Genomic DNA, 57,258 nt, shown 5'->3' on the forward strand with positions numbered 1-57,258 from the left:
CTTCAGCCAGCTCCTTGAAGGCGTTCAGGTCCTTGCCCAGCAGGAACACAGCCTCGGTCGACACACCTTCCACGGTCAGGAATTCGTTGGCTGATTTACCAATGCGCTGGGTCAGCATCACCAACTGGTTCAGCGCGATGTGCTCGGAGGTGGAAATGCCACCCTTTTCGATCTTGGTGGTGGCAATGCCTTCGGCCAGGTCCAGCAGGTCGGACGAGTGGCTGTTCACTTCGCGCAGCGACTGGCTCACCTTGGTCAGCACGTCTTTTTGCTTCAACACGAAGCCGGCGTTCTTTTCGGCGCGGTCGACCAGGGGCAGCAGAGGCTTGAGAACGTCCTTCACACCGGCGGGCGCTTCCGAGATGCCCAGGGCACCGTCACCCTGCATCAGGCCACGCACGTTGGACGCCAGAATCTTGGACGACTCGGACACTTCCGGGAAGGCCTGCTGGCCACCCACCAGGGCCTGAGACACCGACTTGGCCAGACGTTGCGACTGCATCAGGGCCTGGCCGGTGGCCGCGGCCTGCGTGGCGCGTCGGTCGGCCGAGTTCACCGCCAGGAAGGCCGACACCATCAGGCCCAGGGCACCGATGGCCACCGCACCGAACAGCAGGCGCTGCTGGCGCTCCAGCGGCATGTGGCCCACCACCGGCAGGCCCGAGGCGGGCTCGGGCGGCAGCTGGTCGCCCATGTACTCGCCCTCGGGTTGCAGGCGGGTGTCGTTGTAGTCGAGCGGGAATTCCGAAGGTGCGGCCTCCGAAATGATGGAGACATCCCCCGTGGTGCTGGGCGCGTGGGTCTGGCTGCGGGTGTCGATGTTCTGGGCGCCATCGGTGGTCACCAGCACTTCGCCGGCCAGCGCGTCAGGCTGGATTTCCTCTTCGTCGCGCGACTTGCCCAGTTCTTTGATGCGGCTCAGGAAACTCATGGTGGGATGCTCCGGTAATTCTTGTCTGCACTGGGGTGGCTCAGGCGGCCACCTTCAGGAAGGCCTCGTCACAGGCCAGTGCGGCCAGGTTGATCTCGTACCAGGGGCGGCCCTTGGCATCGGTCAGCTCGGCGGTGATGAAGTGAGGGCGGGTGGCCGACGGTTCGGCCTGCGGCGTGAGGTCTTCCGGACGGCGCAGGCCCAGCAGGCGATCGATCAGCAGCGCGGCGTTGATTTGCAAACCGGCATTGAAGGCCACCAGGCGGCCCGCCTCACGCAGCGGCGTGTCATGGCGGGTGGCGGCACGGGGCAAGCCCAGAAAGCCTGCCAGATCGATCACGCCGTGCAACTGGCCGCGGAGGTTGGCCACGCCCCGGAACCAGGGCAGGCTGTGCGGCACCGTCTGAATGGCCGACAGCGAAAAGATTTCGCCCGAATGTTCGAGCGGCAGCAGAAAGCCGTGACCGGCCACTTCCACGGCCAGCCAGTTCTTGGTCGGTGCAGTTTCACGGATGAGTCGCAGGCGCTCAGCCAGGCGCTGCTGCAACTCTCGAAGTGCGTCTTTGTTAGCCATGTCCGGTCAGCCCTCCCCTGCTCGCCCGGATCAGCCGAAGGCCTTGATCTTGGCCAGCAGCTCGTCCGGGTTGACCGGCTTGACCACGTAGTCCTTGGCCCCCTGTCGCATGCCCCAGACCCGGTCGGTTTCCTGGTTCTTGCTGGAGCAGATGATCACGGGGATGTCGCTGTAGGCCGGGTCGCGCGTGATGGCGCGGGTCAGCTGGAAGCCGTTCTGGCCCGGCATGACCACGTCCATGATGACCAGATCGGGGCGCTCTTCGGCCAGGCGTTTGAAGGCGTCTTCACCGTTCTCGGCCGCACGCACCTGGTAGCCGCGCTTGGTCAGCAACTCGGTGAGCACGTGCAGCTCGGTCTTGGAGTCGTCAACGAGCAGAATCTTCTGAATGGGCATTTGGATACCTTGCGCAGTACTACAGGGCCAGCAGCGGCTCAGGGGGCCGCGTCACCGTCGGGCTGCGCCGAGGTGTAGCGGGCCACGGTCTGGAGCAGCTGGTCCTTGGTGAAGGGTTTGGTGAGGTAGTCCTGCGACCCCACCATGCGGCCTCGCGCCTTGTCGAACAGACCGTCTTTGGAGGACAGCATGATCACCGGCGTGCGGGCGAATCGGGCGTTCTTCTTGATGATGGCGCAGGTCTGGTAGCCATCCAGCCGCGGCATCAGGATGTCGCAGAAGATCAGGTCGGGCGCGTGGTCATTGACCTTGGACAGCGCGTCGAAACCATCTTCGGCCAGCAGCACCTCGTGGCCTCCCTGCTTCAGGAAGATCTCGGCGCTTCGGCGGATGGTGTTGCTGTCATCGATGACCAGCACTTTCACGGGGGTGCCCGTATTTCCCAGATCACTCACGAAACCATTCCTCCAGGTGTGTCGCCTTCGCGACAGACACGGCTTGGATGCGGGGCAGACACGAGCCACCCACCCCGGCATCCGTCAGGACTTGATCAGACCTGAACCATCTCGAAATCTTCCTTGCGGGCGCCACATTCCGGGCAGACCCAGTTCATCGGCACCTGCTCCCAGGGCGTTCCGGGCGCAATGCCCTCATCGGGCAGGCCTGCGGCCTCGTCATAAATCCACCCACAGATCAGGCACATCCAGGTTCGGGAAGCGTTCACGTTTGTTTGGCAGCATGAATACAATCAAACCATTGTAGCCACGCCAACCCCCTCTCCAAGCAGGGTTTCCGGGCACAGCCTCCCCGTCTGCGGTGTTGTATCCAGACGCTACACAACCGGCCAGCGCCTTTTGCGCGGGCCCACGGCACTCCCGGTCACCCAGGCACCACTGCATGAGCCAATACCCTGAAGGCACCCTCGGCACCGCCGAAGGCGACGCCACCGCCCAAGAACCCAGCGCACCCGCGTGCGTGCTGACCTTCAACACCAGCGACCCCAGCGGCGGCTCCGGCCTGGCCGCCGATGTCAGCACCATCGCCTCCATGGGAGCCCACGCCCTGCCCGTGGTCACCGGCATCCTGGTGCGCGACACCGCCGAGGTAATCGACAGCCACGAGATCGACCCCGACGTGGTGGTCGAGCAGGCCCGCGTCATCCTGGAAGACGTGCAGATCGCCGCCGTCAAGGTGGGTTTCCTGGCCAGCGCAGAGTGCATCAGCGCCGTGGCCGAGGTGCTGGCCGACTATTCCGATGTGCCGGTGGTGAGCTACCTGCCCAACCTGAGCTGGATGGACGACGAGCAGCAGGGCTCCTACCTCGACGCATTCAAAGAGTTGATCCTGCCGTCGACCACCCTGCTGGTGGGCAACCACAAGACCCTGACCGATTTCCTGTTGCCCGACTGGGAGTCCGAGCGGACGCCGTCGGCCCGAGAACTGGCCGTGGCCGCGGCCGAAAGCGGCACGCAGTTCGTGCTGGTCACAGGCATCAACCTGCCCGATCAGTTCATCGACAACGTGCTGGCTTCGCCGGAAGGCGCACTGGCGGGCGAACGCTTCGAGCGTTTCGAAGCCGGCTTCGTGGGGGCCGGCGAAACGCTGTCGGCTGCGCTGGCCGCCATCCTGGCCTCGTCGGATCAGGTCGATGCGGCCGTGTCCGAAGCCCTGAGCTTCCTCGACCAGGCCCTCGACTCCGGCTTCCGTCCCGGCATGGGCCATGTGGTGCCCGACCGCTTCTTCTGGGCCTTGCCCCCAGGTGAAGAAGGCGAAGCCGCCCCTGGCTCGCCCGCGGCCAGCCTGAACACCGGCGACGACACCTCGACCGCCCCGTCCAACCCTCGCCAAGTCCACTGATGTCCAGCAACCAGGCCCTGTTCGAGCGCGCCCAGCGCGTCATCCCGGGCGGCGTGAATTCACCCGTGCGCGCCTTCCGCGCCGTGGGCGGCACACCGCGCTTCATTGCCCGCGCCCAAGGCGCCTACATGTGGGACGCCGAAGGCCGCCAGCTGATCGACTACATCGGCTCGTGGGGCCCCATGATCCTGGGTCACGGCCACCCTGATGTGCTCGATGCAGTGCAGCGCGCCGTGACCGAAGGCTTTTCCTTCGGCGCCCCCACCGAGCGCGAGATCGAACTGGCCGAAGAAATCCTCAAGCTGGTGCCCTCGGCCGAGCAGGTGCGCCTGGTCAGCTCGGGCACCGAAGCGGCCATGACGGCCATCCGCCTGGCGCGCGGTGCCACCGGCCGCAGCAAGCTCATCAAGTTCGAGGGCTGCTACCACGGCCACGCCGACGCCCTGCTGGTCAAGGCCGGCTCGGGTCTGGCCACCTTCGGCCATCCCACCAGCGCTGGCGTGCCCGCCGAAGTGGTCCAGCACACCCTGGTGCTTGAATACAACAACCTTGAGCAGCTGGACGAAGCCTTCCGCCAGCACGGTGCCGACATCGCCTGCGTGATGATCGAGCCCATTGCCGGCAACATGAACTTCGTGCGCGCCAGCGTGCCGTTCATGACCCGCCTGCGCGCGCTGTGCAGCCAGCACGGCGCCCTGCTGGTGTTCGACGAGGTGATGTCGGGCTTCCGCGTGGCCCTGGGCAGCGCCCAGAGCCTGTACGCCCAGCAGATCCCCGGCTTCCAGCCTGATCTGTCGGTGTTCGGCAAGGTGATCGGTGGCGGCATGCCGCTGGCCGCCTTCGCGGGCCCCAAGGCCATCATGGAAAAGCTGGCCCCGCTGGGCGCGGTCTACCAGGCCGGCACGCTGTCGGGCAACCCAGTGGCCACCGCCTGCGGCCTGGCCACGCTGCGCCTGATCCAGCAGCCCGGCTTTTTCGACACCCTGGGCGCCCGCACCCGCCGCCTGACCGAGGGCCTGCAGGCCGCGGCCACGGCAGCCGGCATCGACCTGCGGGGCGACTGCCAGGGCGGCATGTTCGGATTCTTCTTTGCCGACCACCTGCCCCAGAACTACCCGGCCGTCATGGCCACCGACAAGGAGCGCTTCAACCGCTTCTTCCACCTCATGCTCGACGGTGGCGTGTACCTGGCCCCGGCCATGTACGAAGCGGGTTTTGTGAGTGCCGCCCACACCGACGCCGACATCGACCAGACCCTGGCGGTGGCCACCCGGGCTTTCCAGACCCTCGGCTGAGGGGGAACGCCTCACAAACCCTGATGATCGCCCGCCGTGGAATGAGGCATCCTCGACTGTGATTTTTTCCCATCCGCCAGCACGGCGGGTGGCCCCCAGTCCAGCACGCCCCCTCTGACATGGCAGTGAACTTCAGACGCACCTGGATGGCCTGCGCAGCGCTCGCCCTGAGCCTGACGCTCAGCGGCTGTTTCGAGCCCGCCGAACCCAGCACGCCCCCCACGACCGACACCGCCGCACGTTTCCTGAACATGACCACGTTCGGTGCCACGCAGGCCGACGTGGACAAGCTGGTGGCGCTGGGCTACGAAGGCTGGCTGAACGAGCAATTCGCGGCCACCCCCATCGACACGCATTACGGCTATGCCGACCGCGGAGGCCCGCCTGACTGCGCGGTCTGCCCGGCCGAAGCCATTGGCGGCGTCATCGACAGTTTCTGGTACCAGGCGATCAAGAGCCCCGACCAGTTGCGACAGCGCGTGGCCCTGGCCTGGCTGGAACTGTTCGTGGTCAGCGCCGCCACCGACAGCGCCATCGAGCTGGAGCCTTATGCCATGGCGGCTTACCTGGATCTGCTGTCCAGGAACGCTTTTGCCAACTACCGACAGGTTCTGGAAGCCGTGACGCTGAGCCCTGCCATGGGGCATTACCTGTCGCACATGCAAAACGACAAGGAAGACCCTGCGACTGGCCGGCTTCCAGACGAAAACTACGCGCGGGAGGTGATGCAGCTGTTCACCATCGGCAAGTGGATGCTCAACACCGACGGCACCCGCATGACGGACGGCAATGGCAACCCCATTCCGACCTATTCGCAAGCTGATGTGATGGGCCTGGCCAAAGTGCTGACCGGCTGGAGCTGGGGCGGCCCCGACACCTCCGAAGAACGCTGGGTGGGCGGCCCGATCAATTTTGCGATGGCCCGCAGCTGGGAGCTGCCCATGCAGCCCTATCCACAGCACCACTCCACATCCGAGGCGCAGATCGTCGGTGGCGTGACCATCCCGGCCAACACCTCCGCGCCCGACAGCCTGAAGATCGCGCTGGACACCCTGTTCAACCACCCGAACGCCGGCCCCTTCATCGCCACGCACTTCATCAAGCGGCTGACCACGAGCAACCCCTCGCCGGAGTACGTGGCACGGGTTGCCGCCGTCTTCAATGCCAACAAGGCCAATGAACGCGGGAACATGCAATCGGTGATCCGTGCCGTCTTGTTCGATCCCGAAGTGTGGGATGGCCGACACCTGACCAGCCCCACCTGGGGCAAACCGCGCGAACCCATCGTCAAAGCGGCCCAACTGGTTCGCGGGCTGTCATGCCGATCGTCCAGTGGCATGTACCCCTTGGGCACACTCCAGGCCACCAATTACGACCTGGGTCAGGCACCGTTGATGTCGAACTCGGTGTTCAACTTTTTCCTGCCCGACCACCAGCCCCAAGGCGAACTGAGCAACCTCAACCTCAGTGCTCCTGAGTTCCAGATTGCCAACGACAACACCACCATCGGCCACTTGAACTACATGTGGTCGCTGCTGGGTTTTGGCTTGACCACCAACCAGAACAGCCTGGTGTGCGACTACAGCGCCTTCACGCCGCTGGCCAGCCAGCCCGACGCCCTGATCGACGCCCTGGTCAACCGGTTCGTGGGTGCCCCCATTTCGGCCCAAGGGCGCCAAACGATCAAGGACGGCATCACCAGCATCGCCGACAACGGCACGGTGGCTGCTCGCGAAAACCGGGTGAAGACCGCCCTGCTGCTGCTGGCCAGCACGCCTGAATTCAACGTGCAGCGTTGACTGGAGCCCCACATGATGAATCGACGTGAAGCACTGCGCCTGATCGGTCATGGTGGCGCTGGCCTGAGCCTGAGCGCCCTGGCCCCCTCTTTGATGGCCGCCACCGATGGCACCCACTACAAGGCCGTGGTGTGCATCTTCCTGTTTGGCGGCAACGACCAATCCAACACCATCGTCCCCACCAGCAGCGCTGCCTACAGCGCTTACCGCACGGCGCGCCCCACACTGGCGCTTCCCACCAACAGCCTGCTGCCCATGACCGGCACCGGCCTGGGCCTGCACCCGAACCTGGCTGGCATCCAGGGCCTGTTCAACAGCGGCAAGGCCGCGGTGCTGGCCAATGTGGGCCCGCTGGTCGAGCCCATCAACAAGGCTCAATGGAACAACGGGCAACCGCTGGTCACCGTGCCCAGTCAGTTGTTCTCGCACTCCGATCAGGCCGCCCACTGGCAAACCGCCACGCCCACCCAGACGTCACGCACAGGCTGGCTGGGGCGCCTGTCGGACCAGCTGCTGCCCACCTTCAACGGCAGCAGCCAGATCCCCGGAGTGATCTCTGCCGGCGCGCCGGCACTGATCACCACAGGCGCCAACGGCCAGGCCTTCCAGATTGCGGCCACTGGCAAGCCGGCCACGCCCAGCATGGCGGGCAGCATGTTCGGTGCAGGGCCCAGCAGCACACTCACCAGCCGCATCCTGGCCAGCGACACCGACAACGCCCTGATGCGCCACTGGAGCAATGTCAGCACCCAGGCCATCGGTCGGGCCGCCACGCTCAGCACCGCCATGAACTCGGTGTCGGTCAGCACGGCTTTTCCCGCCACCAGCCTGGGCAACCAGCTCAAGACGATTGCCACCCTGATCGCCGCACGCAGCCGGCTCGGCCATGGCCGCCAGGTGTTTTTCGCCAGCATGATCGGCTTCGACCAGCATGACAATCTGCTGATTGACCATGCCAAACGGCTGCAAGAGCTCAACGACGCGGTCAAGGCCTTCCATGACGCCACAGTGGCGCTGGGCGTGGATCAACAGGTCACCACCTTCACAGCGTCTGACTTCGGCCGCGCCCTGCTGTCCAACGGCAAGGGCTCGGACCACGGTTGGGGCGGGCACCACTTCGTCATCGGTGGCGCAGTCAAGGGCGGCAAGGTGTACGGCAGCTTCCCCACTGTGGCCCTGGGCGGCCCGGAAGACGCTGGGCAGGGCCGCCTGATCCCGACCACGGCCACCGACCAGTACGCCGCCACCATCGCGAAATGGTTCGGTGCCGACGCCACGGCCCTGGCGGCCGCCCTGCCCAACCTGAAGAACTTCGCCACCCAGGACCTGGGCTTCATGGCCTGACTTGCGGGAATGAGCGGGGGGTGGGCACGCCCCACCCCGCCGCTAGAATCGGCGCATGCACATTCACATCCTCGGCATCTGCGGCACCTTCATGGGTGGCGTGGCTGCCCTGGCCCGGGAAGCGGGCCACCGAGTGACCGGCTGCGACGCCGGCGTCTACCCGCCCATGAGCGACCAGTTGCGCGCCCTGGGCATCGACCTGATCGAGGGCTACACGCCCGACCAGCTCGCGCTCAAGCCTGATCTGTTCGTGATCGGCAATGTGGTCTCTCGCGGCAATGCCCTGATGGAAGCCATCCTGGATGCCGGCCTGCCCTACATCAGCGGCCCGCAATGGCTGGCCGAACACGTGCTGCAGGGCCGCCATGTGCTGGCCGTGGCCGGCACCCACGGCAAGACCACCACCACCTCGATGCTGACCTGGATCCTGGAGGACTGCGGCCTGCAGCCCGGCTTCCTGGTGGGCGGGGTGCCCCAGAACTTCGGTGTGTCGGCCCGCCTGGGTCGCCTGGACGAGGCCTCGCGCCCGGCCAGTGGTCACCCCTTTGTGATCGAGGCCGACGAGTACGACACTGCCTTCTTCGACAAGCGCAGCAAGTTCGTGCATTACCGGCCCCGCACCGCCGTGCTGAACAACCTCGAATTCGATCACGCCGACATCTTTGCCGACCTGGCCGCCATCGAGACGCAGTTCCACCACCTGGTGCGCACGGTGCCGGCCTCGGGTCGCCTCGTGGTCAACGCACGGGAAGAATCGCTGGAGCGCGTGCTCAAGCGCGGCTGCTGGAGCGACGTGGCGCGCTTCGGCGTGCGCGGTGACGTGCCCGGCTTCCGAGCCCGTGGCGAGCCCCATGCCTTCGACGTGCTGAAGTCGGGCGTGCTGGTGGGGCGTGTGGAGTGGAGCCTGCTGGGCGAGCACAACCAGATGAATGCACTGGCTGCCATCGCCGCGGCCGAACATGTGGGCGTGGCCCCGAAAGACGCTTGCGCGGCCCTGGGGCGCTTTGCCAACGTCAAGCGCCGGCTGGAGTTGCGCGGCACGGTGCGCGACATCACCGTGTACGACGATTTCGCCCACCACCCCACGGCCATCCGCACCACGGTCGATGGGCTGCGCCGCAAGGTGGGGCCTGGCCAGCGCATCCTGGCCGTGTTCGAGCCCCGTTCCAACACCATGAAACTGGGCACCATGAAGGCCCAGCTGCCCTGGTCACTGGAAGAAGCCGACCTGGCCTTCTGCCACAGCGGCGGGCTGGGCTGGGACGCCCATGAGGCCCTGCTGGAAATGGGCGAGCGCGCCGTGGTGTCCGACCACATCGACACCCTGGTGGCCAAGGTGGCCAAGGTGGCCCGCCCGGGCGATCACATCCTGTGCATGAGCAACGGCGGCTTCGGCGGCATCCACGACAAGCTGCTCAAGGCGCTGGGCTGAGCCCTGCCCTTGATCAGGTCGTCGCTTCGGCCCGGGCTTCGGGCTCGAACAGGTCCACCCGGTCGGTGATGAGGCCGTCCAGCCCGGCGGCCCACAGCGCCTTGGCCCGCTCGGCCTCGTTGACGGTGTAGGTCAGCACCCTCAGGCCCCGTGCGTGGGCCAGGGCGATGTTGCCTGCATCGAGCAGTGCATGGTGCGGCACCACGGCCACACAGCCCAGCGCCTGGGCTTCGTCCAGCCAGGTGGGGCGCGAGGCCTCCAACAGCAGGGCCCGGGGCAGCTGGGGCTGGGCCTGCTGTGCCGCGTGCAACGCGTCCACTTTGAACGACGACAGCAGCGGCTGCACGCCACGGGTGGGCCACCACCGTGCCACGGCGTCGGCCACCGCGCGGCCGGTCTCGGCTTCTTGCCCGGGGCTGGGCTTGATCTCCAGGTTCACCAGCAGGTCGTTGGCCTGCAACCAGGCCGCCAGCACCTCCAGGCTGAGCAGGGGCTCACCGACGTACATGGGGCTGTGCCAAGCGCCAGCATCCAGCCCGCGCAAGGCCGCCCAGGGCTGCAGCATGGCCGGCCCCTGCCCCGAGGTGGTGCGGGCCAGGTCGGCGTCGTGCAACAGGAACAGCTGCCCGTCGGCGCTGAGCTTGACGTCGCACTCGAACATGCGAAAACCATGCTGCGCCCCCAGGCGGAAAGCCGCGAGCGTGTTCTCGGGGGCCAGCTTGCCGGCGCCTCGGTGCGCCACCCAGCGGGGGTAGGGCCATGAGGCAGCACCCGAGCGGATGCCATCAGATGAAAAATCAGGGGACGCAGGGGCTGTCATGCGTTCAGCATAACGCCCTGTCCAGGGTCGGGGCATGGGCGGTGCGGTAACATCCACCCTCAGGCGCGAAAACCCCCACATGTGTCGCCTGGGTCGACCGAAAGGCCCCCAGGCGCTTCGATCTTTTGTCAAACCAAGGCCTTTTCGCGTCTGGCGCACTCATGAACGCACCCACCGAGCTGACCCACATGACCGCCCAGGCCGCCGACGCCCACGCCGACGGCCAGCCTCGCCTGCGCGAGATCCCTTACAACTACACCTCCTTCTCCGACCGCGAGATCGTGCAGCGCCTGCTGGGCCAGCGTGCCTGGGAAGTGCTGAGCCTGCTGCGCACCGAACGCCAGACCGGCCGTTCGGCCCGCATGCTCTACGAGGTGCTGGGCGATGTCTGGGTGGTGCAACGCAACCCCTACCTGCAGGACGACCTGCTGGACAACCCCAAGCGCCGCGCACAGCTGATCGAGGCCCTGCAGCACCGCCTGGGCGAGGTCGACAAGCGCCGCACCCCCGGCAGCGACGCCGGCCGCGACAAGCTGGTGGCCGAGTTGCTGGACGCCGCCCGTCAAGCCGTGCAGCGCTTTGCCCGCGCCTTCGACGACATGGGCGCCCTGCGCCAGCGCGCCAAAACCGCGCTGGGCAAGGTCACCCGCGCCGACAACATCAAGTTCGACGGCCTGAGCCGTGTCTCGCACGTCACCGACGCCACCGACTGGCGCGTCGAGTACCCCTTTGTCGTGCTCACGCCCGACACCGAAGAAGAAATGGCCGCCCTGGTCAAGGGCTGCGTCGAACTGGGCCTGACCATCATCCCGCGTGGGGGTGGCACCGGCTACACCGGCGGCGCCGTGCCCCTGACCTGGAAGAGCGCGGTCATCAACACCGAAAAGCTCGAAGCCATGACCGAGGTCGAGCTGGTCGACCTGCCCGGCGTGGCCCACAAGGTGCCCACGGTGTGGACAGGCGCTGGCGTGGTCACGCAGCGCGTGGCCGATGCGGCCGAGCGGGCCGGCTATGTGTTCGCGGTGGACCCCACCTCGGCCGAGGCCTCGTGCGTGGGTGGCAACGTCGCCATGAACGCCGGCGGCAAAAAGGCCGTGCTGTGGGGCACCGCGCTGGACAACCTGGCCAGCTGGCGCATGGTCACGCCCAACGCCGAATGGCTGGAAGTGGTCCGCGTCAACCACAACCTGGGCAAGATCCACGACGTGGCAGTGGCCAACTTCGAGCTGCATTACTACGCGGCCGACGGCAAGACCCACCTGCGCACCGAAAAGCTGGACATCCCCGGCCGGGTGTTCCGCAAGGAAGGCCTGGGCAAGGACGTCACCGACAAGTTCCTGGCGGGCCTGCCCGGCATCCAGAAGGAGGGCTGCGACGGCCTGATCACCAGCTGCCGCTGGGTGGTGCACCGCATGCCCAAGCACACCCGCACGGTGTGCCTGGAGTTCTTCGGCAACCCCACGCTGTGCGTGCCCTCGATCGTCGAGATCAAAGATTTCATGTTCGAGGAAATGAAGCAACCGGGCGGCGCCATCCTGGCCGGCCTGGAGCACCTGGACGACCGCTACCTCAAGGCCGTGGGCTACGCGACCAAGAGCAAGCGGAACGTGGGCGGCAATGGCCTGCCCAAGATGGTCCTCATTGGCGACATCGTCGGTGACGACGAAGACCGCGTGGCCCGCGCCACCAGCGAAGTGATCCGCCTGGCCAATGGCCGCAACGGCGAAGGCTTCGTGGCCGTCAGTGCCGACGCCCGCAAGAAGTTCTGGGCCGATCGCAAGCGCACCGCCGCGATTGCCAAGCACACCAACGCCTTCAAGGTGAACGAAGACGTGGTGATCCCGCTGCCGCGCATGGGTGAATACACCCTGGGCATCGAGCGCATCAACATCGAGCTGTCGATTCGCAACAAGCTGGCCCTGCTGGACGCCTTCGACGCCTTCTTCGCCAAGGGCAATGCCCACGTCGGCCAGTTCATGGGCAAGGCCGAAGACCCCAGCGAGCTGCCCAGCCCCGAGCAGCTCACCGAGAAGGTGCAAGGCGCCCAGGCCCTGCTGGCCCAGGTGCGCGCGCGCTGGCAGTACCTGTACGACCACCTCGACACGCCGCTGAGCACCGTGGGCGACCCGTTGGTGGCCCTGGGCTACACCCAGCACCGCGACGGCACCTACGTGCCCGCCGAGAACAGCAACGGCCAGGACACCGTTTTCAACCTGCTGCAGACCTGGTCGGTGCGCGTGGGCTGGAAGAAGGAGATCCGCGAGCCACTGACCAAGCTGTTCAACGGTGCCGCCCTCAGCCCCGTGATCGACGAGCTCAAGCGCATCCACAAGCAGGTGCTGCGCGGCCGCGTGTGGGTGGCCCTGCACATGCACGCCGGCGACGGCAACGTGCACACCAACCTGCCGGTCAACAGCGACAACTACGAGATGCTGCAGACGGCGCACGAAGCCGTGGCGCGCATCATGCAACTGGCCCGCAGCCTGGACGGCGTGATCTCGGGCGAACACGGCATCGGCATCACCAAGCTGGAGTTCCTGTCGGACGACGAGATCGCCAACTTCGCGGCCTACAAGGCCAAGGTCGACCCCGAAGGCCGCTTCAACAAGGGCAAGCTGCTGCGCGGCGCGCACCTCAAGGCCCTGGGCGACGACGTGCACGCGGCCGACCTGAGCGAGGCCTACACGCCCTCGTTCGGCCTGATGGGCCACGAGTCGCTGATCATGCAGCAGAGCGACATCGGCGACATCGCCACGTCGGTCAAAGACTGCCTGCGCTGCGGCAAGTGCAAGCCGGTGTGCAACACGCACATCCCGCGTGCCAACCTGCTGTACAGCCCGCGCAACAAGATCCTGGCCACTTCGCTGCTGGTCGAGGCCTTCCTGTACGAAGAGCAGACGCGCCGTGGCGTGTCCATCAAGCACTGGGAAGAGTTCGAAGACGTGGCCGACCACTGCACGATCTGCCACAAGTGCCTGACGCCCTGCCCGGTCAAGATCGACTTCGGTGACGTGTCGATGCACATGCGCAACTTGCTCAACAAGATGGGCAAGAAGAGCTTCCGCCCCGCCGGTGCGGCCGCCATGGCCATGCTCAACACCAACAACCCGCAGACCATCAAGGTGATCCGCTCGATCACCACCGACGTGGCCATGCCGCTGCAGCGCATCGCCAACGACGTGATGAAGGTGGTGGCCCGCAAGCAGACCAGCGCCCCCCCGGCCACGGTGGGCAAGGCGCCGCTCAAAGAAGAGATCATCCACTTCATCAACAAGAAGATGCCGGGTGGCCTGCCCAAGCGCACGGCCCGCGCGTTGCTGGACATCGAAGACCGCGACTACGTGCCCATCATCCGCGACCCGAAGCAGACCACCGCCGACACCGAGGCCGTGTTCTATTTCCCTGGCTGCGGCTCGGAGCGCCTGTATTCGCAGGTGGGTCTGGCCACGCAGGCCATGCTGTGGCATGCCGGCGTGCAGACCGTGATGCCCCCGGGCTACCTGTGCTGCGGCTACCCGCAACGCGGCGCCGGCCAGTTCGATGTGGCCGAGAAGATGATCACCGACAACCGGGTGCTGTTCCACCGCGTGGCCAACACGCTGAACTACCTGGACATCAAGACCGTGGTGGTCAGCTGCGGCACCTGCTTCGACCAGCTGCAGGGCTACCAGTTCGACAAGATCTTCCCGGGCTGCCGCATCGTCGACATCCACGAGTACCTGCTCGAAAAGGGTGTCACCCTGCAAGGCAAGGGCGCCTTCCTGTACCACGATCCCTGCCACAGCCCCATGAAGCAGCAGGACCCGATGAAGACCGTCAAGGCCCTGGTGGGCGATGGCGTGGTCAAGTCGGAGCGCTGCTGCGGTGAATCGGGCACGCTGGCCGTGAACCGCCCGGACATCTCCACGCAGGTGCGCTTCCGCAAGGAAGAAGAGATCCGCAAGGGCGAGGCCGAGCTGCGCGGCAAGGGCCTGCTGGGCGAGAAAGACAACGTCAAGATCCTGACCTCGTGCCCCGCCTGCCTGCAGGGCCTGAGCCGTTACGAAGACGATGCCAAGAGCGGCCTGGTCGAGGCCGACTACATCGTGGTCGAGATGGCCCGCCAGATCCTGGGCGAGAACTGGATGCGCGAGTACGTCGACCGGGCCAACGCGGGCGGCATCGAGCGCGTGCTGGTTTGATGAGCAGCGCCGCGATGCCCACGGTGGCCACGGTGCCCAGCTGCGAGCTGTGTGACCGCGATGGGGGCCTCCTCATCGCGCGCAACGCCCAGCTGCGCATCATCCGTGCCGAAGACGCCGACCACCCGGCCTTCTACCGCGTGATCTGGAACGCGCACGTGGCCGAATGGACCGACCTGCCCCCGGCCGACCGCAGCGCGATCATGCAGGTGGTGGCCAAGGTGGAAACCGTGCTGCGGCAGGCGCTGCAGCCCACCAAGGTGAACCTGGCCAGCCTGGGCAATGTGGTGCCCCACCTGCATTGGCACGTGATCGCCCGCTTCGACTGGGATGCCCGATGGCCTGCGCCGGTGTGGGCGCCCAAAAACAAAGAGGTGGCCGATGCCACCTCTCGTCTGCCAATCCCGCTGACCGAACTCGATCAGCAAGTGGCCCAGGTGCTGAACACTTGAGCCGCGCGCTGGCGCATCAATGCGTCACTTGTACACACCGCCGCACACCACGGTGTCGTCCAGGCGTTCGCAGTACATTTCCTTGGGCTCGATCTTCTTGGTCTCGGGGTTGGTGAACTTGTAGTCCTGCCAGAAGGTGCCCTTGGCCTTCGCCAGTTCCACACGCTCCTTCACGAAGGCCTTGCCATCGATGTCCTTGAGGTCGATCAGGTTCTTGCCAATCATCTTGGCATTGGCGCCATGGGCGAACACGGTGCCGTCCAGGCCATAGACCACCAGGTACAGGTCATGCAAACGCCAGGCGGCGTTGCCCTTGTCACTGAACTCGGCATAGGCCTTGTCCTTGGCACCGCCCTTGAGTGCTGCAACCCCTTTCTTGACCATGGCCACGGCATCGTCGCGGCTGGCGCCGCCGTCGGCGGCCTGGGCGTTGAGGGTCAGGCCGGCACAGGCCAGCAACAGGCTTGCAGCGATGGTGCGCATGGGCGTTCTCCTTGAGGGTTCAGGTCAGTCCACCAGGCCCATGTCCGGGCTGGTCAGCATGCTTTCGATGTCCAGCAGGATCACCATGCGCTCACCCACCTGGGCCAGGCCCCGGATGTAAGCCGCATCGATGGCCGAACTCATGTCAGGGGCCGGGCGCAGGGACTCGGCCGGGATCTCCATCACGTCGCTCACCGAATCCACCACCACACCAATGGTGCGCTGGCCGATGTGCAGGATGATCGACACCGTGAAGCTGTTGTACTCGGCCTGCGAGCAGCCGAAGCGCATGCGCAGATCCACGATCGGCACGATGGTGCCGCGCAGGTTGACCACGCCTTTGAGGAAATGCGGTGCGTTGGCGATGCGGGTGGGGTTTTCGTAACCGCGAATCTCCTGCACCTTCAGGATGTCGATGCCGTATTCCTCGTCACCCAGACGGAAGGTCAGGTACTCCCGAGCCACGGCCTCGGTCTGAACATCGATCTTTTCCATCATGCCCATGATCTCGTCTCCAGTCAGTGGCGCGAACGGCGCACCAGGGATGCCACATCCAGGATCAGGGCCACGCGGCCATCGCCCATGATGGTGGCACCCGACACATCATTGACCTTGCGGTAGTTGGTTTCCAGGTTCTTGACGACCACCTGTTGCTGGCCCAGCAGCTCGTCGACCAGCACAGCCACCCGGCCGCTCTCGGCTTCGACCACCACCATGATCCCGCTGTTGTGCTCCCAATCGAATCGGGGCACATCGAACACCTTTTCCAGCTCGATCACCGGCATGTATTCGTCGCGCACTTCCACGACCCGGCCGGAGCCGCCCACGGTCTTGATCATCTCGGGGCTGACCTGGAAGCTCTCCACCACCGACGACAGCGGCAGGATGTAGACCTCTTCGCCCACACCCACGCTCATGCCGTCCATGATGGCCAGCGTCAGGGGCAGCCGCACCGCCACGCGCATGCCGTAGCCTTCGGCCGAGTCGATTTCGACCGTACCGCCCAGCGAGGTGATGTTCTTCTTGACCACGTCCATGCCTACCCCGCGGCCCGACACGTCGGTGACCTGCTCGGCAGTGGAAAAACCTGGCGCGAAGATGAGGTTCCACACCTCCTGGTCGGTCAGGCTGTCCGGCGCGTCGATGCCCTTTTCTCGGGCCTTCTTGAGCAGCTTCTCGCGCGACAGGCCCTTGCCGTCGTCACGCACTTCGATCACGATCGAGCCGCCCTGGTGCGAGGCCGCCAGGGTGATGGTGCCCACTTCCGGCTTGCCGGTGGCGATGCGATCGGCCGGCATTTCGATGCCGTGGTCGCAGCTGTTGCGCACCAGGTGAGTCAGCGGGTCGGTGATCTTCTCGACCAGCCCCTTGTCCAGTTCGGTGGCTTCGCCCTGCGTCACCAGCTCAACCTTCTTGCCCAGCTTGTTGGCCAGGTCGCGCAGCATGCGCGGGAAGCGACTGAACACCGTCGACATCGGAATCATCCGGATCGACATCACGGCCTCTTGCAGGTCGCGGGTGTTGCGGTCCAGATCGGTCAGGCCGGTCACCAGCTGCTGGTAGACCACCGGGTCGAGCGAGCGGCTGTTCTGGGCCAGCATGGCCTGGGTGATCACCAGTTCGCCCACCAGGTTGATGAGCTGGTCGACCTTCTCGACCGACACGCGGATGGTCGAGGCCTCCAGGCCCGCAGCGGCAGGTTTGTCGGCTTTGGGTGCGGCCTTGGCAGCCGGGGTCGGCGCCGAGGTGGCCGACGGCGCGGCGGCCACCGGGGCGGCCTGCTGGGGTGCACCCGGCGCGTTGTCGAAGAAGCCGTAACCGGTTTCGGGCGAAGCCGCTGCAACGGCCGGGCTTGCCTCTGGCTCGAAGAAGCCGTAGCCGGGGTCGGCAGCCGGTGCCACGGTGGCCGCACCATCGGCAAAGGCCACGAACTTCACCTGCTCACGCGAGACGTGGAAGGTGAACAAATCCATCATGTCCGACTCGGGGGTGGCGGTGCTGACCTTGAATCGGCGCACACCGGCCAGTTCGGGCGCATCGGGCAAGGCCTCGATCTGTCCCAGGTCGGTGATTTCCTTGAACAACTCCAGCAGGTTGTCGGCCTGCGAGGGGTTGCTCAGAGGACCCACTTGCAGCTCGACCACGCGCTGACCGGTGGTCGGGGCGGGCTGGGTGCTGGGGCTTGCGGCAACTGCCGCCACAGGCGCGGCCACGGGGGCCGAGGCGGGTGCAGCAGCCGCAGCAGGACGTGCGGTGGGCAGTGTGGCAGGGGCTTCACCCGACACCATGGCGCGGATGTTGAACAGCAACTCGGTGGTGTCCACTTCGGCACCGCCGGAGCCCTGGTGGCGTGCCAGCATCGCCTTGAGCGCGTCACCCGACTGCAGCAGCACGTCCACCATCGCAGGCGTGGGCGTGAGTTCGTGGCGGCGCAGCTTGTCGAGCAATGTTTCCATCTGGTGGGTCAGCTCGGCCACGTCGGCAAAGCCGAAGGTGGCGGCCCCACCCTTGATCGAGTGCGCGCAGCGGAAGATGGCGTTCAGCTCTTCGTCGTCGGCCGCGGTCACGTCGAGCTCGAGCAATTGCTGCTCCATTTGCTCGAGGTTCTCACCAGCTTCTTCGAAGAAGACCTGATAGAACTGGCTGAGGTCGATCCCGGCCGATGCCGAGCTGCTGTCCATGCTGGTTTCTGCCATGACTGGCTCCCCTGGTCCTGAATCCTGAGAAATGCTGGGTGACAGGCGCAGAGGCCGTCAGACAATGACCTTGCGGATCACCTCGATCAGCTTGTTCGGGTCGAAGGGCTTGACCAGCCAGCCGGTGGCACCAGCAGCGCGGCCCGCCTGCTTCATCTGGTCGCTCGACTCGGTGGTCAGGATCAGGATGGGCGTGGCCTTGAACTGCGGCGATTCGCGCAGCTTCTTGGTCAGGCTGATGCCGTCCATGCGGGGCATGTTCTGGTCGGTGAGCACGAGGTCGAAGGTGCGTCCGCCGGCCTTCTCCCATGCGTCCTGGCCGTCCACGGCCTCGACGACGTTGTAGCCGGCACTCTTGAGCGTGAACGACACCATCTGGCGCATCGAAGCAGAGTCATCAACGGCAAGGATCGAATGCATGGTCATCTCCGAGAGGGATGTATCTGGAAAATCAGGCAGAACTGCAACCTAAATACGATTTACGACTTTTTCGGCACGTGGTGGCTGAACTTGAGCGCTCAGAACAACTCGACCGAGCCCGCGTCCATTTCGTCCTGGGTCACGGGGTTGGGTTTGAGCGGAAGCTCTTCCACCACGGCCATGCCATCGGGGTCATCGCCCATGGCATCGCGCGCGATCTGGTCGGCACAACTGCGCAATCGCTTGTTGGTGTGCACGATCAGCTGTGACGCCATGTCCTGGAACTGCAGAGCGGTCACGGCCTTGTAGAGGGTCTGCAAGGTTTCCTGCAGAGAAGGCGAATCATGTTTGCCCTCGTCAATGGCGGAGCCCAGCTGGTGCGCCGCGCCCTGAAAGCCATCGATCAGCACCACATAGGCGTCATCGATCAGGCGCTGGAGGCGTTCCAGGTCATTCGTCGCTGTCATGAGATGGTCCTGCAGATCGGCAGCGACCAGCAGCGAAATCTCTCGCGGGGGTGCCGAAACTTCAGGCGCTTCGTTGGTGTGCATCACGACTCCACTCACCTGTTGAACAAGGGGCTTTGCTTCGCGGCCACCCCTCGATGAAGAATCACAGTCTGTAAGGTCGGCCGGTTGCTAGAATTTTTCACATCGGCGTTTGCCAAGTAGTGCCGATGTCCCGGCAAAACTTGGCACATATCCCTGGATCGTGAGTCAGCCTGTGGCCCCAGACCATTCCGACACCGCCCCGGCGCCCGTCCAACTGCGGGTGCTGCACCTCGAAGACAACGACGCCGACCACGCGCTGGTGGCAGCCCACCTGCGCCGAGGCGGCATCGATGCCGACCTGCACCGCATCGAGGACGAAGACGGCCTGACCGACGCCCTGTTCGAAGACTGGGACATCATCCTGTCGGACTACAACCTGCCGGGCTATTCCGGTCTGGCTGCCCTGGAAAAGGTGCGCAAAGTGGGCAAGCTGGTGCCCTTCATCCTGGTGTCGGGCGAGATCGGGGAAGACATCGCGGTGCAGGCCATGCGCAATGGCGCCAACGACTACCTGCTCAAGAGCAACCTGGCCCGCCTGGCCCCGGCCGCCCTGCTGGCCATCGAGGCCAACCGCACCCGGATTGCCAAGCAGCAGGCCGACCTGGCGCTGAGCCAGTCCCGCCAGCAGCTGCGCGAGCTGGCGCAGCACCTCCAGGGCAGCATCGAGCAGGAACGCGCAGCCATCGCACGGGAAATCCACGACGACGTGGGCGGGGCCCTCACGGCCGTGAAGTTCGACATCGCCTGGATCCTGCGCCATGTGGACGAACACTCGCCCGTGGCCGAGCGGGCCCGCCAGGCGCTGGAGGCCATCGCCATGGCCCACGAAGCCAGCCAGCGCATCATGCACAACCTGCGCCCGGCCATCCTGGAGCAAGGCCTGATCGCGGCCCTGCAGTGGATGACCGACCGCTTCGCCAAGCGCACCGGCATCGTGGCCGAGTTCCGCACCAGCCACGAGCAGCCCGAACTGCCGCCCTCCGTGCCCCTGGTGGCCTACCGCTTCTGCCAGGAGGCCCTGACCAACGTGTCCAAGCACGCGCAGGCCAGCCGCGTCAGCGTGGACCTGACCGTGGCCGGCGGCGTGCTGTCGCTCGAAATCAGCGACAACGGCAGGGGCCTGAACACCGACGATCTGGCCAAGGCCCGGTCCTTCGGCATCCGCGGCCTGAAGGAACGCGCCGAGAACGTGGGCGGCTGGGTCGACCTCAGCAGTGGTGCACAAGGCACAACCTTGATCCTTTCCGTGCCTCTTTCAGGTCCTGAAAACGGATTCATCGATGCGCTTGGGTCAGAATTGGGCACGAACTCGGCCTACGCCGACCTTGATCCCGATGATCCCACCGTCTGGTCGCAACCATGATCAAAGTCATCCTCTGTGACGACCACGCCCTGATCCGCCGCGGCATCCGCGACACCCTGCTCGACGCCGAAGACATCGACGTGGTCGGCGAAGCCGGCGACTACGGCGAGCTGCGCGCCTTGCTGCGCGAAAAAAGCTGCGACGTGCTGGTGCTGGACATCAACCTGCCCGGCCGCAGTGGCCTGGACGTGCTGCATGTGCTCAAGGAAGAGGGCATGCCCATCAAGGTGCTGGTGGTCTCGATGTTCCCCGAAGACCAGTACGCCATGCGGGCCCTGAAGGCCGGCGCCAGTGGCTACCTGAACAAGGGCAGTGATGCGGCCCAGATCGTGGCGGCCGTGCGCACCGTGTCACAGGGCAAGAAGTACGTCACGCCCGAGATGGCGCAGATGCTGGTGGACAACCTGACGGCCCCGGCACCCGAGGACGCGCACCAGAAGCTGTCCGACCGCGAGTTGCAGACCCTGGTGATGATCGCTTCGGGCAAGCGCCTGTCGGACATCGCAGAGCAATTGCTGCTGAGCCCGAAGACCGTGAGCGTGTACCGCGCCCGGGTGCTGGAAAAACTCGGGCTGACCAACAATTCCGAGCTGACGGTTTACGCCATCCGCAACGGCCTGGTCTGAGGGGCCCGGGCCCCTCCCCGCTCACTCGATCGGCGTGAGCTTGGCCACGCTCAGCATCAGCCACTTGCTGCCGTGGCGGCCGAAGTTCACCTGAACCCGCGCATCAGGGCCGCTGCCCTCCAGGGTCAGCACCACACCTTCGCCGAACTTGTTGTGGAACACCTGCTGGCCCACCTTGAAGCCACCTTCGCTGCGGTTGGCCGCCATGGCCTTGGGCATGGGCGCGGTCAGATCCTTGAACTCGTCTTGCGGACGGCGTTCGGCCCACTTCTGGCCGCCGCTGTATCCACCGTTGTATCCGCTCCCCTGGCCACCACCCGAGCGCCAGGGCTGCGCGCCAGCTCCCACCACCGAGCCCAGGCCCTTGCCCGAGGCCCAGGCGTCCTGGTACTGCTTGGCATAACCTGAGCCAAAGCCCTGGTTGCGCGGCGTGAGCCACTTCAGGCTGGCTTCGGGCAGCTCATCGAGGAAACGGCTCTTGATGTTGTAGCGCGTCTGCCCGTGCAGCATGCGCGTCTGGCAGAAGCTGATGTGCAGCTTCTTGCGCGCCCGCGTGATGGCCACATACATCAGCCGGCGCTCTTCTTCCAGGCTCTCGCCGTCGTTCATCGAGTTCTCGTGCGGGAACATGCCATCTTCCAGCCCGGTGATGAACACGTTGTTGAACTCCAGGCCCTTGGCTGCGTGCACCGTCATCAGCTGCACGGCGTCCTGCCCGGCCTGGGCCTGGTTGTCGCCCGCTTCCAGCGCCGCATGGGTCAGGAAGGCCACCAGGGGCGAAATGATCTCGCCGGTCTCGGCATCGGGCAGCACGTCCACCCGGGCCACCGCGGTGGGCAGCCCCTGGGCTATTGCACCCGCGCCCTCGTCCACTGGCATGGCCACGGCGTCCTTGCCAAAGCCCTCCTGGGTCACGAAGGCCTCGGCCGCGTTCACCAGTTCGGCCAGGTTCTCCAGCCGTTCCTGGCCTTCTTTTTCGGTGCGGTAGAAATCGGCCAGCCCCGAGGCCTGCACCACGTGTTCGATGATGGCGCGCAGCGTCAGCCCGGCCGTCGCCTCGCGCATGGCGTCGATCAGGCCATTGAAGGCGGCCAGGTTGGCGCCAGCCTTGCCGGGCACGGCCGTGACGCTCTGGTACAGGCTGCGGCCGCTGATGCGGGCGGCATCCTGCAGCTGCTCCAGCGTGCGGGCACCAATGCCCCGCGCCGGGAAGTTCACCACCCGCAAGAAGCTGGTGTCGTCGTTGGGGTTCTCGATCAGGCGCAGGTAGGCCAGCGCGTGCTTGACTTCGGCCCGCTCGAAAAATCGCAGGCCGCCATACACCTTGTAGGGCACGCCCGCGTTGAACAGCGCCGATTCGATCACCCGCGACTGCGCGTTGCTTCGGTACAAAAAGGCCACCTCGTGCAGTGGCCCGCCCTCGCGGCGCAGCTGCCTGGCCTCATCCACCAGCCATTGGGCCTCGGCGAAGTCACTGGCCGCCTCGTAGATGCGGATGGGCTCGCCCTGGCCCTGGTCGGTGCGCAAGGTCTTGCCCAGGCGCTTGCTGTTGCGCGCGATCAGCTCGTTGGCCGCATCGAGGATGTGGCCGTGGCTGCGGTAGTTCTGCTCCAGCTTGATCACGCGCTGCACGCGGTACTCGCGCTCGAAATCGGCCATGTTGCTGACCTGCGCGCCGCGGAAGGCGTAGATGCTCTGGTCGTCGTCGCCCACGGCCATCACGCTGCAGCCATTCACATCAGGCCGCCCCGAGAACATCTTCAGCCAGGCGTACTGCAGCTTGTTGGTGTCCTGGAACTCGTCGACCAGGATGTGCCGGAAGCGGCGCTGGTAGTGTTCGCGCACCGGCGCGTTGTCGCGCAAGATCTCGTAGGTGCGCAGCATCAGCTCGGCAAAATCGACCACGCCTTCGCGCTGACACTGGTCTTCGTAGGCCTGGTACACCTCCAGCTGCATGCGGCCCAGGTCGTCACGCGGCACCAGGTCACGCGGGCGCTTGCCTTCTTCCTTGGCGTTGGCAATGAACCAGGTGGTGGCCTTGGGCACCACTTTTTCTTCGTCGAACTTCAGGCCCTTGATCACGCGCTTGACGGCCGACAGCTGGTCTTGCGTGTCCAGGATCTGAAAAGCCTGCGGCAGGTGGGCCAGCTGGTAGTGCGCGCGCAAAAAACGGTTGCACAGGCCGTGGAAGGTGCCAATCCACATGCCGCGGGCATTGATGGGCAGCATGGCCTGCAGGCGGGTCAGCATTTCCTTGGCCGCCTTGTTGGTGAAGGTCACGGCCATGATGCCGCCGGGCGTGGCCTGACCGGTCTGCAGCAGCCAGGCGATGCGGGTGGTCAGCACCCGGGTCTTGCCCGAGCCCGCGCCGGCCAGCACCAGGTTCGGCCCCGGGGGCGCCGTGACGGCGGCCAGCTGCTCCGGGTTCAGCCCCGCCAGCAAGGGGGAATCGGACAGGGCCTGGTCTGGGCCAGAATGGAAGGGGTCGAACAGATCGGAACTCATTTTCGAAATTCTAGGCGCCCCATGGCGCCCGGACGCTGCCAGACGACAAGCGCTGGGATCTGTTCAGGCCAGCACACACAAATCAGAGAGCCCCGAAAGCGCGCCATGTCCCTGCCCCCTTTGTCGGACACGCCACCGGTCACCAGCCCGGCCCTGCCACCGGTGGCCATCAGCCGCCATGCCCTGGTGTTCACCGGCTCGGGCAGCGAATACTTCCGCATCTGGATCGTCAACCTGCTGCTGATGTTCCTCACCCTGGGCCTGTACTACCCCTGGGCCCGGGTGCGCAAGTTGCAGTACTTCTACCGCAACACCCAGGTGGCAGGCCATGCACTCGACTTCCACGGTGACCCCAAGCAGATGCTGCGGGGCTTTTTGCTGATGGTCGTGTTCCTGGGTCTGTACAACTGGGCCGGCAATGTGTCGCCTGTGGCCTATGGGGTGGCCACCCTGGCCTTCGTGCTGCTGTGGCCTGCCCTGATGCGCGCCTCGCTCATCTACCGGCTGGGGCACACCAGCTGGCGCGGCCTGCGCTTCCAGTTCCATGGCAGCCTGAAAGGCGCCTACCTGGTCATCGGCAAGCCGCTGGCGGCCATGGCCGCACTGGGCACCCTGGGGGTTGCGCTGCTGGCCACCGACGCGGTGCTGACCAAACTGCTCGGAGGCCTGTGCCTGCTGGGTGTGTACGGTGCGGCACCCTACGCCTACTACTGCCTGAAGCGCTACCAGCACGACCACTACGGCTTTGCCTCGCTGCAAACCCACTGGCGCGCCACCTTCAGTGATGTGTTCAAGGTGTTCATGCGCACGGGCATTGTCTCGCTGGGCACCCTGCTGGCCATCGTGGTGGTGGGTGGCGTGCTGGCCGGTGGCGCCCTGCTGGGCGGTGCCGAAAGCGGCGGTGCTGCCGCGGCCAAACGCCTCCTGCCCCTGCTGGTGGTGGCCATTTTCCTGGCGCAGTTCGTGCCAGTGCCCTTTTTCCAGACCCTGATGCAGAACCTGCTCTGGAACGAAACCGGCAGCCGCTGGGTGCGCTTCAAAAGCCACCTGCGCTTCGGGGCGCTGTTTCGCCGCACGGTGCTGAACTGGGTGCTCACGGTGCTCACACTGGGCCTGTACTGGCCGTTCGCCCAGATTGCCCTGGCCCGCCTGAAACTCGAAGCCATCACCGTGCACCTGCGCATGGACCCGGACACTCTCACGGCGCAGCTGCAAAGCGGGCGCCCCGATGCCGCCGGCGATGCAGCGCTGGACCTGGCAGGCTTCGACATCGGGCTTTGACGCCACGTCCACGCACACCATGGCCACCTTGCCCCCCACACCCAGCCTGGAAGCCCACTGGTTCGACGGGCGCAGCGCCCGTGCCAACCGGGTGCTGCTGCAGGTCGAAGGTGACACCCTGTGCCTGCGCTCTCCGCAGGACGGACACACCCTGAACCATTACCCCATGCGCAGCGTGCGGTGGCCCGAGCGGACCCGGCACGGGGCCCGCATCGCGCAGCTGCCCGATGGCGGCAGCCTCCAGGCCATGGCCCCCAGCCAGTGGGACGCCTGGCTGCAAGCCACCGGGCACCAGGGTCGCTGGGTCGAAAAAGCCCAGCTCAGCTGGCGCGCCACCCTGGGGGCCGCCGTGGTCATGGTGCTGCTGCTGGGCGCCCTGTGGCAATGGGGCCTGCCCTGGGCAGCCCGTGAGGTCGTCGCCTTCGCGCCCCGATCGGTCGACCAGGCCATCGGCCAACGCGCGCTGGCTGAACTGGACGGCCGCCTGATGCGGCCCAGCCGTTTACCGCTGGCCTACCGGCAGCAACTGGCCCAGCGCTTCCAGCAGGCGCTTGACCGACACCGCCTTCAACCCGCCCACCCAGCCACCACCGCACGCTGGGACCACAGCGCCACCGTGTCGGTGGTGTTCCGACAATCGCGCATCGGGCCCAACGCGCTGGCCCTGCCCGATGGCACCCTGGTGCTCACCGACGAACTGGTCGACCTGGTGGAACGCCGCGAAGACGTGCTGCTGGGCGTGCTGGCCCACGAATGGGGTCATGTGCAGGCCCGCCACAGCGTGCGCCAGCTGTTCCAGGCGGGCGCCCTGGGTCTGATGGCCTCGGCCGCCCTGGGCGACTTCAGTGGCCTGGTGAGCGCGCTGCCTGTGTTGCTGGGCCAGATGGCCTACTCGCGCGAGCTGGAGCGGGAGGCCGACGACAGCGCCATCGCCGTGCTCAAGGCCAACGGCATTTCACCGGCGGTCATGACCACCCTGTTCGAACGCCTCGAAAAACACGGTCGAGCGCCTGACGATGCCGCAGACAACTCCTGGCTGGGCATCGCCTTCAGCAGCCATCCTGCCACGCATGAACGCATCAAACGCTTCAGCCAGGCCGCGCCAGCTCAGTGAACCACCAGAAGCGGGATCTGGCTGTGCGACAACACGCTCTTGGTCAATGAGCCATTGATCAAAGCGTCCAGCCCGTGGCGACCGTGCGTGGCCATCACGATCAGGTCGCACTCGGCACGCCGCGCCATGTCCACGATGGCATCGGCCACCTGGTCGGTCAGCATGAACTGCCCGTCAAAAGGTACGCCGGCTGCCTGCGCACGGTGCCCGAACTCGGTCAGCACTTTGCGCGCATGCTGCTCGCTTCGGGCCTGGTGCTCCTGCAGCATCTCGGCAGAAAATGCCACCGCGCCTGGGTCTCCCAACAGCAAAGGCAGGGGCAACTCCACCGTGAAACCCGTGATGCGGGCGCCCAGCATCTTGGCCAGCCCGACGCTGTGGTCCATGGCCTTGAACGACAGATCGCTGCCGTCCACCGGCACCAGCAAATGCTCGTACATGGCTCACTCCTTGAGGCGCAACCCGCAACCCACGGGCTTTTGTCCCATGGTACGGCGAACAGTCACCCGGCACCACCGGGCCAGATCAAACTTCTGCCATGTGCAGAACGGTCTGGACAGGGTGGCGCCAATTAAAATGCCCGCATGACCGAACTCGCCAAATCCTTCGAACCCGGCCCCATTGAAGCCAAATATGGCCCCCAATGGGAGCAGCGCGGCCTGTACAAGCCCACGCTCGACGCGTCCAAGCCCTCGTTCTGCATCCAGCTGCCGCCCCCCAACGTGACCGGCACGCTTCACATGGGCCACGCCTTCAACCAGACCATCATGGACTCGTTGACGCGTTACCACCGCATGAAGGGCCACAACACGCTGTGGGTGCCCGGCACCGACCACGCCGGCATCGCCACCCAGATCGTGGTGGAACGCCAGCTGCAGGAAAAGGGCCAGAACCGGCACGACCTGGGCCGCAAGAACTTCGTCGCCAAGATCTGGGAATGGAAAGAGCAAAGCGGCTCGACCATCACCCAGCAAATGCGCCGCATGGGCGATTCGGTCTCGTGGGAACACGAATACTTCACCATGGACGACAAGCTGTCCAAGGTGGTCACGGAAACCTTCGTCAAGCTGCACGAAGAAGGCCTGATCTACCGCGGCAAGCGCCTGGTGAGCTGGGATCCCATCCTGAAATCGGCCGTGTCCGACCTCGAAGTCGAAAGCGAGGAAGAAGACGGCTCGATGTGGCACATCCGCTATGCGGTCAACGGCAGCGCCGACACCCTGGTCGTGGCCACCACCCGCCCTGAAACCCTGCTGGGTGACACGGCCGTGATGGTGCACCCGGAAGATGAACGCTACGCCCACCTGATCGGCCTGCAGGTCAAGCTGCCCATCACCGGCCGCCTGGTGCCCGTGATCGCCGACGAATACGTGGACAAAGAGTTTGGCACCGGCGTGGTGAAGGTCACCCCCGCCCACGACACCAACGACTACCAGGTCGGCCTGCGCCACAAGCTGCCCATGCTGACCATTTTCGACCTGGAAGCCAAGGTCAGCGCCCACGAAGCCAGCGACATCCCGGCAGCGTATGTGGGCCTGGACCGCTTCGTGGCCCGCAAGCAGATCGTGGCCCAGCTCGAAGCCGACGGCCAGCTGGTCGAGGTGAAAAAGCACAAGCTGATGGTGCCCCGCTGCGCCCGCACCGGCCAGGTGATCGAGCCCATGCTGACCGACCAGTGGTTCGTGGCCATGACCAAGCCCGGTGCCACAGGCAAGAGCATCGCCGAGCAGGCCATCGAGGCCGTCGAATCGGGTGACGTGAAATTCGTGCCCGAGAACTGGGTGAACACCTACAACCAGTGGATGAAGAACATCCAGGACTGGTGCATCAGTCGCCAGCTGTGGTGGGGCCATCAGATCCCGGCCTGGTACGGCAGCAACGGCGAAGTGTTCGTCGCCCGCTCGGAAGACGAAGCCCGCACCAAAGCCACCGCCGCCGGCTACATCGGCGAGCTCACCCGCGACGAAGACGTGCTGGACACCTGGTACTCGTCGGCGCTGGTGCCCTTCTCGACCCTGGGCTGGCCCGAGCAGACGAAGGAAATGGACCTGTTCCTGCCTTCGTCGGTGCTGGTCACCGGCTACGACATCATCTTCTTCTGGGTCGCCCGGATGATCATGATGACCAAGCACTTCACCGGCAAGGTGCCTTTCAAGCACGTGTACATCCACGGCCTGGTGCGTGATGCGCAGGGCAACAAGATGTCGAAGTCGGAAGGCAATGTGCTCGACCCGGTCGACCTGATCGACGGCATCGAACTGGGCCCCCTGCTCGACAAGCGCACCACCGGCCTGCGCAAGCCCGAGACCGCGCCCAAGGTGCGAAAGGCCACCGAGAAGGAATTCCCGGACGGCATCCCCGGCTATGGCGCCGATGCGCTGCGCTTCACCTTCGCGGCGCTGGCCAGCCTGGGCCGCGCCGTGAACTTCGACTCCAAGCGCTGCGAGGGCTACCGCAACTTCTGCAACAAGCTCTGGAACGCCACCAAGTTCGTGCTCATGAACACCGAAGGCCAGGACTGTGGCCTCAAGACGCATGAGCCGGGCGTATGCGCCGCCGGTGGCTACCTGCAGTTCAGCCCGGCCGACAAGTGGATCGTGTCCGAACTGCAGCGCGTGGAAGCCGCCGTGGAACAAGGCTTTGCCGAGTTCCGCCTCGACAACGTGGCCAACGCCATCTACCAGTTCGTGTGGGACGAATACTGCGACTGGTACATCGAGATCGCCAAGGCCCAGCTGAACGCCGCCAAAGATTCTGGCAACGAAGCCGCCGCCCGCGCCACCCGCCGCACCCTGATTCGCGTGCTGGAAACCGTGCTGCGCCTGCTGCACCCCATCACGCCCTTCATCACCGAAGAGCTGTGGCAGGTGGTGGCCCCGGTGGCCGGCCGCAAGGCCGAAGGCAGCGACGACACCCTGGTGCTGGCCGCCTACCCGCAGCCTGACCTGGGCCGCGTGTGCGCCGAGTCAGACGCCTGGGTGGCCAAGCTCAAGGCCGTGGTGGGCACCGCCCGCAACCTGCGCAGCGAAATGAGCCTGTCGCCCGCCGAGCGCGTGCCCCTGCTCACCACGGGTGACGCCGCCTTCATCGAACAGGCAGCCCCCGTCATCAAGGCCCTGGCCAAGCTGAGCGAAGTCAAGCTGCTGGACGAAGCCGCTTTTGCCCAAGCCACCACCATGGCCCCTGTGGCCGTGCAGGGTGAAGCCCGCCTGGCGCTGCACGTCGAGATCGACGTGGAAGCCGAAAAGGCCCGCCTGACCAAGGAAGTGGCCCGACTGGAAGGCGAGATCGCCAAGGCACAGGCCAAGCTGGGCAACGAAAGCTTCGTGGCCCGCGCGCCCGCTGCGGTGGTGGAACAGGAAAAGGCCCGCGTGGCCGATTTCGGTGCCACGCTGGCCCGCGTGAAAGAGCAGCTCAGCCGACTGGGCTGATGCGCCCCTCTGCCCGGCTGCACATCAGGCCGGCCGGGCAGACACAAAAAAGCCCGCTGACTCAGCGGGCTTTTTTCATGGGCCTGGTCCAGCACCAATCAGCCGGTTCGAACAGTCAGGACTCGGACGGCATTCCCGGGCCGCTTTTGCCGGCCAGGTCCAACTGCATGAGGATCATGTTGACCAAGGTCGCCACCGAAGGCCGCCCGGTATCGACCGAGTAATGGGCGGTTTCTTCGTACAGCGGGTGACGCTGCGCATACAGCTCACGCAACTTGGCCAAAGGATCCCCCACCTGCAGCAAGGGCCTCTGCGTGTCATTCTTCAGACGCCGGAACAACTCATCGGGGCTGGAGCGGAGGTACACGACCGTGGTGCGGTCTTTCAGGTGTTGGCGATTGACCTCCCGCAGCACGGCACCGCCACCTGTGGCCAACACACGACCCGCCTCAGGGTGGCCAGCGGGCAACTGCGTCAGCTCGTCGATCACCTGCTCTTCCAGATCACGGAAGGCAGCTTCGCCGTGCTGCTCGAAATACGAACGGATCGGCATGCCGATCCGCTCTTCCAGCACGGAGTCCGCATCCAGAAAGCGAACACCGAGCTTGCGTGCCAACTGCTTGCCGACGGTGGATTTGCCACCGCCGGGGAGACCGATCAAAGAAATCACAGCGTCAGGGAACCGTAATTTCCAGGTTTGTAAAGTTATTGCCCGAAGAGCCTGTCACCAGCACCTTGGAACCCGACGCACAGCCGGCGTAATTGACCGTGTGAACAGTCGGAGCGGCACCTGTGGCACTCACCGTTTCGGGCGTGACAGTCGGCGTGCACCCAGAGCCCGAAACAGCCACTGTGGAGCCTGTGGGCGCCATCGTGAACACATTGCCATCGAGTGACCTGCTGTAGAACACAACATCAGACGATGTAGCGCCCGGATTGCTGGTGGTCAGCGCCAAGCCCAACCTCCTCGGGTCAGCCACTGACACATAAGCATGCGCACGCACCAAGGTCGGGCCCCACACACCATCACAGGTGTTGTCGACAGACAGAGGACGCTCGTTCGGAGCAGCTTCCAGATCTCGCACACAGGTCGCGCTGCCCACACCAATGTTACCCGTACCGTCGACCGCGGCTACCCTCAGACCATCGACGCCAGGCGTGAAGATGTCATCAGCGTCATCATCACGAAACAGTTCTCCACCCTCGAAGAACTTCTCACCGGCGTCATAGCGACCATTGCTGTTGCTGTCGTAATAGGCTTCTTCTCCAACCACCCAGGCCACAATGGCCACAATTCCGTTGGCTGGTCTTGGATCTTGGGTCGTGAGAGTGACCGAGCAGCCTGTGCTGTCCCTCGCGGCGGACTCACCGGAGGTGATGGTTCCTGTCGTGCAAAATTTGGTGATGGCACCACCAGAGGCTGAAAACTGGACTTTCACCCCTGGAGGCACCGGGTTACCTGCGGTGTCCACCAAACGAACCGTGACCCGTGTGCTCGAACCATCGAAACTCCAGTCAGGCGCGAAGTCACTGACCGAAATGCTGATGCCTTTCTGAGTCACCTTGCCGGTGCTGACACTGGCCAGACCTTCATTGGTGCCAGCATTCGCCAACGATGTGTACTTCGGCGTCCCCGCATCCCCGCCGCCACCGCAAGCAGACAGCATGCTGGCCACCGCCAGCATGCTGACAGCCAACTTCATTTTTTTCTGAATCATCACCACTCCCGTTATCGCAAAGCGCTGCGCTCAGACACCACACGTGGCGTCAGGAAAATCAGCAACTCTGATTTGTTCAAGGTCTTGGCCGTGTTCTTGAACAGGTGCCCCACCACCGGCAGGTCACCAATCAAAGGCACCTTCTGTTCGTCGTTGCGTTCTTCCTGGATGAAGATGCCACCGATGACCACGGTGCCACCGTTTTCCACCAGCACTTGGGTCTGCACGTGCTTGGTGTCGATGGCGTAGCCCGCAGGGGTCTGAATGCCCACACTGTCCTTGTTCACATCGACGTCGAGGATGATGCCGCCCTCCGGTGTGATTTGCGGCGTGACCTCCAGCTTGAGGTTGGCCTTGCGGAAGGTGATGGACGTAGCCCCGCTGGACGAAGCCGTCAGGTAGGGCAACTCGGTGCCTTGCTCGATCAGCGCCTTGACCTGGTCGGCCGTGATCACACGCGGGCTCGAAACGATGCGGCCGCGACCGTCGGCTTCCAGGGCCGACAGTTCAAGGTTCAGGAAACGGTTGGACCCCGCACCAAACAGCGAAAGTGCCACCGACGCCGCACTGAAGCCGTTCTGCGCGGCCGCGGGCAGGTTCACGAAATAGGTGTTGGGCAGGTAAGAGCGTTCGGTGATCTCGGCCTGCAAGGTTTGCTCACCCACGCCCAGGTAGGTACCCGACACCGCCACCTGGCTGCCGCCCACCTTGTAGCCTGGCACCCCACCCTGGTAACCGCGCATGTCGTGGGCACCGAGCTTGGCCCCCAGCGAACGACCGAACTTGTCATCGGCCTCGACAATGCGTGCTTCGATCATCACCTGGCGAACCGGGATGTCGATCTTGGCGATCAGCTGCTGGATCTCTTCCAGCTTGGACGGGATGTCGTTGACAAAGATCTGGTTGGTGCGGGTTTCAAACAGCACACTGCCACGAGGCGACAGGATCTTGGTCGACGACGTCCCGCTGTCGCCATCGCTTTTGCCGATCAGCCCCTTGGACAGCTCTTCTGCTTTCACGTAGTTGAGCTGGAAAGACTGGGTGCGCAATGGCTCAAGGGTTGCGACCTGGGCTTTGGCCTCGAGGTCCATCTTTTCCTTGGCGTTGATTTCGTCCTTGGGCGCCACCCACAGCACATTGCCCGACTTGCGAACACCCAGCCCCTTGGACTGCAAGATGATGTCCAAAGCCTGGTCCCACGGCACGTCTTTCAGACGGAGCGTGACATTGCCCGTGACCGAGTCACTGGTCACCACGTTGAAGTTGGTGAAATCTGCAATGACTTGCAGCAGCGCACGCACTTCGATGTTCTGGAAATTCAGCGACAGCTTGTCACCCGCATAGCCAGGCCCCTGGGTGAGCTTGTTGGGGTCGATCTTCTGCTTGCGAACCTCCAGCACGAACTGGTTGTCGCTCTGGTAGGCCGAATGCTCCCAATCGCCTCGGGGGTCGATCACGAGCTTGACACGATCACCCACCTGCGTGGCGCTGAAGCTTTGCACCGGGGTGCCAAAATCATTGACGTCAAACCGACGGCGCAGTTTCTCGGGCAGGGAGGTCTTGGCAAACTCGACGACCAGGTTCTTGCCCTGTTGGCGAATGTCCACACCGACATTGCTGTTGGGCAACTCCACCACCACGCGACCCGCACCGTCCTGACCACGGCGGAAATCCAGATCCTTGATGGGTGAAGTCTGAACGGCACGCGCCTCAGCAAATCGTGTGGTGCCGCCGTCCTGTCGAGCGGCGGCCGTGTCACTGGCGGCCTGCGTGCCATTGTCGAGCGTCACGATCAGGAACTTGTCCTTGATGGTGGCCGTGTAATTGGATGGGTTGCGCAAGTTGAGCACCAGACGGGTGCGTTCCCCTGCCTGTGCCACATTCACCGTGCGCACATTGCCCTGGTTGACCTCGATCTGCCCACGACCCAGGCCGTTGCTGACGCCTGGCAGGTCGATGGCGACCCGGGCTGGCGACTGGATGACAAAGCCCGATGGCACCGAGGCAAGCGGCTCGGACAGCTCGATGCGCAACACATCGGTGCCGGCCACCTGCGACGCCGTGACCGATTGGATGGCCGGAGCAGCCTGCACGGCGCTGGCGGCAAAGGCCACGCTGCAAACTGCGGCCAGGAAATGTTGTCGATGGCTCACTGTGCGCCCTCCTGAAGCTGCAATGCGGCGGGGCGCTCGATCCACTCGCCTGAAGCATCCTGCACGTATTCGCGCAAGCTGATCTCTGTCTCGGTGATCTTCATGATCTTTCCGTAGTTCTGTCCGAGGTAGTCACCCACCTTGACCTGGTAGAGCAGGTTGTCGACCTTGAGGAGGCCAAACTGCGTGCCGCTACGCACCACGCTGCCCACCATGCGGACGGTGTCCAGCGGGAAAGCTTCCAGTGGCTCACGCCGCCGGTTCAGCTCCGCGGCCACCAGCGCGCTCGGTTGGGCTGACTCTTGCCGGTTTGCGGCGATCAGTTTCTGCGGGCTGAAAGGCTCCACCAGATCGATCACCTCATAGCGCTGGGGATCGAAGCGCTGGGGTGACTGCAAAGGCTCGACCTTCGGTGGCGTCAATCGCTTTTGATCTTCCATCCATTGGTCCAGATCATCCAGCTCGCCCGTGCATGCCGTCAGCCCCAAGGCCAGCATCACAGCCAGACACGACAGGCCACTTTTCATGAGGGTCCGATGTGTCATGGCTTGGCCCCTTCCTGGTCGGCGCGAGCCGCTGCGTTGCCTCGGCGAGCCTTGGACTTGGCCACACGCTGACTTTCTACCTCGGCGGCGTCCAGATACCGGTAAGTGCGGGCCACGGCATCCATCATCAAACCACCAGAGGACTCTTTGCCTGACTGTGTGGTGATGGTGATGTTGTGCAAGGTGACGATGCGCGAGAGATTGGCGATGTCCGAGGCAAAGGCACCCACATCGTGGAAGCGTCCCGAAACTTTGATCGTGATCGGCAGTTCGGCGTAGTAGTCCTTGACCTCGACCTGGCCGGGCTTGAACAACTGGAACTCCAGGCCACGGCCCAGACCGGCTTGGTTGATGTCTGAAAGCAAAGCATCCATTTCAGCCTTGCCTGGCAACTGTTTCTCCAGTTGGTTGACATACTCCTGAACCTGAACGCGCTGCTTGCTCAACTCGGCCAGATTGACAGCCTTGGCCAACTTTTCGTTGTACTCAGCCTTCAGTTGCGGCTCTTTCTGGACCACATCATCCAGCGTGGTGGACTCAGCCTGCAGAAGCAACACCCAGCCCAACAGCAACACGGCAAAAACGGTGCCGGCAAACGCAGCCACCTTGGGCAGCAGCGGCCACTGGCCTGGCTCGTTGGGATTGAGCCCCTGGAACTGGGACTGAGCCTCCTGAAAGAGACTTGCGACGTCGATGTTGTATCTGGACATGTCAGACACCGGCCTTCCTGGGCGCAGATGCCGCGCTGGCCGATTCAGCCGCCTCACCTGGACGCTTGAGCACCACACGCACCGAGAAATCAAACAACTTCTGAGTGACCTTTTTGTCGCCGCCGGTGTCCGCGGACGCTTTGATCTCCACCAGTTCCGGGCGCTCGAGCCAGGGCGAATTGTTGGCCGTGTTGCGCAAGAGTTCAGACACGCGTTCGTTCGATTGGGCCTGACCTGCGATCAGCACATCAGCGCCTTCCTGCCGGATGGACTTGAGGACAATGCCTTCGGGGGTCTGTCGAACCAGCTCGTTGAGCAGGTGCACAGGCATGTTGCGGTCTGTCTGGAGGTTCTCGACGGCGCGCTGACGGGCCTTGAGTGCGTCGATTTCTTCTTTGAGCGTGGCGACAGACTTGATCTGTTCATCCAATGCCAGGATGGCCTGAGCCAATTTGTCATTGCGTGCCTGCTGCGCACTGATCTGCTGCTGGATGAGACCATACCAGAGCATCAGCAACACCAGACCAGCAAGCGCCGACAACCCAAGACCGGCGAAAAACGCCTGCTTTCGCAGTTTGCGTTTTTCTTCGCGGTGCGGCAGGAGGTTGATGAGGATCATCCGACGAACCTCCGCATGGCCAGGCCACAGGCCGTCAGGTACGAGGGCGCTTCACGGCGCAATTTGCTTTCACGCACGGAGCTGCCCAGCTTCATGCCCTCGAAGGGGTTCACCACCATGGAGGCAAAGCCCGTGAGTTCGGTCACGCGCTCTTTCAAGCCCGGCAGAGAGGCGGTGCCTCCCGCCAGCATCACGTAATGCACCTTGTGATGTGGAGTGCTGGTGAAAAAATACTGCAAGGCGCGTCCGATTTCCTGGGACAGGCTGTCCACAAAAGGCATCAGCAGGTCGCTCTGATAGTCTTCCGGCAGGTCACCACTGAGCTTTTTCTGCTCGGCTTCTTCAAAGGAAAAGCCGTACTGGCGGGAGATCAGTTGGGTGAGTTGCGCGCCGCCGAAGGCCTGGTCACGGTCGTAAAGCAGTTCGTCGTCGCGTAGCACCTTGAGACCCGTGGTTTCGGCGCCGATCTCGAACAAGGCCACGAGGGCATCCTTGCCCTCACCAGGCAAACCGGAAATGAGGCGCCCAACGGCCATGCGGGCAGCATGCGATTCGATGTCGAGCACCGCGGGCTTGAGGCCTGCGGCTTCGGCCAGGCCCTGCCGGTCCTGCACGCGGTCTTTGCGCGAAGCAGCAATCATGACCTCGACGTCACCCGCCGAGGTCGGGCTGGGACCGATCACGCAGAAATCGAGGCTGACCTCATCGAGCGAGAACGGGATGTATTGATTGGCCTCGGCCTCGACCTGAACTTCCATCTCTTCTTCCCGCAACCCGGCGGGCAGCATGATCTTTTTGGTGATCACAGAAGACTGCGGCATGGCCAAGGCAGCCAGCTTGGTGCGGGTGCCGCTTTTTGACACGACAGACCGAACGGCTTCGGCCACCTCGTCAAATCTTTCAATCTGACCGTCTGTGATCCAGCCTTTGGCCAGGGGCTCGGATGCAAAGCGCTCCAGCGTGAGTTCGCCTGCAGCGTTTCGGCTCAGTTCAACGAGCTTGACGCTGGACGAACTCACGTCGAGCCCGATCATCGGCGGGTGCTTGCGCCCCAGCAGCGTGTCTAGAAAGCTCACTCAATCCTCCATGCCTGCAGGACGCAAGCCCTGGAAAGTTAATAAACCACTTCAATGCTAGCAGCAAAGTTTTTGAACATGAAACGCGATGTAGCCCGGCTTTTCACCTAGTCGTTGTTCCTTCCAGACGCCTTACACATGGTTTCACAAACCCCTTGCCAACTGTGGCGAGGGCTGACGAAGAGGCCTGGCAGAGGTTTCACAGGGCATTTCTATAATGCAGGGATTGCCCTGAATGCCCGCCAATGAGCGAAACCGCCCCCCAGTCTTCTACGCCGGCGCCTGCCGGACGTCCCGCGTCCCCCTGGTGGATGACCTGGCTGCTCAAGCCCCTGCTCTGGCTGATCGGGCTGACGGCTGCGGGCGTGCTGGCGGGTGCCATGCTGATCAGCCTGGGCCTGGCCATGGTGTACCCCAACCTGCCTCCGCTCAATGGCTTGATGGACTATCGCCCCAAGGTGCCTCTGCGGGTGTACTCGGCCGACGGCGTGCTGCTGGGTGAATTCGGCGAAGAAAAACGAAACTTCGTGCCAGTCCGGGCCATTCCCCAGGTGATGCGCGATGCGGTGCTGGCCATCGAAGACGCGCGCTTCTATCAGCACGGCGGGGTGGACTACATCGGGATTCTGCGGGCCGGCCTGGCCAACTTCGGGGAATCTCGCAGCCAGGGCGCATCGACGATCACGATGCAGGTGGCGCGCAATTTCTACCTGAGCACCGAAAAGACATTCACCCGCAAGATCTATGAAATCCTGCTAGCGCTGAAGATCGAGAGCCTGCTGACCAAAGACCAGATCCTCGAGCTCTACATGAACCAGATCTTCCTGGGACAGAGGGCCTATGGGTTTGCGGCCGCCGCCGAAACCTACTTTGGCAAGTCGCTCAACGAACTGACGGTGGCCGAGGCCGCCATGCTGGCCGGTCTGCCCAAGGCGCCTTCGGCCTACAACCCCTTGCGCAACCTCAAGCGCGCGACCATCCGGCAGCAGCACATCCTGGGGCGCATGCTGGAGAACAGGTTCATCACGGAAGACCAGTATGAAGAGGCACGGGCCGAAAAACTGGTGTACCGCAGCAAGGCGCCCATTTCGCCCGCCGGGGCCTACGTGGCCGAAGCCGCCCGGGGGCTGATGTACGAACAGTACGGCCCGGAGGCCTACACACGCGGGCTGATCGTGCACACCACGGTGCGCATGGCCGAACAGGCGGCAGCCACACGCGCACTGCGCAAGGGCCTGCTGGACTACGATCGCCGCCAGGCCTGGCGCGGTCCGGAAGCCTTTGTGGAGTTGCCCGCCGACCCCAAACAGACCGATGTGCGCATCGCTGAAGCGCTGGAGGAGCACCCCGACAGCGACAACATCCATGCGGCGGTGGTGCTGAACGCCACCCCTCGCGGGGTGACGGCGCTGCTGCAGAACGGCGAATCGATCGACATTGGCCCGGACGGCCTGAAGGCGGCCCTGCCCGGCCTCAACGACAAGGCGACGCCCAAAACGCAGGTGCGCCGCGGCTCGGTGATCCGAGTGGTTCGCCAGAACACCGAAGAGCGACGGTGGCAGATCGTGCAGTTGCCCGAGGTGGAAGGCGCCTTCGTGGCCCTGGACCCCCAGACAGGCGCTGTGCGCGCCATGGCAGGCGGCTTCGACTTCGAGCGCAACAAGTTCAACCATGTGACCCAGGCCTGGCGCCAGCCCGGCTCGAGTTTCAAGCCGTTCATCTACTCGAGCGCGCTGGAAAAGGGCTTCACGCCCGCCACTTCGGTCAATGACGCGCCACTGTTCTTCGACGCAGGCGTGACGGGTGGTCAGCCCTGGGAGCCGAAGAACTACGACGGCAAGTTCGAGGGGCCCATGAGCATGCGCCGTGCGCTGGCCAAGTCGAAGAACATGGTGTCGATCCGCATTTTGAAGTCGGTCGGCGCCAAGTACGGGCAGAACTGGGTGACGCGCTTCGGCTTCGAAGCGGCCAAACACCCGGCCTACCTGACCATGGCCCTGGGCGCAGGTTCGGTCACACCCATGCAGATGGCCGATGGTTATGCCGTGTTCGCCAATGGTGGCTACCGTGTCAACCCCATCCTGGTCGACCGCGTGACCGACAACCGTGGTGCACTGCTGAGCAAAGCCCGCTACACCCCGCTGGACGAAACCATGCGCGCCATCGATGCACGCAACGCCTTCGTCATGAGCAGCCTGCTGCAGGAGGTGACGCGCTCAGGCACAGCCGCCCGCGCACAGGCCGTGCTCAAGCGCCCCGACCTGTACGGCAAGACCGGCACCACCAACGATTCGATGGACGCCTGGTTCGCAGGCTACAACCGGCACGTGGTGGCGGTGGTCTGGATTGGGCATGACACCCCGCGCAAGCTCGGTGACAAGGAAACCGGCGGCGGCCTGGCCTTGCCCGTGTGGATCGACTACATGCAGACCGCCCTGAAGGGCCTGCCCGTGGAAGAAATGGCCCCGCCCGAGGGCGTGGTGAACATTGGCGGCGAGTGGTACTACGAAGAGTACACACGCAGCACGGGTGTGACCGAACTGGTGGGCGACGACAGCGACCGCCCCATGCCCGCCCCGGCCGACGAGACCGAGAAAAAAGGCATCCTGGACCTGTTTGGCACCGAAGCCCGCTGAGGGCCGCAGCAGATCAGAAAGTCAGCGGTTGCCCGGCCTGGGCCGTGGCGCACGCCGACAGCATGTCGAAGAAGTCTTCACCGGTGCGGGTGTCGGGCCAGCGGTCACCGCCGGCGTACCGGAAGTGATAACCGCCCTGGCGTGCGGCCAGCCACAGCTCATGCAGGGGCGGCTGCATGTTGACGATCAGCTGGCTGCGATTGGGCAGGCTGAGCGTGACCATGCCGCCGGTGCGGGCCGCGTCGATGTCGATGAGGTCATCTTCGAGCCAGGCATCGACCTGCGCTTCGATTCGGGCCAGCGCACGGCGAGCCGCTGCGTCGTAGTCGGCATCAGGGAAGCCGGAAGGCGTGGAGGCGTCGGACATGGCTCTTACTTAGAATGGCGGGCATGAAAGCACAGAAGCCTCGAATTCTAAAGACGCCATGGCGAGCCTGCCTGGCGGCACTGCTTTGCTGCACCGCACTGGCCGGGCTTTCCGGCTGCGGACAGAAAGGGGCCCTGTACCTGCCTGCCCCGGCCACCCCGTCGGCGCCCGCCGCCCCCACCCCCTGAAAGCATTCCTGCCATGAACCTGCCTGGCTCCCCGTTCCTGCAATACCGCGGCGAAGACCTCTACCTGGAAGACGTGCGACTGGCCGACCTGGCCACCCAGCACGGCACCCCCCTGTATGTGTACTCGCGCAATGCCATGCGCGCGGCCCTGGCGCCCTACCAACAGGCGCTGGAAGGTCGCCAGCACCTGATCTGCTATGCGGTCAAGGCCAACTCCAACCTGGCCGTGCTGCAGACCTTTGCCCAGGCCGGCTGCGGCTTTGACATCGTGTCGGCCGGTGAATTGGCCCGCGTGCTGGCCGCCGGTGGCCAGCCAGGCAAGGTGGTGTTTTCGGGGGTGGGCAAGACCCGCGACGAAATGAAGCTGGCCATGCAGGCCGGCGTGAAGTGTTTCAACGTGGAAAGCACGGCCGAGCTGGAGGTGCTGTCAGACGTGGCCAGCCAGAACGGCCTGACCGCCCGCGTCAGCCTGCGCGTGAACCCCGACGTGGACGCCGGCACCCACCCCTACATCTCGACCGGCCTGAAGGGCAACAAGTTCGGCATCGCGCACGAACTGGCCGTCGAAACCTATCGCCGTGCCGCACAACTGCCCGGCATCGAGGTGGTGGGCATTGACTGCCACATCGGCTCGCAGATCACTGACGTGTCGCCCTACCTCGACGCATTGGAACGCGTGCTGGACCTGGTCGAAGCCATCGAATCGCACGGCATCACCCTGCACCACCTGGACCTGGGCGGCGGCCTGGGCATTCGCTACACCGACGAGACCCCGCCGGACGCCCGCACCCTGATCGGGCAGCTGCTGGCCCGCATCGATGTGCGCGGCCACGGCCACCGCGAGGTGATGTTTGAACCCGGCCGCTCGCTGGTGGGCAATGCCGGCGTGCTGCTGACCGAGGTGATGTTCCTCAAGCCCGGTGAGCAGAAGAATTTCTGCGTGGTCGATGCCGCCATGAACGACCTGATGCGCCCTGCGCTGTACGAGGCCTACATGGGCATCGTGAACACCCGCCAACGCAGAGGTGAGACCACCACCTGGGACGTGGTGGGTCCGGTCTGCGAATCGGGTGACTGGCTGGGCCGCGACCGCGACCTGAATGTGCAGCCCGGCGATGTGCTGGCGGTGCTGTCGGCCGGTGCCTACGGCATGACCATGGCCAGCAACTACAACTCGCGCGGACGCGCCGCCGAACTGATGGTCGATGGTGCGCAGGTGCACGTGATCCGTGCACGGGAAACGGTCGAGAGCCTGTTTGCCGAAGAGCGTTTGATCTGATACAGCCAAACGCAGCGAAGGCGCACCACCCCGGTGCGCTTTTTGCATTTTGGAGACACATCAAACGGCCGTTTGTGGCCCACCCACCACACAAACGGCGGAAAAAGGCAAGTGCCTATACCCGCCCACCCCCTGATCTGGTGGAATGCAACCAACTCTTCAACGGAGAGTTCGGGGCAGACGCCTTGCGCGGAAGAACCTGTCCCACCGTTCAACTCTGGAGAACACCTCATGAAAAAGTCTCTGATCGCTCTGGCCGCACTGGGTGCTTTTGCTGGCTCTGCCATGGCTCAATCGTCCGTCACGCTGTACGGTGTTGTTGACCTGGGTCTGGTCAAGCAGAACCGTGCTGACGCCTCCCCGGCTGGCATCACCGCGCTGGGCGCCGTGGGTTTGACGAACAAAGAACTGAACGTTGCCCAGGCCACCAAGTCGCGTCTGGGCTTCCGCGGCGTGGAAGACCTGGGTGGCGGCTACAAGGCCAAGTTCAAGCTGGAACACCGCTTCACTCCCGACAACGGCGCTCAATCTGCGACCGCTGACTTCTGGGACATGAGCGTGGTGGCCCTCGAAACCCCCGTGGGTGAAATCGGCGCTGGTCGTGACTACATGCCCGCTTTCTACCTGCAATTCAAGCAAGACCCGTGGCTGAACCAGGGCATTGCTGAAGTGGGTGGCACCACCACTTACGCCTTTGCAACCTACATCACGCCGACCACCCGCAGCGCACGCGTGAACAACGCTCTGTTCTACTCGATGGCAGCAAGCGGCTTCACCGTTCAAGCTGCTGCATCGATGAAGGAAAGTGGCACCCCAGGAACGACCCCCGGCGCCACTGGAGACGCTGGTGCCAAGAACCGCTTCGGTCTGGGCGTGAGCTACGAAGCGGGCCCCTTGTTTGTTGGCCTGGCGTACGACCAATCGGAACGGACCGTGGGAGCTGATCACAACCTGACCATGCTGGGCGCATCCTACGATTTCGGCATGGTCAAGCCCCGAGTCAGCTATGCACGCGCTGATTTGGGCGCCACCACTCCTACCTCTTACATCGTGGCCGCCACTGTGCCCGTGGACACCAACATCGTGAAGCTGGGCTACGCCCATTTCGATGCTGACAACGCCACCAGCACCAAGGCCAACAAGTTCTCGATCGGTTACGAGCATGTGTTGAGCAAGCGCACCGCGGTTTACACCGACGTGACAAGCGGCAAGATCAAGGGTTCTCAAACCGTCACCGGTTTCGACGTGGGCGTTCGCCACACCTTCTGATCCCGGCAGGTCTCGCACCTGACGTCAGACGCCCCGCCCTGCGGGGCGTTTTTCTTTGGGGCGACGCCATGGTTGGCAAGGCCCAAAAGAAAGCCGGGCCCAAAGGCCCGGCTTTCAGCTGTTGAGTTGCGAGCGCCCCAAGGGCGCTGCCTCATCAGAAGGCGTGGCGAACGCCGAAGGCGATGCCGTGGCTGCTCTTGCCGGCGCCAGGCATTTGCTGAGCCACACCGATGTTGGCGTTGGAGGTGGTGCCGTTGTCGTTGTCGACGGCAGTCAGCAGACCGTACACGGCGGTGCGCTTGCTCAGGTTGTACTGACCCTTCAGTGCGACGATCAGGGCGTCGGCGTTGGCCACAAAGTTCACGTTCGAAGCCTGGGCCACAGAAGCGGTCAGGGTGAAGTCCTTCGACAGGGGCACAGCGGCCTTCAGGCCAGCCAGTGCGCGCTTGTCGTAGGCAGCGGACGTGTTGTTGCTGTCGCTGTCGTCTTGCTCGAAGTAAGCCGTGACCTTGGCCAGACCGAAGTCATACGAACCGTACACCAGCACGGCATCGGCTTCTTGGGTACCGTTGGTGTTCTGCTTGGCCGACACGTAACCCAAGCCCAGGCCCAGGGGGCCAGCCACGTATTGGGCGTTCAGGCCGTAGGCTTCACCGGTGTCAACACCCGAGGTTTCGGTGCCAACGGCCGACGAGGAGCCCACAGCAGTCGAGTACTGCACTTGAGCCGACAGGCCATCCACCAGCTTGGGCAGGATGTAGGTGATGCCGTTGTCCACGCGACGGTAGGTCGACGAAGCCAGCATGTTGGCAATGCGCAGGTCGTCATAAGCCTGGGTGCCCAGGATGGCGCTGTTGCCGGCGATCACGCCGATCGACGAATCTTGACGGCCCAGGCGCAGTTCGCCGTAGCCGGTTTCCAGACCCAGCCAGGCGGCGCGGTCGAAGAAGCGGGTAGCGCCGCCGCCGTTGGCGCCGGTGTCCACGGCCACAGCAGTTTCCAGGGTGAACTTGCCCTTCAGGCCGCCACCGATGTCTTCCACGCCGCGGAAGCCCAGGCGCGAAGAGGCCAGGTTGTCAGACGACACGCGGGTGACCGACTTGGCACCCTTGACGTTTTCGATCGAAGCGTCAACCACGCCGTACAGGGTCACGGACGATTGAGCGAAGGCAGAGGCGGAAACCAGAGCGGCCAGAGCGATCAGGGTCTTTTTCATGAAATTCTCTCCAGAAGACTTGCAAATGCGGCAGGAACAAACAGGTGTGTGCTCCGTGATCCGAGTATCAAGCCCGATGAAGCCGGCGCTTGCGACTTGAACGCATGGGTTCATGAGAGAACCGCATGTGACCCAGTGCAGCGCCTGCTCGGGGCTTCGACAGGCGAGATTGAACCCGCTTTGTGTGAATGAATTGATGACAACCCTGTCACATGTGGTCTTCCACGCGGATCATGTTGTGTGACCGCAACAGTGACCAAACGCGTATGATCACTGTATGAGCATACAGACCGACGACCTCATGCCCCTGCCCTCCAGCCCGGCACCGCGTGCCCGGCAAGAGGTGGATCGGGTGGTCACGGCCGGGGTGGCGTCCAGCCACGAAGAGGCGCTGGAGCGTGCCCTGCGGCCCAAGTGGCTGGACGATTACGTGGGCCAGACCAAGGCCCGCGAGCAGCTCGAAATCTTCATCCACGCCACGAAGAAGCGCAACGAGGCCCTGGACCACGTGCTGCTGTTCGGCCCGCCCGGGCTGGGCAAGACCACGCTGAGCCACATCGTGGCGGCCGAGCTGGGCGTGAACCTGCGCCAGACCTCGGGCCCGGTGCTGGAAAAGCCGAAAGACCTGGCCGCCATCCTGACGAACCTGGAGCGCAACGATGTGCTCTTCATCGACGAGATCCACCGCCTGAGCCCGGTGGTGGAAGAAATTCTTTACCCGGCGATGGAGGACTACCAGATCGACATCATGATCGGTGAAGGCCCGGCGGCGCGCTCGATCAAGCTCGACCTGCAGCCTTTCACGCTGGTGGGCGCCACCACACGGGCCGGCATGCTGACCAACCCGCTGCGTGATCGCTTCGGCATCGTGGCGCGGCTGGAGTTCTACACGTCCGACGAGCTGTGCCGCATCGTGACCCGCTCGGCCGGGCTGCTGGGCGCCCCCATCGACGCGGAAGGCGCCCTGGAAGTGGCGCGCCGTTCGCGCGGCACACCCCGCATTGCCAACCGGCTGCTGCGCCGGGTGCGTGACTACGCCGAAGTGAAGGGCACCGGTCGCATCACGAAGGACATGGCCGACAAGGCCCTGTCGATGCTGGACGTGGACCCGCTGGGTTTCGACCTGATGGACCGCAAGCTGCTGGAGGCCGTGATCCACCGCTTCGATGGCGGCCCTGTCGGGCTGGACAACCTGGCGGCGGCCATCGGGGAAGAGCGCGACACCATCGAAGACGTGATCGAGCCTTATCTGATCCAGCAGGGTTTCCTGCAGCGCACGCCCCGCGGGCGGATTGCCACAGCGCAATCTTTCCGACACCTGGGGCTGAACCCGCCACAGGGTGGCGATCTGTTGTCTGAAGCCTGAACGCGCGTCAGCCCGAGGCAAAGCGCTGCCCCGGCACCCGCGCTGATTCTTTCAGCGCCTGCGCAACAGGTGCACGAATTCGTCCTGGCCGTTGGCCTGCAGGCTTTGCTGCTCGACCAGCTCGTTGCCCGTCTGACGGGCGAAGGCCTGGAAATCTCGCACCGAGCCGGGGTCGGTGGCCAGCACCTTGAGCACTTCGCCGCTGTGCATGTCTGACAGGGCCTTCTTGGCGCGCAGGATGGGCAGCGGGCAGGTCAGGCCGCGGGCGTCGACTTCCTTGTGAACGTCCATGATGGGGTCCTTGAACAATGGGCAGATGCGGCCGCGGGCTCAGGCCGGGAACACGCCGGTGGACAGGTAGCGGTCGCCCCGGTCGCACACGATGAACACGATGGTGGCGTTGCGCTGGGTGCGCGCCAGCTGCAGAGCGGCCCAGCAGGCACCCGCGGCCGAGATGCCGCAGAACAGGCCTTCTTCGCGCGCCAGGCGGCGGGCCATGTCTTCGGCGTCGGCCTGGCTGACATGGATGAGCTCGTCGACCTGGCTGGGGTCGTAGATCTTGGGCAGGTAGGCCTCGGGCCACTTGCGGATGCCCGGGATGCGGGAGCCGTCTTGCGGCTGGGCGCCCACGATGCGCACCGCGGCGTTTTGCTCTTTGAGATAGCGCGACGTGCCAGTGATGGTGCCGGTGGTGCCCATGGCGCTCACGAAATGGGTGATGCGGCCTTGCGTGTCGGCCCAGATTTCGGGGCCGGTGGTTTCGTAGTGCACGCGCGGGTTGTCGGCATTGGCGAACTGGTCGAGCACCACGCCCTTGCCTTCGCGCACCATCTGGTCGGCCAGATCTCGCGCGTATTCCATGCCGCCGCTCTTGGGCGTGAGGATGAGCTCGGCGCCAAAGGCCTTCATGGTCTGGGCGCGCTCGATGGACAGGTCTTCCGGCATGATCAGCACCATGCGGTAGCCCCGGATGGCCGCGGCCATGGCCAGGGCGATGCCGGTGTTGCCCGAGGTGGCTTCAATGAGCGTGTCGCCGGGCTTGATGTCGCCGCGCTCTTCGGCCCGGCGGATCATGCTGATGGCCGGGCGGTCTTTCACGGAGCCGGCGGGGTTGTTGCCTTCCAGCTTCGCGAGGATGACATTGCCGCGGTAGTCGTTGTCCTGACCGGGTACACGTTGCAAACGCACCAGGGGCGTTTGGCCAATGACGTCTTCGAGCGTGGGGTAGTTCATCACCGACATTCTGACAGGCTGCAAAAAACGAGCAGCGTGTGGGGCGGTGGTAGTGGCTTCAGGCCGTTGGGGCCAGCGACCACAGCCTTTGGGCCCCACATCGGTTGCGGGCAGGCTGGGCCTGGTGCCCCGGGTCGGACTCGAACCGACACTCCTTTCGGAACCGGATTTTGAATCCGGCGCGTCTACCAGTTTCACCACCAGGGCACGGCTGTGAGGGCGAGAGAATAGCACAGCCAAGACTGTGGTTCACGGCCCGCCAGCACCCTGTGTGCACTCAATGCTGCAGAAAATCAACGCTGACCGCGCCTGACGGCAGTTGCAGGCGGGCCACCTTGGGTGGTGTGCGGGCGATGACCTGCCCGCGGCGGATCACGGCCAGTCGGGTGGCGCGCACGCGCAAGGCCTCGACCGGGTCACGGGCCTGCAGCAGCACCAGATCGGCCCGGCAGCCAGGGGCCAGCCCCCAGCCTTCGATGCCCAGGATGCGGGCCGGGGTGGTGGTGACGGCCTCGAAGCACTGGCGCATGGCCTGCTGGCCCGTCATCTGGGCCACGTGCAGGCCCATGTGGGCCACTTCCAGCATGTCGCCCGTGCCCAGGCTGTACCAGGGGTCCATCACGCAGTCGTGGCCAAAGGCCACATCCACCCCGGCAGCCAGCAGCTCGGGCACGCGGGTCATGCCACGGCGTTTGGGGTAGGTGTCGTGGCGCCCCTGCAGGGTGATGTTGATGAGCGGGTTGGCGATGGCCGCCACCCCGGCTTCGCGCATGAGCGGGATCAGCTTGCTGACGTGGTAGTTGTCCATGCTGTGCATGGAGGTGAGGTGCGAGCCGGCCACCCTGCCCTGCAGGCCCAGGCGCTGGGTGTGGAAGGCCAGGGTGTCGATGTGGCGCGACAGGGGGTCATCGCTTTCGTCACAGTGCATGTCGACGCGCAGACCCCGTTCGGCCGCCAGTTCGCACAGCAGGCGCACCGATTCGGCGCCTTCGGCCATGGTGCGCTCGAAATGCGGGATGCCGCCGACCACGTCGACACCCATGTCCAGCGCCTGCTTGAGCTGGGCGACGGCCCCCGGGCTGCGCAGGTAGCCGTCTTGCGGGAAGGCCACCAGTTGCAGATCAATGAAGGGGCTGAGTTCGCGTCGCACGGACAGCAGGGCCTCGACCGCCAGCAGGCGCGGGTCGCACACATCGACATGGGTGCGGATGGCCAGCAGGCCCTGGGCCATGGCCCACTGGGCGTATTGGCGCGCGCGCTGCGCGATGGCCTCCTGCGTGAGGTGCGGTTTGAGTTCGCCCCACAGCTGGATGCCCTCCAGCAAGGTGCCCGACTGGTTCAGCCTCGGCTGCCCCAGGCTGAGGGTGGAGTCCATGTGGAAATGGGCATCGACGAAGGGGGTGCTGACCAGATGGCCGGCCGCGTCGATTTCTTCGGCGGCCTGGGCTGGCAAGGCGGGCTGCACCGCCACGATGCGGCCGGCCTGGATGCCGATGTCCTGGTCTTGCCGGCCATCGGGCAGGCTGCAGTGGCGAAGGATGAGGTCGAGCATGAAAGGCTCCGCGTGCCGTCACACGAAGAGCCTAGCAGGAGTCGGGCCGGCGCCCTGCGCCAGCGGTTAGCCGGTCAGCCGGTCAGAAGGTTTCCCATTCCTCGTCGGACGATGCCTTGGCGGGGCTGTGGCCGAGGCTGGGGGCTGACGGAGCGGCCATGCGAGGCGCCTCCGGCCGGGCCGAAGGCAGCGGCCGTGCTGGCTCTGAACCACGCGCCGTGCTGGGAGCGCGTGTGGCGGTCGCGACCGGCTTGAGCGGGCTGACACTCACTGGCGGACGTGTGGCGTGCGCCGCGCCCTGACTCGTGGCGGTGGCTGTGGCTGTGGCGGCTCGTCCACCGTCTCGCCCTCCGGTGCGGAAGAAGGCCATGGCTTCGTTCAGGCGAGCAGCCTGCGTGCGCAAGCTGTCGGCCGCGGCCATGCTTTCCTCCACCAGGGCAGCGTTCTGCTGGGTCATCTGGTCGAGCTGACCCACGGCCTGGTTGATCTGCAACACACCCTGGCTCTGCTCGGTGCTGGCATGGGCAATCTCGCCCACCAGGTCGGTCACCTTGCGCACCTGCAGCACCACGTCTTCGATGGTGCTGCCCGCCGAATTGACGAGTTCATGGCCTGCGTTGACCTTTTCGACGCTGTCGTTGATCAGGGTCTTGATCTCTCGGGCTGCGTTGGCGCTGCGCTGGGCCAGCGAGCGCACCTCACCGGCCACCACGGCAAAGCCTCGGCCTTGTTCGCCGGCACGGGCGGCTTCCACCGCTGCATTCAGCGCCAGGATGTTGGTCTGGAAAGCGATGCCATCGATCACGCCGATGATGTCGGAGATCTTGCGGCTGGCCACCTGGATGCCCGACATGTTGTCGACCACCTGCGCCACCAGTTCGCCTCCACGGCGGGCCACGTCGGATGCAGCGCTGGCCAGCTGGTTGGCCTGGCGCGCGTTTTCAGCGTTGGTGGCCACGGTGCCGGACATCTCTTCGATGGAGGCGGCCGTTTCTTCCAGGCTGGAAGCCTGCTCCTCCGTGCGACCGCTGAGGTCGGACGTGCCCTGTGCGATCTGCGCCGACGCGGTCGCCACAGATTCGGCACCGTCACGCACCTGCGAGACCACCTGGCGCAGCCCTTGGACGGTGCGTTCCAGCGCGCGCTGCAGATCTCCGATTTCATCTCCACGCTCGGAGCGTACGTCCTGGGCCAGGTTGCCCTCGGCCAGTTCGTTGAGCTGGGCCACGGTGTCATTGACGGCACGGCTGAGGCCTCGGGCCAGCAAGATGGCCTGGGCCAGGCCCATGGCCACCAGCACCGCCAGGGTGAGGCCGATGGCCCACAGCGCCTGCTGGTAAGTGGCCTCTGCATCGGCGGTTGCTTTGGCAGCCCCGGCGATGTTCAGATCGATCAGCTTCTGCAATGACGCACTGACCGCGAAGTACACCTGACGCGATTCGCCTTCCAGCACCTTGCGGGCTTCCTCGGTTTCATTTTTCTGGGAATGCGCCAGGAAACGGGCGTGGTGCTCCTGGTACTGCGCCCAGGCGGCCAAAATGCCCTTCCACAGGTTGCGCTCTTCCTCACTGGAGATGAGCGGCTCGTACACCTTGCGCCCCGCGGCCAGCTCATTGCGGGCCTTCTCCATGCGGCTTTCGATGTCGCGCATGCCCACTTCGTCGGTGGTCAGCGCGTGCTCCAGCTCCAGCTGACGGTATTCGCGCATGCTGTCGCGCAGACGGTTCACGCTGGCCACGCTGGGCAACCAGTTGCGGGCCATGTCTTCGGTGGAGTTGTTCACCAGCGCGATCTGGCGCAGGGCAAACAGGCCCAGCAACACCATCAAGGTCAGGATCGCCCCAAACGACAGCAAGAGTTTGCTGCGCAAGCGCATGTTCACGATCCACTGCATCTGTAACTCCTCGATACATTTCGAATGGCTTGAGCATGCGGCAAGCCGTGAAACCGGTGTGCAACGTGTGGCGTTGAGAACGCAGGAGGATGCGCAATGTCACCTGCCTTTTCGATTTTTCGGGATGTGGGCCGCGCGGCAACACCCACAGAATTCACGATGTGAAGCAGGGGCTCGCCGCAGTTCACGGCTTGGGCCCCAACGAGGCGGTCTATGATCGACGGCATCGACATTGACCGGACCCGCGCCACCCATGCCTCCGATGCCACCCATCACCCAGGCCCTGCTGCTGCTCAACGTGGCCTTGTTCTGCATCGACATTGCCCTTGGGGAAAGCCTGTCGCGGTGGATGGCCCTGTGGCCGCTGGAAAGCGGGCAGTTCATGCCCTGGCAGGTGGTGACCTACGCTTTCATGCACGGCGGCATCGGCCACCTGTTCTTCAACATGATGGGCCTGTGGATGTTCGGCAGCGAGCTGGAGCAGATGTGGGGGCAGCAGCGATTCATCCGCTTTTATGCCGCCTCGGTGCTGGCGGCTGCCGCCACGCAACTGGTGCTGTCACTGCTGGGCGGCTGGATGACACCCACCGTGGGCGCCTCGGGCGGGCTGTTCGGCCTGCTGCTGGCCTACGGCATGATCTTCCCGGACCGCACCATCATGCCGCTGTTCCCGCCGATTCCCATGAAGGCCAAGGTGTTCGTGGCGGTGTACGGTGCGATCGAACTCTTCCTGGGCGTGACGGGCACGAATTCGGGCGTGGCCCACTTCGCCCACCTGGGCGGCATGCTGGGTGGCTGGCTCATGATCCGTTACTGGCGCGGCCAGCCCCCGTTTTCTCGCGGCCCTCGCCGGCGTTGAGCGTGGCGCTCTGGTGCGCAGCGTTCAGGGGCGCGGGGCTGTGCGGGAGGACACCATGATGCCCGCCGCGATCAGCAACAGCGCCACCGGGTGATACCACTGGGGCACCTGCCCCAGCAACAGCCAGGCCCAGCCGGCCGCAAACACCGGTGTGAGGTTGCTGAAAAACGCGGCCACTGTGGGGCCTGCGGCCGCCACGCCTTTGCCCCAGCCCCAATAGGCCAGGATGGACGGGCCCACCGCGATGAACGCCATGCCCAGGGCCAGCGGCTGCCAGGCGCCCCACCCCACCGGCCATTGAAACTGCGGGGGCAGCAAGGCCTGCTCGACACCGCTGCACAGCAGCGCGAAGGCCAGCCCGAACACCACCTGAAGCCACAGGAATTCGGCCCAGTTCCAGGCAGGACGCTGCCCGCCTTGCATGTGTACGGGCGGGCGCGCCAGCTGCCAGCTGTACACCGACCAGGCCAGGGCGGCCAGCAGCATCAGCAGATCACCGGCCACCCAGTGCACGTGTTGCAGGGCCTGCCAGCTGCCACGGGCCAGCACCAGCACCACGCCCGCACTGGACAGCACCGCACCCAACGCCTGCCGGCGCGTGATGTGCTGGCCATGACCCACCGCGCCCACCACCATCATCCACACGGGCATGCTGGAGGCGATCAGGGTGACATTGAGCGGCGAGCTGGTCTGCAAGGCCAGGTACTGCAGCGCGTTGTAGCTGCCCACACCCAGCGCACCAATGAAGGCCAGATGCGCCCAGCGGGCCCGCACCAGCCCCCCCTGGCGCCAGACGCCTCGGGCCAGCGGCGCCAGCAGCACCGCCACAAGGGCCCACCGCATGGCGTTCATGAACACGGGCGGCAGGTGCCCCACCAGCAAACGGCCCACCACGGCATTGCCGGCCCACATCAGGGGTGGCATGACCAGGAAAAAGAGGTGGCGGGCAGTGAGCTTCATGGCGCAAACCCGGTGCGCGGGGCACCGGGATCGCGCATTAGACCAGAGCCATGCGCAGGGTGGGCGACCCCGCAAGCGCCATCAGACCTCCTGGGCGGGCGCCGAGGCGCCGAAGGCTGCGCGGTATGCATGCCAGGACGCATGCCCCACCAGAGGGCCTGCGATCAACAGACCGAGGAAGCCGGGCAGCATGCCCAGGGCGATGATGGCCGTGATCAGAGCCCCCCACAGCAGCATGACGCCGGTCTGGGTCAGCACGAGCCGCAGGCTGCTGAGCGCGGCCGAGATGGCGTCGACCTTTTCTTCCAGGATCATGGGGATGCTGATGACGCTGAGGCTGAAGATCAGCCCGGCGAACAGGGCCCCCACGGTCAGGTAGGTGCTGACGAAGGGCAGGTACTCGGGCGTGAGCAACTGGTGCACCGTGCCGTCGAACTGAGGCACCCCATCGAAGCTCACGGCAAACACGATCATGGCGGCGCGCCCCCAGATCATTTCGATGATGAGCAGCATGAAGCCGAAGGTGGCCATGGCCCCGCCCTTCTGGCGCCAGGCCATCATGCAGGCGCCCAGCGAGGGCTTGAGCCCGCGCTCCATGGCGCGGCTGGCCTGGTACAGGCCCAGGCACAGAAAGGGCCCCATGAGCAGGAACCCGGCCGACAGCGCCAGGGTGTAGGTGGCGGCGTACTTGAACATGGCCAGCAGGCCCCAGCCCATGGCCACGAAGCAGGCCCCAAAAAACAGGCCGATCAAGGGGGCCTGGCCGAAATCGTGCCAGCCACGGGCCAGCCACTTGAAGGGGTCGGACCAGGTCAGGGTGGTGATGGGGCGGTCGAGCGGGTGGGAGCTGACTGACGCCCCCGGTGACATGCCCATGGCCTGCAGGCCGTCATCAGAGCCTGCGGGGCCTCCAGCAGGACCACCAGCGGGGACTTTAGGCGCCAGGCCCGAACCGGCGGCCAGCGGTGCCCCGGGGTTGTTCGACGCAGACACAGACTGGGAAACGCTCATGGCGGCCTCCGGCAGGTTCGTCACACATCCCCAAGGTAATGGGCCCCAGGCCTCCGCGCATCAGGGTTTGCCCCCGACAGGGCCTGGTCGGCCAGGCTCAGAGCGTGCCGAAGATGCGGTCGCCTGCATCGCCGAGCCCCGGCACGATGTAGCCGTGCTCATTGAGGTGGCTGTCCAGGGCCGCCGTGACGATGGGCACGTCAGGGTGGTGCTGCAGCATGTTCTGCACACCCTCGGGCGCGGCCAGCAGGCACAGCAGCTTGATGCTGCTGCAGCCGTGTTCCTTGATGCGGTCGATGGCGGCCACCGCCGAATTGCCGGTGGCCAGCATCGGGTCGACCACGATCACCTGGCGCTCGGCCATGTCGGAGGGCACCTTGAAGTAGTACTCGACCGGCTCCAACGTTTCGGGGTCACGGTACAGACCGATGTGGCCCACGCGGGCCAGCGGCAGGATGGCCAGCGCACCGTCGAGCAGGCCATTGCCCGCGCGCAGGATGGACACCAGGCACAGCTTCTTGCCGCTGATGACGGGCGATTTCATCTCGGTCACCGGGGTGCGGATGGCGATGTCTTCGGTGGGCAGGTCGCGCGTGGCTTCGTAGACCAGCATCTGGCTGACCTCGCGCAGGAGGTTGCGGAAGCTGTCGGTGTTGGTTTCTTCGGCACGCAGCCAGGTCAGCTTGTGCTGCACCAGGGGGTGCTGAACAACGGTCAGGTTGGGGAAATCGCCTTGCATGGGGGCTCCTTCAGAGGCCTTCGAATCAATGGGTCAGAACACGGTGCCGTCGCTGTCGAGCTGCACCGGGGGGTCGCCTTCAGGCCGTCGCTCTCGGGCAATGGCGCGGCCGGCGGCCCAGGTGCCGCCTTCCAGCACACGGGCCAGCGGCAGGTCGGTCAGGCTCAGGCCCAATTCGTCTCGCACGGCCTGGGCCAGGGGGTCGAGCAGGGCCACGGTCAGGGCGCGCCACTCGACGATGGCTTCGTCCTGCGGGCGCCAGATGTGGCTGAAAAATGTGGCATCGCGCGGGGTGATCACGCCCAGGTCGAGCAGCAAGCCCCCGTTGCGGTATTCGGGCAGGCCCGTGAGGTCGTCGAGCGCCACCACGTGCAGGCCGGCGTCTTCCAGAGGCTCAAGCAGCGAGTAAGCCATCCACTGGCTGAGCTTGTGAAAGGGCAGCCAGCCGTGCGGCGCATCCGGGTGGGGCCAGCAATCCCCCAGGGGCTGCCCGGCCATGACATGCCGGCTGGGCCAGATGCCGCCCAGGGCGCGCAGCAGCAGGGCCAGCAAGGCCCCGGCAGGCACTTCGCCGGTGGGATGGTGCGCGAACAGCCAGTCGACCATGTGCCCAGGGCGCAGCAGCCCCGGCGCATCGGGCCGGCTGAACCACTGGGGCTGCGCCTGCATGACACGACCCAGCTGCCGCAGCAGTTGCACACGGCCCGCCACGCCGACCAGGGGGTTATCAGGCCCGACCTGGAAGGCTTGTGCCAGCGCTTCGTTGCTCACGCGCTGCAGGCCTTCGGCGTCGGCCTGCCATGGGGCCTTGGGGCTGGAGGACAGTCCGCCGGCGGCCCACCAGCGCAGGCTGGCCACACCCAGCCCTTCCGAGCGCGTCAGGGTCTGGCCGGTGGCGTCGTCGAGGTAACGCCACTGGGGGCCTGCGCCGGCGTCGAGCAGCACGCTGGTCACGGCCAGGTCGACACGGGCACGGGCGCGCTCCAGGCGCTGGCCATCATGGTTCAAGCCCAGCGAGGTGGCCACCTGAGCCCAGCGGTCCACCCCACCGGGCTCGAAGTGCCGCCAGCGGCTGTGGTACGGGATGGCGCCACCGGGGTAGCGCTGGCGGATCACGCCGGCCACATAGGCCGCCGCTTCGGCCAGCCGGGCCGGGTGGTAAACAAAGTGGCGGGCCTGGCCTCGCTGGGCCAGCTGCAAGATGGCCTGGCTGTGCGCCCGCACAGCCTGCGCCGTTCGCAGGTGATCGGCCAGGGCCAGGGCGGTGGTGGGGTCAGGGGCGTTCATTCCATCAACCCCCGGCCCTTGGCCACGGCCAGCTCGCTGGCATCGGGCGTGTAGGTGCTGAAGTAGCCCGCGGCCTTCTTGGCGTCCATCTCGACACTGGCGTCGGCCGGGATCAACTCTTCAGGAATCGGCACACGCTCGACCACCTCGATGCCCTGCTCCACCAAGGCACCGTGCTTCATGTTGCTCATGGAGGCCCAGCGGTCGATTCGGGTGATGCCCAGCCAGTGGAACACGTCGGGCATGAGCTCCTGGAAACGCATGTCCTGCACGCCCGCCACGCATTCGGTGCGCGTGAAGTAGGTTTCGGCGCGATCCCCCCCCACCTGGCGCTTGCGGGCGTTGTAGACCAGGAATTTGGTGACCTCGCCCAGGGCCCGGCCCTCCTTGCGGTTGTAGATGACCAGGCCCACCCCACCCTGCTGGGCCATTTCGATGCACACCTCGATGCCATGGGCCAGGTAGGGCCGGCAGGTGCAGATGTCGGAGCCGAACACGTCTGAGCCGTTGCATTCGTCGTGCAGGCGGCAGGCCACCTTTGTTTCAGGCCTGCCCAGCTTCGTGACATCGCCAAAAAAATACAGCGTCATGCCCCCGATGGGCGGCAGGAACACCTTCAGGTCGGGCCGGGTGACCAGTTCGGGGAACATGCCCGCCGTCTGCTCGAACAGGTGGCGGCGCAGCTGGCTTTCCTTGATGCCGAAGCGCTCGGCCAGACCGGGCAGGTGCCACACGGGGTCGACCGCCGCCTTGGTGACCTTCACGTCGCCATTGGCCTGCAGGATGTCGCCATCGGGATGCAGGCGACCGGCCGCGATGGCGCCGACCAGCTCCGGCATGTTGATGTGGGCCTTGGTGATGGCGATGGTGGGGCGGATGTCCATGCCCTCGGCAATCTGCGCCTTGAACTCGCTGGCCACCAGGTGGCCCCAGGGGTCGAGCGAGACGATCTTGCCGGGTTCGGCCCACTGCGGGTGCGGGCCGATGGCTTCGGCCGGGGTGGTGTCGGTGAGGTCGGGCTTGTGATCGCGCTGCAACTGGCCTGAGGCCACGGCCAGTGCGCGGTACACCGAATAGGCCCCGGCATGCGTGCCGATCACGTTGCGGGTGGCCGGGTTGGCCACACTGGCCACCAGCGGGCCGCGTGCCTGGGCCGTCTCGGCCCCCCAGTGGACGGCGTGGCTGGCGTTCGCGCCAGTGGCCCCGCGGGCGGGGTGCGAAGTGAGCACGATGTGGGCAGACATGGCACAGGTCTCCGGCTGTGGCGCCCGGATCAGGCGCCATGCCTCAAGTTAGCGAGATCTGTGCCAGCAGGGAAGCCCCCGCTGCAAAAAGAAGCGGCGCCGCCTGTGAAAAGGGGGCGCCGCTGAGGCCTCCGGAGGCCTCTGTGGCCCGGATGGCCGGTGTGGAAGCGCAGGCGTCAGGCAGCCTGCTGCGCGCTGGGCGCGACCTGGTCGAGCGCGTGGGCCAGGTGCTCGAGCGTGCGTTCGACCTGGTGCCACTTTTCCAGGCCGAACAGGCCGATGCGGAAGCTGCGGAAATCGGCTGGCTCGTCGCATTGCAGTGGCACGCCGGCCGCGGTCTGCAGGCCCACGGCCAGGAACTTCTTGCTCGACTGGATCTCGGGGTCGGTGGTGTAGCTCACGACCACGCCAGGGGCCTGGAAGCCCGCTGCGGCCACGCTGGGGAAGCCCCGGCTTTCCAGCAAGGCACGCACACAGCGTCCCAGCTCAACCTGCTCGGCCCGCACCTTGTCGAAGCCATAGGCCTGGGTTTCGGCCATGACCTCGCGCAGGCGGGTCAAAGCGTCGGTGGGCATGGTCGAGTGGTAGGCGTGGCCACCACCTTCGTAGGTTTCCATGATCTGCAGCCACTTCTTGAGGTCCATGGCGAAGGTGCTGCTCTGCGTGCCGTCGATGGCCTGGCGCGCACGTTCGCTCAACATGACCATGGCGCAGCACGGCGAGCTGCTCCAGCCCTTCTGCGGTGCTGAGATCAGCACGTCCACCCCGGTGGCCTTCATGTCGACCCACATCGCGCCCGAGGCGATGCAGTCGAGCACGAACAGACCACCCACGGCATGCACGGCGTCGGCCACGGCCTGGAGGTAGTCGTCGGGCAGGATCATGCCGGCCGCCGTTTCCACATGGGGCGCAAACACCAGGGCCGGCTTTTCACGGGCGATGGTGGCCACCACCTCGTCAATGGGCGCGGGGGCCCAGGGCGCCTGCGAGCCGTCACCCGTGCGACGGGCCTTGAGCACCGTGTGGCTGGCCGGGATCTGGCCCATGTCGAAAATTTGCGTCCAGCGGAAGCTGAACCAGCCGTTGCGGATGACCAGCACGTGCTTGCCGTGCGCGAACTGGCGCGCCACCGATTCCATGCCGAAGGTGCCGCTGCCGGGCACCAGCACGGCCGAGTGCGCGTGGTAGACCTGTTTGAGCATGCCCGAGATGTCGGTCATGACACCCTGGAAACGCTTGGACATGTGGTTGAGGGCCCGGTCGGTGTAGACCACCGAGAATTCGAGCAGGCCATCAGGGTCGATGTTGGGAAGCAGGCCGGGCATGGTGCACGCAGGAGTCAGTGTGAGATGAAATCCAGCGTAGCACAGGGGCATGGCGCCCCCATGTCAGGCTATCCCTGCCCCCGAAAGGGGCGAGAAATGTGCCATGGACAGTGCCATGGCACGCATCAAGGAGCAGGCGTCAACCGCGGCGCACGCGGATGATTTCGTCCAGGATGAGCAGGGCCGCGCCCAGCGAAATGGCCACGTCGGCGATGTTGAACGCCGGGAAGTGCCCGCCCGGGAACATCGGGGCCAGGAAGGCCCAGTGGAAGTCGAGGAAGTCGACCACGTAGCCATGGATGAGGCGGTCGATCACGTTGCCGACCGCGCCGCCCATGACCAGGGTGAGGGCCCAGGCAAAGCGCTTTTGCTGGCCATGCTGGCGCAGCATCCACACAATGAAACCCACGGCCACCACACCCAGGCCGGTGAAGAACCAGCGCTGCCAACCACCGGCATTG

General features: G+C 65.1%; 51 protein-coding genes and 1 tRNA gene (2 of these 52 running past the window's edge). 18 read left to right on the top strand and 34 right to left on the bottom strand.

Annotated elements, in window-relative coordinates; genetic code table 11:
* From EYS42_RS02245 to EYS42_RS02265, 5 genes are all read right to left on the bottom strand, one after another.
* Nucleotides 1-931: the 5' portion of a methyl-accepting chemotaxis protein gene (locus tag EYS42_RS02245; protein WP_130966219.1), read on the bottom strand. It extends 1,400 nt beyond the left edge of the window; only the first 931 of its 2,331 coding nucleotides appear in the window; the start codon lies at nt 929-931; its stop codon lies off the left edge, out of view.
* 40 nt (nt 932-971) lie between these two features.
* Nucleotides 972-1,505, bottom strand: coding sequence for a chemotaxis protein CheW (locus EYS42_RS02250; protein WP_130966220.1), 534 nt, complete (start codon nt 1,503-1,505; stop codon nt 972-974).
* A gap of 30 nt (nt 1,506-1,535) precedes the next feature.
* Nucleotides 1,536-1,901 (bottom strand): response regulator transcription factor, encoded by a 366-nt coding sequence (locus EYS42_RS02255; protein ID WP_130966221.1) that lies wholly within the window; start codon nt 1,899-1,901, stop codon nt 1,536-1,538.
* A gap of 38 nt (nt 1,902-1,939) precedes the next feature.
* Nucleotides 1,940-2,347 carry a response regulator gene (locus tag EYS42_RS02260; RefSeq protein WP_130966526.1) on the bottom strand — a complete coding sequence of 136 codons (408 nt, stop codon included), beginning with the start codon at nt 2,345-2,347 and terminating at the stop codon, nt 1,940-1,942.
* A 104-nt stretch (nt 2,348-2,451) separates the two neighbouring features.
* Nucleotides 2,452-2,625 carry a rubredoxin gene (locus EYS42_RS02265; protein WP_165456606.1) on the bottom strand — a complete coding sequence of 58 codons (174 nt, stop codon included), beginning with the start codon at nt 2,623-2,625 and terminating at the stop codon, nt 2,452-2,454.
* 173 nt (nt 2,626-2,798) lie between these two features.
* Here EYS42_RS02265 and thiD point away from each other — a divergent pair, with 173 nt between their 5' ends.
* From thiD to mpl, 5 genes are all read left to right on the top strand, one after another.
* Nucleotides 2,799-3,758: a bifunctional hydroxymethylpyrimidine kinase/phosphomethylpyrimidine kinase gene (thiD, locus tag EYS42_RS02270; protein ID WP_130966222.1), complete on the top strand. Its 960-nt coding sequence runs from the start codon at nt 2,799-2,801 to the stop codon at nt 3,756-3,758.
* On the top strand, nt 3,758-5,053 hold the full coding sequence (hemL, locus tag EYS42_RS02275) for a glutamate-1-semialdehyde 2,1-aminomutase (RefSeq protein WP_130966223.1): 1,296 nt from the start codon (nt 3,758-3,760) through the stop codon (nt 5,051-5,053). Before thiD ends, hemL begins: the two co-directional genes overlap by 1 nt.
* Nucleotides 5,054-5,172: 119 nt before the next feature.
* Complete coding sequence (locus EYS42_RS02280) at nt 5,173-6,852, top strand: DUF1800 domain-containing protein (RefSeq protein WP_130966224.1); 1,680 nt, start codon at nt 5,173-5,175, stop codon at nt 6,850-6,852.
* A gap of 12 nt (nt 6,853-6,864) precedes the next feature.
* A complete protein-coding gene (locus EYS42_RS02285; protein WP_130966225.1) occupies nt 6,865-8,196 on the top strand; it encodes a DUF1501 domain-containing protein in 1,332 nt (443 codons plus the stop codon).
* Nucleotides 8,197-8,251: 55 nt separating this feature from the next.
* Nucleotides 8,252-9,628, top strand: coding sequence for a UDP-N-acetylmuramate:L-alanyl-gamma-D-glutamyl-meso-diaminopimelate ligase (gene mpl / locus EYS42_RS02290; RefSeq protein WP_130966226.1), 1,377 nt, complete (start codon nt 8,252-8,254; stop codon nt 9,626-9,628).
* 13 nt (nt 9,629-9,641) lie between these two features.
* Here mpl and ugpQ read toward each other — a convergent pair whose 3' ends face one another.
* Nucleotides 9,642-10,448 carry a glycerophosphodiester phosphodiesterase gene (gene ugpQ / locus EYS42_RS02295; protein WP_130966227.1) on the bottom strand — a complete coding sequence of 269 codons (807 nt, stop codon included), beginning with the start codon at nt 10,446-10,448 and terminating at the stop codon, nt 9,642-9,644.
* Between the two features lie 161 nt (nt 10,449-10,609).
* Here ugpQ and EYS42_RS02300 point away from each other — a divergent pair, with 161 nt between their 5' ends.
* Nucleotides 10,610-14,629 (top strand): DUF3683 domain-containing protein, encoded by a 4,020-nt coding sequence (locus EYS42_RS02300; RefSeq protein WP_130966228.1) that lies wholly within the window; start codon nt 10,610-10,612, stop codon nt 14,627-14,629.
* Nucleotides 14,629-15,081, top strand: a complete 453-nt coding sequence (locus EYS42_RS02305) for an HIT family protein (protein ID WP_207301090.1) — start codon at nt 14,629-14,631, stop codon at nt 15,079-15,081. Before EYS42_RS02300 ends, EYS42_RS02305 begins: the two co-directional genes overlap by 1 nt.
* A gap of 24 nt (nt 15,082-15,105) precedes the next feature.
* On the opposite strand, the gene EYS42_RS02310 is transcribed toward EYS42_RS02305, so the two are convergent.
* From EYS42_RS02310 to EYS42_RS02330, 5 genes are all read right to left on the bottom strand, one after another.
* A complete protein-coding gene (locus EYS42_RS02310; protein WP_130966229.1) occupies nt 15,106-15,564 on the bottom strand; it encodes a cache domain-containing protein in 459 nt (152 codons plus the stop codon).
* A 24-nt stretch (nt 15,565-15,588) separates the two neighbouring features.
* Nucleotides 15,589-16,068 carry a chemotaxis protein CheW gene (locus EYS42_RS02315; protein WP_130966230.1) on the bottom strand — a complete coding sequence of 160 codons (480 nt, stop codon included), beginning with the start codon at nt 16,066-16,068 and terminating at the stop codon, nt 15,589-15,591.
* A gap of 14 nt (nt 16,069-16,082) precedes the next feature.
* Nucleotides 16,083-18,260, bottom strand: coding sequence for a chemotaxis protein CheA (locus EYS42_RS02320; RefSeq protein ID WP_130966231.1), 2,178 nt, complete (start codon nt 18,258-18,260; stop codon nt 16,083-16,085).
* A 57-nt stretch (nt 18,261-18,317) separates the two neighbouring features.
* The gene (locus EYS42_RS02325; RefSeq protein WP_130966232.1) at nt 18,318-18,680 is read right to left on the bottom strand and encodes a response regulator; all 363 of its coding nucleotides are present in this window, start codon (nt 18,678-18,680) and stop codon (nt 18,318-18,320) included.
* Nucleotides 18,681-18,778: 98 nt separating this feature from the next.
* Nucleotides 18,779-19,147: a hypothetical protein gene (locus EYS42_RS02330; RefSeq protein WP_245503466.1), complete on the bottom strand. Its 369-nt coding sequence runs from the start codon at nt 19,145-19,147 to the stop codon at nt 18,779-18,781.
* A gap of 256 nt (nt 19,148-19,403) precedes the next feature.
* Here EYS42_RS02330 and EYS42_RS02335 point away from each other — a divergent pair, with 256 nt between their 5' ends.
* Nucleotides 19,404-20,594: an ATP-binding response regulator gene (locus EYS42_RS02335; RefSeq protein WP_245503467.1), complete on the top strand. Its 1,191-nt coding sequence runs from the start codon at nt 19,404-19,406 to the stop codon at nt 20,592-20,594.
* Entirely contained in the window at nt 20,591-21,220 is a 630-nt protein-coding gene (locus EYS42_RS02340; RefSeq protein ID WP_130966234.1) for a response regulator, read from the top strand. The genes EYS42_RS02335 and EYS42_RS02340 overlap by 4 nt, the downstream gene beginning before the upstream one ends.
* A gap of 21 nt (nt 21,221-21,241) precedes the next feature.
* On the opposite strand, the gene EYS42_RS02345 is transcribed toward EYS42_RS02340, so the two are convergent.
* Nucleotides 21,242-23,725: a UvrD-helicase domain-containing protein gene (locus tag EYS42_RS02345; protein WP_130966235.1), complete on the bottom strand. Its 2,484-nt coding sequence runs from the start codon at nt 23,723-23,725 to the stop codon at nt 21,242-21,244.
* Nucleotides 23,726-23,830: 105 nt separating this feature from the next.
* On the opposite strand from EYS42_RS02345, the gene EYS42_RS02350 reads away from it, so the two are divergent.
* Together EYS42_RS02350 and EYS42_RS02355 are read left to right on the top strand one after the other, a co-directional pair.
* On the top strand, nt 23,831-25,006 hold the full coding sequence (locus tag EYS42_RS02350) for a YjgN family protein (RefSeq protein WP_165456607.1): 1,176 nt from the start codon (nt 23,831-23,833) through the stop codon (nt 25,004-25,006).
* 19 nt (nt 25,007-25,025) lie between these two features.
* Nucleotides 25,026-26,120, top strand: a complete 1,095-nt coding sequence (locus tag EYS42_RS02355) for a M48 family metallopeptidase (RefSeq protein ID WP_165456608.1) — start codon at nt 25,026-25,028, stop codon at nt 26,118-26,120.
* Here EYS42_RS02355 and EYS42_RS02360 read toward each other — a convergent pair.
* Complete coding sequence (locus tag EYS42_RS02360; RefSeq protein ID WP_130966238.1) at nt 26,114-26,560, bottom strand: universal stress protein; 447 nt, start codon at nt 26,558-26,560, stop codon at nt 26,114-26,116. The genes EYS42_RS02355 and EYS42_RS02360 overlap by 7 nt on opposite strands.
* A gap of 144 nt (nt 26,561-26,704) precedes the next feature.
* Here EYS42_RS02360 and EYS42_RS02365 point away from each other — a divergent pair, with 144 nt between their 5' ends.
* Nucleotides 26,705-29,551 carry a valine--tRNA ligase gene (locus EYS42_RS02365; RefSeq protein ID WP_130966239.1) on the top strand — a complete coding sequence of 949 codons (2,847 nt, stop codon included), beginning with the start codon at nt 26,705-26,707 and terminating at the stop codon, nt 29,549-29,551.
* A 115-nt stretch (nt 29,552-29,666) separates the two neighbouring features.
* Here EYS42_RS02365 and EYS42_RS02370 read toward each other — a convergent pair whose 3' ends face one another.
* From EYS42_RS02370 to EYS42_RS02400, 7 genes are read right to left on the bottom strand one after another with little or no spacing between them, the layout of a single operon-like run.
* Nucleotides 29,667-30,209 carry a shikimate kinase gene (locus EYS42_RS02370; RefSeq protein ID WP_130966530.1) on the bottom strand — a complete coding sequence of 181 codons (543 nt, stop codon included), beginning with the start codon at nt 30,207-30,209 and terminating at the stop codon, nt 29,667-29,669.
* Nucleotides 30,210-30,225: 16 nt separating this feature from the next.
* Nucleotides 30,226-31,269, bottom strand: coding sequence for a hypothetical protein (locus EYS42_RS02375; protein WP_130966240.1), 1,044 nt, complete (start codon nt 31,267-31,269; stop codon nt 30,226-30,228).
* An 11-nt stretch (nt 31,270-31,280) separates the two neighbouring features.
* Nucleotides 31,281-33,422: a type IV pilus secretin PilQ gene (locus EYS42_RS02380; protein WP_130966241.1), complete on the bottom strand. Its 2,142-nt coding sequence runs from the start codon at nt 33,420-33,422 to the stop codon at nt 31,281-31,283.
* The gene (locus EYS42_RS02385; RefSeq protein WP_245503468.1) at nt 33,419-33,949 is read right to left on the bottom strand and encodes a pilus assembly protein PilP; all 531 of its coding nucleotides are present in this window, start codon (nt 33,947-33,949) and stop codon (nt 33,419-33,421) included. The genes EYS42_RS02380 and EYS42_RS02385 overlap by 4 nt, the downstream gene beginning before the upstream one ends.
* 14 nt (nt 33,950-33,963) lie before the next feature.
* A complete protein-coding gene (locus tag EYS42_RS02390) occupies nt 33,964-34,677 on the bottom strand; it encodes a type IV pilus inner membrane component PilO (protein ID WP_130966531.1) in 714 nt (237 codons plus the stop codon).
* A 1-nt stretch (nt 34,678) separates the two neighbouring features.
* Complete coding sequence (locus tag EYS42_RS02395) at nt 34,679-35,296, bottom strand: PilN domain-containing protein (RefSeq protein ID WP_130966243.1); 618 nt, start codon at nt 35,294-35,296, stop codon at nt 34,679-34,681.
* Entirely contained in the window at nt 35,293-36,330 is a 1,038-nt protein-coding gene (locus EYS42_RS02400; RefSeq protein WP_130966532.1) for a pilus assembly protein PilM, read from the bottom strand. The genes EYS42_RS02395 and EYS42_RS02400 overlap by 4 nt, the downstream gene beginning before the upstream one ends.
* A 287-nt stretch (nt 36,331-36,617) precedes the next feature.
* Here EYS42_RS02400 and EYS42_RS02405 point away from each other — a divergent pair, with 287 nt between their 5' ends.
* Nucleotides 36,618-39,008, top strand: coding sequence for a penicillin-binding protein 1A (locus EYS42_RS02405; RefSeq protein ID WP_130966244.1), 2,391 nt, complete (start codon nt 36,618-36,620; stop codon nt 39,006-39,008).
* Between the two features lie 13 nt (nt 39,009-39,021).
* Here the strand turns inward: EYS42_RS02405 and cyaY are convergent, their stop codons facing one another.
* Nucleotides 39,022-39,375 (bottom strand): iron donor protein CyaY, encoded by a 354-nt coding sequence (cyaY, locus tag EYS42_RS02410; protein WP_130966245.1) that lies wholly within the window; start codon nt 39,373-39,375, stop codon nt 39,022-39,024.
* 23 nt (nt 39,376-39,398) lie between these two features.
* Here cyaY and lptM point away from each other — a divergent pair, with 23 nt between their 5' ends.
* From lptM to EYS42_RS02425, 3 genes are all read left to right on the top strand, one after another.
* Nucleotides 39,399-39,563 (top strand): LPS translocon maturation chaperone LptM, encoded by a 165-nt coding sequence (lptM, locus tag EYS42_RS17465; RefSeq protein WP_130966246.1) that lies wholly within the window; start codon nt 39,399-39,401, stop codon nt 39,561-39,563.
* A gap of 13 nt (nt 39,564-39,576) precedes the next feature.
* Nucleotides 39,577-40,842, top strand: a complete 1,266-nt coding sequence (lysA, locus tag EYS42_RS02420) for a diaminopimelate decarboxylase (protein WP_130966247.1) — start codon at nt 39,577-39,579, stop codon at nt 40,840-40,842.
* Nucleotides 40,843-41,073: 231 nt separating this feature from the next.
* Nucleotides 41,074-42,111, top strand: coding sequence for a porin (locus tag EYS42_RS02425; protein WP_130966248.1), 1,038 nt, complete (start codon nt 41,074-41,076; stop codon nt 42,109-42,111).
* A 154-nt stretch (nt 42,112-42,265) separates the two neighbouring features.
* Here the strand turns inward: EYS42_RS02425 and EYS42_RS02430 are convergent, their stop codons facing one another.
* Entirely contained in the window at nt 42,266-43,327 is a 1,062-nt protein-coding gene (locus tag EYS42_RS02430; RefSeq protein ID WP_165456609.1) for a porin, read from the bottom strand.
* 277 nt (nt 43,328-43,604) lie between these two features.
* Between EYS42_RS02430 and ruvB the strand changes: the two genes are divergently transcribed.
* Entirely contained in the window at nt 43,605-44,693 is a 1,089-nt protein-coding gene (ruvB, locus tag EYS42_RS02435) for a Holliday junction branch migration DNA helicase RuvB (RefSeq protein ID WP_130966250.1), read from the top strand.
* A gap of 51 nt (nt 44,694-44,744) precedes the next feature.
* Here ruvB and EYS42_RS02440 read toward each other — a convergent pair whose 3' ends face one another.
* From EYS42_RS02440 to EYS42_RS17415, 5 genes are all read right to left on the bottom strand, one after another.
* On the bottom strand, nt 44,745-44,984 hold the full coding sequence (locus EYS42_RS02440) for a sulfurtransferase TusA family protein (RefSeq protein ID WP_130966251.1): 240 nt from the start codon (nt 44,982-44,984) through the stop codon (nt 44,745-44,747).
* A 39-nt stretch (nt 44,985-45,023) separates the two neighbouring features.
* On the bottom strand, nt 45,024-45,926 hold the full coding sequence (gene cysM, locus EYS42_RS02445; RefSeq protein WP_130966252.1) for a cysteine synthase CysM: 903 nt from the start codon (nt 45,924-45,926) through the stop codon (nt 45,024-45,026).
* 122 nt (nt 45,927-46,048) lie between these two features.
* Nucleotides 46,049-46,133: transfer RNA gene (locus tag EYS42_RS02450), tRNA-Leu, on the bottom strand.
* A gap of 70 nt (nt 46,134-46,203) precedes the next feature.
* Nucleotides 46,204-47,478 (bottom strand): amidohydrolase family protein, encoded by a 1,275-nt coding sequence (locus tag EYS42_RS02455; protein ID WP_130966253.1) that lies wholly within the window; start codon nt 47,476-47,478, stop codon nt 46,204-46,206.
* An 82-nt stretch (nt 47,479-47,560) separates the two neighbouring features.
* Entirely contained in the window at nt 47,561-49,372 is a 1,812-nt protein-coding gene (locus tag EYS42_RS17415) for a methyl-accepting chemotaxis protein (RefSeq protein WP_130966254.1), read from the bottom strand.
* A gap of 253 nt (nt 49,373-49,625) precedes the next feature.
* Between EYS42_RS17415 and EYS42_RS02465 the strand changes: the two genes are divergently transcribed.
* Complete coding sequence (locus EYS42_RS02465) at nt 49,626-50,231, top strand: rhomboid family intramembrane serine protease (RefSeq protein ID WP_130966255.1); 606 nt, start codon at nt 49,626-49,628, stop codon at nt 50,229-50,231.
* A gap of 24 nt (nt 50,232-50,255) precedes the next feature.
* Here the strand turns inward: EYS42_RS02465 and EYS42_RS02470 are convergent, their stop codons facing one another.
* The 7 genes from EYS42_RS02470 to lspA all read right to left on the bottom strand — a co-directional run.
* On the bottom strand, nt 50,256-51,191 hold the full coding sequence (locus EYS42_RS02470) for a DMT family transporter (RefSeq protein WP_130966256.1): 936 nt from the start codon (nt 51,189-51,191) through the stop codon (nt 50,256-50,258).
* An 81-nt stretch (nt 51,192-51,272) separates the two neighbouring features.
* A complete protein-coding gene (locus EYS42_RS02475; protein ID WP_245503470.1) occupies nt 51,273-52,202 on the bottom strand; it encodes a DUF2189 domain-containing protein in 930 nt (309 codons plus the stop codon).
* Between the two features lie 97 nt (nt 52,203-52,299).
* Complete coding sequence (gene upp, locus EYS42_RS02480; protein ID WP_130966257.1) at nt 52,300-52,941, bottom strand: uracil phosphoribosyltransferase; 642 nt, start codon at nt 52,939-52,941, stop codon at nt 52,300-52,302.
* A 33-nt stretch (nt 52,942-52,974) separates the two neighbouring features.
* Nucleotides 52,975-54,228 (bottom strand): URC4/urg3 family protein, encoded by a 1,254-nt coding sequence (locus EYS42_RS02485; protein WP_130966258.1) that lies wholly within the window; start codon nt 54,226-54,228, stop codon nt 52,975-52,977.
* Nucleotides 54,225-55,472, bottom strand: coding sequence for a GTP cyclohydrolase II (locus EYS42_RS02490; protein WP_130966259.1), 1,248 nt, complete (start codon nt 55,470-55,472; stop codon nt 54,225-54,227). The genes EYS42_RS02485 and EYS42_RS02490 overlap by 4 nt, the downstream gene beginning before the upstream one ends.
* A 176-nt stretch (nt 55,473-55,648) precedes the next feature.
* On the bottom strand, nt 55,649-56,797 hold the full coding sequence (locus EYS42_RS02495; protein ID WP_130966260.1) for an aminotransferase class V-fold PLP-dependent enzyme: 1,149 nt from the start codon (nt 56,795-56,797) through the stop codon (nt 55,649-55,651).
* 139 nt (nt 56,798-56,936) lie between these two features.
* Nucleotides 56,937-57,258, bottom strand: the 3' portion of a protein-coding gene (lspA, locus tag EYS42_RS02500) for a signal peptidase II (protein ID WP_130966261.1). Its footprint extends 197 nt past the window's final position; the window shows 322 of its 519 coding nt (coding positions 198-519); its start codon lies beyond the right edge, outside the window; its stop codon occupies nt 56,937-56,939.

The sequence above is a fragment of the Aquabacterium lacunae genome (genome assembly GCF_004310865.1).
Lineage (GTDB): Bacteria > Pseudomonadota > Gammaproteobacteria > Burkholderiales > Burkholderiaceae_C > Aquabacterium > Aquabacterium lacunae.

Coding starts and splice junctions, on each gene's coding strand:
- EYS42_RS02385 (WP_245503468.1), bottom strand. CDS start 33,949: ATGAAAAGTGGCCTGTCGTGTCTGGCTGTGATGCTGGCCTTGGGGCTG.
- EYS42_RS02315 (WP_130966230.1), bottom strand. CDS start 16,068: ATGGGCATGATGGAAAAGATCGATGTTCAGACCGAGGCCGTGGCTCGG.
- EYS42_RS02490 (WP_130966259.1), bottom strand. CDS start 55,472: ATGTCTGCCCACATCGTGCTCACTTCGCACCCCGCCCGCGGGGCCACT.
- EYS42_RS02340 (WP_130966234.1), top strand. CDS start 20,591: ATGATCAAAGTCATCCTCTGTGACGACCACGCCCTGATCCGCCGCGGC.
- cysM (WP_130966252.1), bottom strand. CDS start 45,926: ATGAACTACCCCACGCTCGAAGACGTCATTGGCCAAACGCCCCTGGTG.
- mpl (WP_130966226.1), top strand. CDS start 8,252: ATGCACATTCACATCCTCGGCATCTGCGGCACCTTCATGGGTGGCGTG.
- EYS42_RS02350 (WP_165456607.1), top strand. CDS start 23,831: ATGTCCCTGCCCCCTTTGTCGGACACGCCACCGGTCACCAGCCCGGCC.
- EYS42_RS02355 (WP_165456608.1), top strand. CDS start 25,026: ATGGCCACCTTGCCCCCCACACCCAGCCTGGAAGCCCACTGGTTCGAC.
- EYS42_RS17415 (WP_130966254.1), bottom strand. CDS start 49,372: ATGCAGTGGATCGTGAACATGCGCTTGCGCAGCAAACTCTTGCTGTCG.
- EYS42_RS02300 (WP_130966228.1), top strand. CDS start 10,610: ATGAACGCACCCACCGAGCTGACCCACATGACCGCCCAGGCCGCCGAC.
- EYS42_RS02390 (WP_130966531.1), bottom strand. CDS start 34,677: ATGTCCAGATACAACATCGACGTCGCAAGTCTCTTTCAGGAGGCTCAG.
- hemL (WP_130966223.1), top strand. CDS start 3,758: ATGTCCAGCAACCAGGCCCTGTTCGAGCGCGCCCAGCGCGTCATCCCG.
- EYS42_RS02485 (WP_130966258.1), bottom strand. CDS start 54,228: ATGAACGCCCCTGACCCCACCACCGCCCTGGCCCTGGCCGATCACCTG.
- EYS42_RS02400 (WP_130966532.1), bottom strand. CDS start 36,330: ATGATCGGGCTCGACGTGAGTTCGTCCAGCGTCAAGCTCGTTGAACTG.
- EYS42_RS02475 (WP_245503470.1), bottom strand. CDS start 52,202: ATGAGCGTTTCCCAGTCTGTGTCTGCGTCGAACAACCCCGGGGCACCG.
- EYS42_RS02345 (WP_130966235.1), bottom strand. CDS start 23,725: ATGAGTTCCGATCTGTTCGACCCCTTCCATTCTGGCCCAGACCAGGCC.
- EYS42_RS02430 (WP_165456609.1), bottom strand. CDS start 43,327: ATGAAAAAGACCCTGATCGCTCTGGCCGCTCTGGTTTCCGCCTCTGCC.
- EYS42_RS02330 (WP_245503466.1), bottom strand. CDS start 19,147: ATGACAGCGACGAATGACCTGGAACGCCTCCAGCGCCTGATCGATGAC.
- thiD (WP_130966222.1), top strand. CDS start 2,799: ATGAGCCAATACCCTGAAGGCACCCTCGGCACCGCCGAAGGCGACGCC.
- EYS42_RS02395 (WP_130966243.1), bottom strand. CDS start 35,296: ATGATCCTCATCAACCTCCTGCCGCACCGCGAAGAAAAACGCAAACTG.
- EYS42_RS02425 (WP_130966248.1), top strand. CDS start 41,074: ATGAAAAAGTCTCTGATCGCTCTGGCCGCACTGGGTGCTTTTGCTGGC.
- lysA (WP_130966247.1), top strand. CDS start 39,577: ATGAACCTGCCTGGCTCCCCGTTCCTGCAATACCGCGGCGAAGACCTC.
- EYS42_RS02325 (WP_130966232.1), bottom strand. CDS start 18,680: ATGCATTCGATCCTTGCCGTTGATGACTCTGCTTCGATGCGCCAGATG.
- EYS42_RS02365 (WP_130966239.1), top strand. CDS start 26,705: ATGACCGAACTCGCCAAATCCTTCGAACCCGGCCCCATTGAAGCCAAA.
- EYS42_RS02375 (WP_130966240.1), bottom strand. CDS start 31,269: ATGATTCAGAAAAAAATGAAGTTGGCTGTCAGCATGCTGGCGGTGGCC.
- EYS42_RS02465 (WP_130966255.1), top strand. CDS start 49,626: ATGCCTCCGATGCCACCCATCACCCAGGCCCTGCTGCTGCTCAACGTG.
- EYS42_RS02305 (WP_207301090.1), top strand. CDS start 14,629: ATGAGCAGCGCCGCGATGCCCACGGTGGCCACGGTGCCCAGCTGCGAG.
- EYS42_RS02495 (WP_130966260.1), bottom strand. CDS start 56,797: ATGCCCGGCCTGCTTCCCAACATCGACCCTGATGGCCTGCTCGAATTC.
- EYS42_RS02250 (WP_130966220.1), bottom strand. CDS start 1,505: ATGGCTAACAAAGACGCACTTCGAGAGTTGCAGCAGCGCCTGGCTGAG.
- cyaY (WP_130966245.1), bottom strand. CDS start 39,375: ATGTCCGACGCCTCCACGCCTTCCGGCTTCCCTGATGCCGACTACGAC.
- EYS42_RS02285 (WP_130966225.1), top strand. CDS start 6,865: ATGATGAATCGACGTGAAGCACTGCGCCTGATCGGTCATGGTGGCGCT.
- ruvB (WP_130966250.1), top strand. CDS start 43,605: ATGAGCATACAGACCGACGACCTCATGCCCCTGCCCTCCAGCCCGGCA.
- EYS42_RS02405 (WP_130966244.1), top strand. CDS start 36,618: ATGAGCGAAACCGCCCCCCAGTCTTCTACGCCGGCGCCTGCCGGACGT.
- EYS42_RS02470 (WP_130966256.1), bottom strand. CDS start 51,191: ATGAAGCTCACTGCCCGCCACCTCTTTTTCCTGGTCATGCCACCCCTG.
- EYS42_RS02280 (WP_130966224.1), top strand. CDS start 5,173: ATGGCAGTGAACTTCAGACGCACCTGGATGGCCTGCGCAGCGCTCGCC.
- EYS42_RS02440 (WP_130966251.1), bottom strand. CDS start 44,984: ATGGACGTTCACAAGGAAGTCGACGCCCGCGGCCTGACCTGCCCGCTG.
- ugpQ (WP_130966227.1), bottom strand. CDS start 10,448: ATGACAGCCCCTGCGTCCCCTGATTTTTCATCTGATGGCATCCGCTCG.
- EYS42_RS02455 (WP_130966253.1), bottom strand. CDS start 47,478: ATGCTCGACCTCATCCTTCGCCACTGCAGCCTGCCCGATGGCCGGCAA.
- EYS42_RS02255 (WP_130966221.1), bottom strand. CDS start 1,901: ATGCCCATTCAGAAGATTCTGCTCGTTGACGACTCCAAGACCGAGCTG.
- EYS42_RS02310 (WP_130966229.1), bottom strand. CDS start 15,564: ATGCGCACCATCGCTGCAAGCCTGTTGCTGGCCTGTGCCGGCCTGACC.
- EYS42_RS02360 (WP_130966238.1), bottom strand. CDS start 26,560: ATGTACGAGCATTTGCTGGTGCCGGTGGACGGCAGCGATCTGTCGTTC.
- EYS42_RS02320 (WP_130966231.1), bottom strand. CDS start 18,260: ATGGCAGAAACCAGCATGGACAGCAGCTCGGCATCGGCCGGGATCGAC.
- lptM (WP_130966246.1), top strand. CDS start 39,399: ATGAAAGCACAGAAGCCTCGAATTCTAAAGACGCCATGGCGAGCCTGC.
- upp (WP_130966257.1), bottom strand. CDS start 52,941: ATGCAAGGCGATTTCCCCAACCTGACCGTTGTTCAGCACCCCCTGGTG.